Below are 57671 nucleotides of genomic sequence, written 5' to 3'. Positions count from 1 at the left end.
ATAGAGGATGTCATGATATCAGAGTCGATGCCGCAGCCCCAATAAACTGATCCATTGAGTGCTGTGATACCTACATAAGAAACGGCGTTTGACCGAGAGCCAATTTCTAAAGCATGCTGCTTATAGACCAAATCCTTATAATCAAGTGCCAAATTGGTTTGAAGAGCATTGCTGATAGCATCAAGCTTTCCGTTACCTGCACCCGTAAATTCATGTATTTCATCATTGATTCGGATGGAAACAACTGTATCATATTGTTCATTTTGAGTATAATGGTATTTCTCAAACCCAACAGGAGCAGCAATATTTACATACTCCTTATTGAAAATGCCATGGATCTCATTTGGCATAAGTTCTTTATGCAAACGATCTGATACATTTTTAACCTGATAGCCGAAGTGTTCGCGCATTTTAGCAGGAAGGTCAAGCCCAAAATTTTGCTCCAGTATGTAACCGATCCCGCCTTTACCGGATTGACTGTTAATACGGATGATATCTCCTTCATATTCTCTGCCAATATCCATTGGATCAATTAATAGGTAAGGAACAGTCCAATACTGACGCTCTTCTTCTTCTCGCCATTTCATCCCTTTGGCAATCGCATCCTGATGGGAACCTGAGAAAGCTGTAAAAACAAGCTCCCCGCCATATGGATGTCTTTCGTGAACTCGCATTCTCGTTAATTTTTCATATCTAGCTTGAATTTCTCGAATATTTTCAAAGTGAAGCTCTGGGTTGACCCCATGTGAATACATATTTAGGGCAAGGGTGACGATATCCACATTACCTGTTCTTTCTCCATTTCCAAACAGAGTTCCCTCCACTCTTTGTGCTCCCGCAAGCATAGCAAGCTCTGCATCGGCTACTCCTGTCCCTCTGTCATTGTGAGGGTGTACAGAGAGGATTACATTGTCACGGTAATTTAAATGATCGCTCATATACTCAATTTGGCTTGCGTAAACGTGAGGCATGGACATGGACACCGTAGCTGGTAGATTGATAATCACCTTGTTGTCAGCCGTAGGCTGCCAAATATCTAGGACTCGGTTACATATTTCAAGTGCAAACTCCATTTCTGTACCAGTGAAGCTTTCAGGCGAGTATTGAAATTGGAAGTTCCCTTCCGTCTTTGCAGCATATTCTTTAAGCATTTTCGCTCCAGCTGCAGCAATGTCGATGATCTCTTCTTCTGATTTTTTAAATACCTGTTCACGCTGGGCAACTGAAGTCGAATTATAAAGGTGAACGACTGCTTTATTCACGCCTCGAAGCGCTTCGAATGTTTTTTCAATAATATGATCTCTAGACTGTGTTAGAACTTGAACAGTAACATCCTCGGGAATCAAGTTTTGTTCAATTAATGTTCTTAAGAAAGCAAACTCTGTTTCAGACGCAGCAGGAAAGCCTACTTCAATTTCCTTGAAACCTACTTCCAAAAGCAGTTGAAAATATTCCAGTTTCTCTTCAAGACTCATTGGAATAACCAATGCCTGATTACCATCACGAAGGTCTACACTGCACCATGTTGGAGCATCCGTAATATATTCCTTCTCCGTCCATTTCATACTTTTCAACGGGGGCATAAAATAACCTCTGGAATACTTTTCAACATTTTTCATATCATCCAACCACCTTTTTATATTACGTCCTATTTTTTTAAAAAATAAAAAAGCCCATCATCTCATAAGAGACGACAGGCTTTGCCTACGTGGTACCACTCTTTTTGATTCGTTTAAAAATAAAACGAATCCACTTTACGACTCGATTACGGCAGTCGACCGTTAAGACCTACATATCAGCCTTACCACTCCTGGGCGAGTTGGGGAATTTATTGACTGTCTTTCACCAGCCGACAGCTCTCTAAACAACAAATGTTCCTTAATACTCCCAATCATCGTGTTTTATCACGTTAGAATCTTTTGATTTTTCTTATTCTACAACGAATTAAAAAAATAAGCAACCCCTGAACCATTTTTTTAAACGACAAGATTCCTTACAATCTGGGGGAACATGTCAGCCAAAATACTTTATACTATTTCCAAACTTGCAGGTAAAAGCAATTCTACTTCAGTCCCTTCCCCTTCTTTACTTTTTATTTTGATTTCACCCTTGTGTAACTTCATGATTCGTTTTGCAATATGAAGCCCTAAACCAGAACCGCCAGTTTCCCGGCTCCGTGCTTTATCCACACGGTAAAATCGTTCAAAAATATTCTCAATCTCATCACCTGGAATGCCGATACCATAATCTTTCACGCGAAAAATGGCATTCATATCATTCTTTTCTAAGAAAACATCAATTTTTTCATTACTATATTTCATAGCATTATCAAGTAAAATAATGATGACCTGCTTGATTTTTAATTCATCCGCCATTATAAGGAGGGGTGATTGCTCGTAATGAAGAGTGATTTCTCTTTTATATACTTCTTTTAGCTGTTTTAAAATGGCTTGGCATAACGTTACAAGATTGACTACATCCATGTCCAATTCTACTTCTTTTTCTAATGAGGCTACATCTAAAAAAGTTTCTGTCATTTTTTGAATTCTGGTAGCTTCAGAGTGAATCGCTTGGAGCGCTTCATCAGCCATTTCTTTATCTTCAAGCCCATGCCGTCTTAACAAATTCGCATAGCTCTTAATAACGGTCAACGGCGTCTTCAACTCATGGGAGGCATCAGAAACAAATTGGGACTGTTTTTCAAAGTTATCCTCCAGCCTGTCAATCATCCGGTTAAACGTATTCGCCAATGTTTGAAGTTCATCCTTCGAATCATTATGAAGCGAAATCTTCTTTGGTACACCGCTTCGTTCAATATCTTCCATCGTATTAATCATATTGGAAATCGGCCGCATAATGATATTCGACAACCATCTGCCGCTGAGCAATGATAAAATAGCAGCTAACACCGTGCTGACCCCAAGAATCCATAAAAGGATGTCTTTCCTTGATTCTAAGCCGGTTAATTCCTCTCCAATTTCCAAGCTCCCATTTAGCAGGGGGCCATTTGGGATTGGGACACGAACGATTAACACCTGCTTTTCCTCACCTTCTATCACTAATAATTTTCTTTCAGATTCCTGGGTTTTTACAAATTTCCCTTTTACTTTTTTGACTAATTCCTTTTCATTCGTTACTTCATAAAGGATTCGTCCATCAGGCTGCAGGATTCGAATATAGGAATCCTCGGTTAAATTATCCTTTAATTCACTTTTGATTTGGTCAGGCGTATCATTGGTACGGATGTTTTTAATGATATCCCCTGCCTTTTGAAACGCCATATCCTTTTCCATATTTACGGTTGTTCTCATAAATAAAATGAAGACAACAATATTAATCAAAATTAAGATGAACAACATCCATGCGGTTGTTAATAGATTAATTTTTAATGTGATCCTCATCTTCGGTCTCCTTTATGGTATAGCCGATGCCTCTAACAGTGGTAATGAGCGAAGTTGAAAAACCTTCTTCTATTTTTTTTCGCAAATGCCGGATAAACACATCGATCACATTCGTTTCTCCCTCATAATCGTAGCCCCATACATTCAGAAGAATACTTTCCCTTGTGACCACTTTATTTTTATTGACAATTAAATACATCAGCAGGTCATATTCCTTTGGAGTTAAGGTGATAGAAGTACCTGCCCTTGTCACTTCTCTCGTCTCAGTATCAACCTCTAAATCCCCTACTGAAAAAATAGCGGAATCTTCCTTCTGCCCATTTTTTGAATAATGGCGGAGGCAAGAACGGATTCTTGCTAATAATTCTTCAATCTCAAATGGCTTTGTCACATAGTCATTAGCACCTTGGTCAAGGCCAGCTACCTTATCAAACGTAGTATTACGGGCGGTTAAGAGAATCACAGGAATGTCCTCCTTCTCCTTTCGTAATCTTCTTAACACCTCAATCCCGCTTAATTTCGGCAGCATCACATCCAATAGGATTAAATCAATTTCACTATGCAAGGCCTTTTCCAGTCCATCCTTCCCGTTATGTTCAACCGTCACATCGTATCCTTCATATTCCAGCTCCATCTTTAATACACGGGCAATTTGAATTTCATCCTCTATCACTAATATATGAATTTTCATTGTTATTCCCCCTGTAGCAATCATAATCAAATAGCATCTACAGCTATCTATTTTAATGTAACATTACATATCAAACATTTCATTTTTTAATGAAATATTAATGCTTATTTCATTGCCTGTTTAGTTTTCTTTATTATAGTTAAGGTACCCACTTGGGGTAAAAATCCATCATTGAATCATGAAAGCTGGTGGGAGATTCGCCTTATTTCCTATGTTTTTTCATTAATCATCACTATATGTCAATTAAAGGGAGCCTACTCTATGAATTATAGTCTATTTAAATCCATTAATGATTTAGCAGGTCACCATCCATTTTTAGATGGATTAATGGCCGGTGTAACGAACAATGCCTTGATAATCTATGCGATTGTTTTACTGCTCATTTGGTTTATCGGAAAAGATCAGTATAAGAAAACAGTCGTTTATGCTGCGATTACCGGTGCTCTTGGATTGCTCATGAACTACATTATTGGTCATATTTACGTAGAACCTCGGCCGTTTGTATCACATAAGGTTAATCTATTAGTGGAACATGCGGCAGATGCTTCATTTCCAAGTGACCATACAACAGGCGCCTTCGCCTTAGCACTGGCTGTCCTATTCGTTCATCGAAAAATTGGAATCGGCATGCTATTGTTCGCCTTCTTAACAGGGTTCTCCAGAATCTATGTAGGACATCATTATCCATTTGATATCTTAGGAAGTATTATCGTTTCGTTAGTCATTAGTACCGTTGTTTTCAAGCTGAGTCCATTTCTTGAACCAATTGCGAATACAATTATAAACATGTATAATCGAATTCCGCTTGTTCCAAAAACAACTGAAAAAGTAAACAGCAAAAGTCTTTGAACTATACAAAACCACCGGCGTTGAAAAAGCCGGTGGTTTTGTAATCTCCTGTTTAAATAACCTTGTATAAATAAATCTTCCAATACGCTTCTTTTGATTGAAAAACCTTTAGTAAATCAAGATGATTTTCCTTTGCATTCTTAATTGGAACAGCGGATAAGATATACTTTCCCCCCATCTGTTTGAAAGCTTGAATATTCATATCCAAGTGATGGATGACTTTCAAAGAATGTTTAGAAAACATATAGTTTTTTCCCAATTCATCGACAAAGAGATAGCAACGGCCTCCCCATTGATCAAAATAACTTTCCAATGTTTTATTTTTCGCTAATTCAGGTGCAATGATTTTCCGAAATTGTTGTTTATAGGACAATGGATAAAAGTTATTGTACGTATCAAGTGTATACAACCCGTTATACTGTGCGATTGCAGGATGCAGGCCGATGCTTGCAACTCGATAATCTTCTACAGACTTTCCGATAAACTTCTTAATATCAGCGAATTCTTTCACTGCATAAAATTGTCCAAATGACGGTGAATGATGATACCAAATTTGTTCGTTTGATGGAATCAATACACCAATCTGCAGCACCGCAAAAACCATTGCTGCAATACGCCATTTTTTATGGTACCGCCAAATGATTTGCAGTGATAGCGCAAATAATACATAAATAATCATGGGCCGCAAATAATGATAGCGCGAAAAATTAAACGTGTTTAAAATACTAATTTCTTGCTTCAACGGTACCCATCCTTCATACCACCAAAAGGCATACCATACGGATAACAAAAAGTTAGCAAGATGTAACCCGATAAATAGTTTTTCCCTCTTCCAGCTTTTTTGTAATAGCACGATCACTAAGGCAATCAAAGATACTGGCAGAATGATGATTCCAAAGAGGGTTTGGTCCTGATTATGGCCGACAATATAATTCTTAAAGATTAGCATAATCGTTTGCATCAGATTATTTTTCGATTCAAAAAACTCTGAGCGGTTTGTCTCTACATGTGAAAAAACAAGGGAAGCAAGCTCCCTGTATTCAATCGCTAAATAAATCAGCGTCATATAGGCAATCGAGAAAAACAGACGCCACTGCGGCTTTTTGCTCCTAATGACATCCACCAGCCAACATACCCCCATCGCACTTAGGAAAAAGAAAAAGCCTAACATAAAGGTTGAATAAAACGGCAATAGTGTGATGGTAAAGATGCTAATCACCTTTTGCTCATTATTGCGGATATTCAAGAACGCCCATAATGCTAACGGCATTCCTACTATACTTAACATTCCATTTGGCCAGAATGGTGTTAAAGCAAAAGCTAAGGCCGAAATGATGATGATAAATCCTTGTTTTTTCCCTTTTATCACATATTTCTTTAATAGCAGGTACATGCCTAAAAAGGCGAATGTGCGTGAAATGGCTTGATTGAGCCCATAGGCAATAACAGGAGGAAACAAACGAAACAGCTCGACAATCCCATAGTATTCCGAGTAAAAGGCATTTCTTGATAGTTCCCCATTCATAATTTGGGGGATGTTTGCCTGTATGGAACCAAATAACTGGCCGCTGTCGACTAATACCTTGTACCAGGTAATATTTGAATCCAGATTATCATGAATCCGCATATGAGCATGTTCACCGAGAATAAAGTATGGTGCAACCCAAACGGTAATAATGGTAATGGCGAATAGTAAATAAATCCTCTCTCGTGTAAAAACAGTTCTTTTCATTTTCTCAATTCCTCATTACATTCAAAAACATCGGTCCTTTTAAGCCGATGTTTTTAAATTTTTTTGCGGAAAAACAATCCACTTTTGTAAACAATAATTTAATAATGTATAGAGACAGGTACTGACCAAAATCGCAAGATCCGTTGAAATAGTCGCAGAAAAGATATGGGTGTTATTCAACACAAAATGGACTGCGTGTTTTCCAATGTAAAAGGATACGAAATAGCAGAACAAAATAACGCCTGCAAATCGAACCAAACTACTTGAAACTGAAGCATTGCTTTTAAACGTAAAGCTTCGGTTTAAACAATAGCTAATACACGCCCCTATTGAATTACCTAAAAAGGTGGCCTTCCAATAGGAAAGTCCGAATATATGATAGAAGAGAAACATGACGGACAAGCCGATTATGGTGTTGACAACACCTACTAAAATAAAGCGAATAAAGGTAAATTTCATTTTCCCACCGTATTCGTAAGTACTTCCAGTCTCTGTTTTCCTAGGGCCATATTAGAATAAGCATTTACTTCAATCGCATACCTTGGACGCCGCTTCACTTCACGATAAATTTTTCCGATATATTCCCCAATAATCCCCGCAGCTAAAAGCTGTAAACCGCCGACAAACCAGATGGATATCATAATGGATGTCCAGCCTGATTCCGTATGTCCGGCCAGTTCTTGAAAAATCGCATATCCGCCGGCCATCGCGCTAATGATTACTGCTAGAAATCCTAAAAAAGTCACAAAGCGAATCGGGGTAATACTAAAGGATGTGATTCCGTCAAACGCAAAGGCGAGCATTTTTTTCAATGGATACTTGCTCTCCCCTGCAAACCTTTCTTTTCTGTCATAGAAAACTTTCGTAGTCGGAAAGCCGACAAGAGGAATGAGTCCCCGCAAAAAGAGGTTCGTTTCTTTATATTTAAATAATTCATTCAATGCCCGCTTGCTCATTAATCGAAAATCGGCATGATTGGGGATTAAATTGATACCAATTTTATTCATCAAACGGTAAAATCCTAATGCCGTTGCTCGTTTGAAAAATGTATCAGTTTCCCGTTTATCCCTTACCCCATACACCACATCAAAGCCATCCCGATATTTTTCCACAAATGTACGGATAACTTTGACATCATCCTGAAGGTCGGCATCAATGGAAACCACACAATCTGATTGTGTAGCAGCTGTCTCGAGCCCTGCTAAAAGAGCATTCTGATGTCCTGCATTTCTTGCTAATTTTAACCCTTTCACGAATGGATTTATTGCCATCTCTTTTTCAATTAAGGCCCATGTCCGGTCCTTACTGCCATCATCTACAAAAAGGATTTTACTTTCCCGTGATATCAGGTAATCGTCGATTAACTTGGTTAATACTGCTGATAATTGTTTCGAAGTTTCCGGCAAAACTTCTTCTTCGTTGTAACACGGAACAACAATTGTTAAAACAGGTCCTTTCATGAGAATAACTCTCCCTCATCATCTAATTTCAATAATTTTCCTCATTAATACTTACGACTACTGTATTAGTTCATCCACACGTACACATGTGAATCCCTTTGTCTTCACCGTTTTTAATACATCCTTTAACGCATTAATTGTATTTCTGGGGGCATCTAACTCGGCACCCGGGGTATCCCCGCAGTCATGCAACAGGATGATGTCCCCGCCTTTAATGTTTAAAAGATGTTTTTTAATTTTTTCACTGCCGCCAGAGGTCCGCCAATCTTCCGCCATGATCGACCAGAGTATGATTTTGTATCTGCTTTTTTTAACAAAATCAAAAAGATTAAGCATTCCCCAAGGTGGACGATAATATACAGGTCTTACCCCAGTAATAGTTTCGATAATTTTGGCAGTATTCTCGAGCCCTTGGCGAACCTTCAAAGGGGACATGAACCAGTTCGAACGGTGGACATAATTGTGTATCCCGATTAAGTGGCCTTCTTGATGCATTCGCAGGATCAGCTGAGGATGCTTTTCCGCTTTGGAACCGACAACAAAAAAGGTTGCTTTCACCTTATTTTTCTTCAATAAATCCAGCAGGATTGGGGTATAAATCGGGTCTGGGCCGTCATCAAACGTGAAGGCAATTTTTGAAGGATTTTTTACCCTTTTCAATACCTTGAACCCTAAACCGCGTGATAGAAAATATGGTATTGCCGTATATAATAATATGAAAAAAATTAGTATTAAAATAATAAAGTTCATACTAACAATTCACCTCGAACAACTATGATTCTATGCTCTTGCCAACCGATAAACTTTTGACTGTTCACTAAGGCTTGCAGGCTTAAGAGATTTATGTTCCAAAATTCCGTTCATGATTTCCGCAATTTTCATAGATCCCTCGATTTCGATTCCCTTTTGATACGCATCGATAGATTGTTCCCATTCATTCATTTTAGTAGGGTCTCTTAAAAAACTAAGCAAATCTTGTTCAAAGGAATTTTTACGCTTTAGTTTAAAAACAAGACCTTTATCTGTTAAATACTGTAGATTAATTTCTTCTTGTCCCGGAAGTACGGATTGAACAAAAACTGGCAGCCGTTTTTGCAGCACTTCACTAATGGTGACCCCGCCTGGTTTTGTGACAATCGCGTCCATCTCTTCATACAGTTGATTCATTTCTGCCCTTGAGGAAATGTATGACAGCGGCTTGATATGATCCACATTCCATGAAAGAATATCATCGTACAATTTCTGGTTGTTTCCACATAGGACATAGAAATCGGATTGTGAGGATAGCTTCGATTTTTCCAAAAGCTTTACAATTCCTCCCAAACCATTATTTCCGCCAGAGATTAATATTTTATGCCTGCTCCCTCGTTTTTTCTGCTTTATGTTTTTGGTGATTTCCTGATGGACTGGAATACCGGTAACAATCATCCTTTGTTCCGGTATATGATACTTTTTACTAAATTCTTCTTTTACGTCCTGGCTTGGAAGTAAATGATAGTCAATTTCTTTTCTTCCCCAAAAATTATTGATAAAGAAATCCGTATATACATTCATAACTGGTACATCACACTTTCTCTTTCTTTTTAACTGACTGAGAAGATAGGACGGGAAACCATGTGTACAAACAATTAAATCCGGCTTCTCCTCCTTTAACAGCTGCTCCATTTTTTTTAAAAAGAAATAATGATACCATTTAAATGAATGTTCATGTGGTGATGAAGCATAAAAAAACTTCTTATAAGCAAGATCATACGTTTCTGGCGCAAAACGAATCCATTTTAAATAACCGCTCGTAATCATTTTCTCAAGCTGTGGATTCGCATAGCTTAATAGGTCTATTTTCTTCACATTAATTTCATTTGCTTTCTTCACAATATCCATTAATGCCTCAGCAACTTGATGATGCCCTGATCGCATTTGTAAAAAGGGTAAAAACAAAATCTTTTTCATATTTGGCTCATCTCCTGTCCAAAAGGAATCGATTATATGATTTCTACCCCTTTAATCTACCACCCAAATTTTTTAACACTTCTATTTTCATTGATTTTTAATGTAATGCTCAGGAGATTTTTAAGTTGGACATAAAAAAAAAGGCAGCACCCCAAAAAGGATTGTCCTTTCGAGGTGCTGCTCTTTCAATCAATATTTTCTCTTCTTTTTTTTAAAAAATTTACGAAAACAAACAGTAAAAAGATTAATAAAAATAATACTCCTAAATAAGGAACATACTCTGGATTAATATTGAAAGCACTACCAGCATAATAGCCTGCTAAAATAAATGGGACTATCCATAAGACTGTTCCTAAACTGGAATAAAGCAAGAATTCTAAAAATGAAATTTTGGCAATCCCTGAAAAATACGGGCTGATTTGCCGTATCCCAGGCATATAAAATCCGAACAGGATTGTTATACGGACATTTCTCATGTATTTAATTTTCACTTTAGCCCAGCGTTCTTCGGTTATTCCGATATATTTTCCATATTTATGAATAAAAGGACTGCCTATGTATTTTCCAACAACAAAGGCAGAAAGCATTCCAATAAAAGCTCCGAAAAAAGCCGACAATACCGCCGGTAAGAATGCCAGACTATGTTGTTCAATTAACACCCCGATTAAAAATAAGAGTGATTCTTCGGGTGCAGGAATACCAACAATACCAAAGAATAAAAAGACGAAAATAATCAGATAGCCATATGCATCCAAATAATGTAAGAGTGTGTCAATATTCATAATTCCTCTATATTAATCAGCCAACACGCATACTACTTTTCAGGGATTTCGCATCCATTTTCATCGCAGTTAAGTCCTTCTTCACTATTTAATACAACGATTTCATCTTCTGCAATGACTTTTTGCAATGCCTGAACAAACACGTCGGTTGGCTGGGCACCAGAAAGTGCGTATTTTTTGTTAATCAGGAAGAATGGAACCCCTGTAATCCGGTATTGCTGGGCCATCTGCTCGTCAGCACGTACGGCATCCGCCATCTCATCGCTGGTCAGCATTTTTTCGACTGCTTCCCGCTCTAAGCCTACTTCAACTGCCAATTCGATTAATGTTTGATGATCGCCTATATGTTTGGATTCAGTAAAATGGGCACGCAAAATACGTTCTGTCATTTCTTTCATTAAACCTTTAGTTTTGGCGTACATCGTCAATCGATGGGCATCAAACGTGTTAGTTAAAATGAGCGTATCCATATGATAATCCAGCCCAGCGTTCTTCGCCATTTGCACCATGTTTTGAGTATTGGCTTTTGCTTGAGCAATACTCATACCATATTTCTTTGCCAATACCTCATAAATGTTTTCCTTTATATCTTTACCCGTGTTGGGGTCCAGCTCAAAGCATCGATAAGTCACTTCAATCGGGTGGTCAATCTGTTTAATGGCATCCTCCAGATGCCTTTTGCCAATATAGCAGAACGGTCAAGCAAAGTCAGTCCACATTTCAATTTGCACTTTTATCCCTCCAATTTATAGATTCATCTTTAGTATAAGTGCTGGGCATTTATTTTACACAAAATTTGTTTATATCCTAACCAAAAAGAAGTAATATTAATAACTCCTATCGAAAAAGGACAGATTTGCCGAGCTAATCTGTCCTTCCACTGAAAATCAGTAACATATCCTTTTCATGGCTTAGTCTTAGTAACCGTAACCGCTGGAAACACTAGCTCCTACAATGATCAGCAATACAAATAGTACAACAATCAGTGCTGCCATATTTCTAAGTCCATCCATTTCCATCACCTCATTTTCTTAAAATTAACATTAGTAGTTCAGAATAGTATTTTTAAACTTTTAATAAGTTGAAACAGATGTTAGTACGATAATTAATAAAATGAACAATACTACGATTAAAGTGAAGTTAAAGGAAGAGCCATATCCACCTGAGTATCCATACATAAACTATCACCACCTATTATTTTTTAGGATAATATTTACATCCCACTATTAAGATATTTTTTTATTAAAAAAATGTTTGGACAAGTTCATAATTATTAAGAGAAATCCACAATTTTATTATAAAATTCCACTAATACCCATCTAGTGTTGGAAACTTCAAGGCTTTATATTAATGCTTCTACCCTTACAAGTGTCTGATAAAATAAAAAGAAGCGTATCAAACGAACGATACGCTTCTCCGGAGGTCTCTCGATGTGTAGGAGGTGCAATACGGCGGTGCTGGGTATGGTGTGAGAGATTTCTGTCTCTCTATGATAAAATATGCATAGAAAATAAAGATGCTTGGACAAGCGTGGATTATAGAAAAAATTATCTTAAAAAAATTTCCTTTCAAGTCAAGTCACTTTAAATGGCTTTTATCGCTTCGATCCTATCGAAACACACAGAAGAAACGTCTGCTAAATGCAAACGTTCCTAATAGCATGTGCACTCAGAATTAAACTGCGTTAGAAATTAAGTTGACGATCTCAAAAAAATCCACGTCTTCTTCTTTCAATTTCAAAGCGTCTTCTTCTTTCAATTTCAAATCTACGTCTTCTTTCTATTTCGATTTCAATTTCAATTCTTCTTCTTCTTTCTAATTCAATTTCAATTTCGATTTCGAAGGGTCTTCTTGGAATGAAAAACATGAATATTACCTCCTTTCATTTCAGAAGTTTATCGAAAAGGACAGATTCGCCGAACAAATCTGTCCTCTACTGAAAATCAGCAACATGTTCCTTCCGCTGATTTAGTAACCGTAACCACCAGAAACACTAGGTCCTACAATAATCAGCAATACAAATAGTACAACGATCAGTGTAGCCATGTTTCTAAGTCCGTCCAAGTCGGCCACCCCATTTTCTGAAATTTTCACTATTCGATGCACAGTCTCATATTTTTAAACTTTTAGTAACCGTGTGAAACAGATGTTAGTACGATAATTAATAAAATGAACAATACTACGATTAAAGTAAAGTTAAAAGCTGAGCCATATCCGCTTGAGTATCCATACATAATCTATCACCACCTGTTATTTTTTCAGGATAATAATTGAATCCCACTATTATAATATTTTTTTGTTAAAGAAATGATTGGACAAGTTCATAATTATCAACATAAATCCACGATTCTACCATACAATTCAACCCAATCTCACATAAAGTTGGAAATTTTTTTAGCTTCATATCCATGCTTCTCCCCTTACAAAGTGCTGATTAAATGAAAAGAAGCGTATCAAACGAACGATACGCTTCTCCGGTGGTATCCCGATATGCAGGAGGTGCATACGGCGGCGCGGGATATGGTGTGAGAGATCTCTGTCTCTCTATGATAAAATATGCATAGAGAATAAAGATGATTGGACAAGCGTGGATTATTTGAAAAAATAATTTTTATAAAACATTATAATTGTTCTTTATCTATCCAAGAATAATATTGTACCTTAATACACTCTTTATTCCCTGCAATGAACATAGATTTGACTATGAAAAAAGAAATAAAAAAACTGACAATCAAAATTGATCATCAGCTCAATCCGCGATAGTTCTATTAACAACACAGTTTAACGAATTCTAGCCTTGCGGAAGCCTTCAAATGCACTAATTGCTCCAAATATCATAATGATGAAAATCGCACCGCCAACCATCCATGATTTAAATTGAAGAGTAGTAATCGTAAATAATTCCGACATATACGTAATATAATCGTTGTTTAATAGATTGGAATCTAACAGTATGACCATAAATACAATGGTTCCAATTAACTGAAGGACAGAATTACCTAATGCCATTCTTTTGGTCCACTGTCTCTTTATCAATTTATAAAGAGATAATGCAATTTCGAAAACAATGACCATCACAACGATGGGCCAATACTGAAGCAAAACCTCTTGATTGAAAGCCGGTGTCACAAATTCAAGTCTGCCTCCATTTCCTTCATATACCCCTACTAGATGATTCGCATAAAAATAGAGTGTTGCCCAGATCGCTGTCCACATCAAACTCCCGAATACTTCACATTTTGAAATCATCTTTTTCTTTGGCATAGAAGGAATATTTTTCAAATCATCAGGAGTCCACTTTTTAAGGCTTACGGTTAGAGGATCTCCCCCTTTTTCTGTTCTTTCTATAACTGCAAATACTACTGTTAACCAAAAGAATACTTGAATTCCAACTTCAATAATAGTCACTAGTCCTTTGCCTAGAAGACCCAAAACAACATTTATAACCGACTCTTCCCCACCATAGCCAATAAAATATTCGGCTATCATCGAGATTAACGAAACGACAGCTGCAATCGGCAAAATCATTTTTAGCAGCGTCACATATACATCAAAATAACGCGGACCAATTAAGTGCATGGGCCGTTCTAGATAACCACTAGCTAATGCGACTGGACTTCCTAATTTTTCAAGAACTGCCTTTACATCTTGCTCGTTGTATTTATCCGGGAGCATATCCTCTATCGTCGATCGTAACTCCAGTGCAATATCCTCACGGCTTTTCTCAGGCAGTCTTCGAGTAACTTCCTGAATATATATATCAATTAGATTCATCATCTTCCTCTCCCTTTAATAAGTTAAAAAGTTCTTTTGAATTCTGAATCCATTCCTTCTTTAACTGCAAAAATACCTCCAACCCATATTCACTTAACACATAATACTTTCGGGGTCTGCTTTCGGATGTATCCCAGCTGCTCGACACCAGCTCCTGTTTCTCTAATCGTCGAAGCAATGGATACAACGTGCTTTGATCGATATCAATGCCCGAGACCTCCAATAACTGAACAAGGGAATACCCATACTGGGGAGTTCGTAACTGGCTTAATACCGCTAATGTTAACGTTCCACGCCTAAGCTCTGTTGTTAATGAATTCAATAATTGACTCACTTCACCCACCTCATTTTTTAATACTATATGTCATACAGTATTTGTTTTATACTATGTATCGTACAGTATTGTGGTTACGAAAATAAAATAGGTTTATGAATATTTTCAAAACTTTTTACTGGATTGTGTTTAAGATTGAAAAAAAAAGAAACCACAAATTTGAAATGTCAAAAATGCAGTTTCCTTTTATCTATTTTTACATTAACCTGTGCCTAACATTTGTCTACTTTACTGGTTTTTTCAAGATCCCTAATAAAATGGCTGAGACAATTGCTCCTATCATCACTGCCAACAGATAGAGCAGCCAGCTGCCATCGACAAGCGGGAAAACAAAGATTCCGCCATGTGGTGCACGAAGGCTGATTCCAAATAACATTGACAGTCCTCCTGCAACCGCAGATCCAGCCATCACTGATGGAATGACTCGAACTGGATCCGCTGCTGCAAATGGAATCGCACCTTCTGTAATAAACGATAATCCCATAATATAATTTACCTTTCCAGCATCCTGGTCTTGTTTGCTGAATTTCTTTTTAAACAAAGTAGTAGCTAACGCGATGCCCAGCGGCGGTACCATGCCTGCTGCCATGATCGCAGCCATCGGCTCATAAACACCGTTTGCCAATAAACCAGTTCCAAATACATATGCCGCTTTATTGATCGGACCGCCCATATCAAATGACATCATAAGTCCTAAAATAATTCCTAGCAGAACAGCATTTCCTGTACCAAGGCTGGATAACCATTGTGATATAGCTGTATTTAAGGCTCCCACTGGATTATTGACGACATAAAGCATGATTAGGCCAGTTAGGGAAATACCTAATAATGGATAGAGTAAAATCGTTTTAATTCCCTCTAATGAAGCCGGAAGTCCTTTAAATACTTTCTTTAAACCAACTACCAGGTAACCAGCTAAGAAACCGGCAACAAGCCCGCCTAAAAAGCCTGCTCCACCGGTTGCAGCTAAAAGTCCTCCAACCATCCCTGGCGCAAAACCAGGACGGTCAGCAATACTCATAGCAATAAACCCTGCTAATACTGGTATCATAAGTCCAAAAGCATTTCCACCGCCAATTGTATTTAAAGCCGCGGCAAAAGCATTATAGGATGGATCATCAGGGTTAGCGGAGTGAATTCCAAACATAAAGCTTATCGCGATTAGGATGCCGCCACCGACAACAAATGGCAGCATGTTGGAAACTCCATTCATTAAATGCTTGTAAATAGTTGATCCTATTCCTCTTTTTTCTTCTGTTTTATTTTTTGCAGTATCATTTCCTCGATAAAGAGGGGCATCTTGTTTCAAGGCTCTCTCAATTAATTCTTGAGGCTTTCGTATACCATCTGCTACAGCCGTCTCAATTACATACTTTCCGTTAAAACGGTTCATTTCAACCTTTGTATCTGCAGCAACAATAACGGCAACTGCATCTTCAATTTCCTGAGACGTCAAGACATTTTTTACTCCGCTGGATCCATTGGTCTCAACCTTAATATCAACACCCATTTCGGCAGCCTTTGCTTTCAATGAATCTGCCGCCATATAGGTATGAGCGATGCCAGTCGGACAAGCTGTGACGGCAATGATAAAGTTCTTTTTACCTTCCATTGACTCGTCCTCTGCTTCATCTTCCTCATCATAATGATCAATGATAGTTAAAACATCTTGTTCTGTTTTTGCTTCTATTAATTGGTTCCTTGCCCCTTCGTTCATTAAAATGGACGATAGTCTGGATAATGCCTCTAAATGTATGTTGTTTGCCCCTTCTGGTGCGGCAATCATAAAGAATAGATGTGCTGGTTGTCCATCTAACGATTCATAGTCCACGCCGTCAGTAGAACGCCCAAACGCAATTGCAGCTTTTTTAACAGCTGTAGTTTTCGCATGGGGAATGGCAATTCCTTCACCGATACCAGTGGTGCTTTGTTCTTCTCGTTTCAAAATTGCTTCTTTAAACATTTGGCGGTCAAATAAAATATTCGCAGAATCCAACACATTAACGAGATCTTCAATCGCATCCAGTTTTTTAGTTCCATTTGTAGATAAACGAATAGTGTCTTTTGTTAATAGTTTTGTAATTTTCATAAGGATTCCCCTCGCTTATCGCCTTTCTATCTTTACTTGAGGCAGCAATTCTTCCACTTTTTCAAGTGTACATAGTCCAAGTGAAAAAGCAGTAGCACTACCAGCTGCAACACTATATTTGAAGGCTTCCTCAATATTTCCCGTTTTTCCAAAAGTCGCCACAAACGCAGCAACCATGGAATCTCCCGCCCCAACTGAACTTTTCATTTCCCCTTTTCGGACATTCGCTACCAAAGTGCATTCTTCATTAAAAAATACCGCACCTTTATCAGCTAGTGAGACGATGACATTCCGTACACCCATTTTGATAAGTTCTCTACCACATGGTAGTGCTTCTTCAATACTCTCAATTTTTGTTTGAAATAACTCACCAAGCTCATGGTGATTTGGTTTTATTAGAAACGGTTTCAATGGAACAATCCGTTTTAACAGGTCACCTTCAGCATCAACGACAAATTTAGCCCCGTTCTGGTTGCATATTTCGACCAATTCTTCATACATATTTTTCGGCATAGAAGATGGGATACTGCCTGCAAGGATTAAGCAATCCTCGCTGGTTAATGCACTGATTTTGCTTTTTAAAGAGTTTAATTCATCAGTTGTGACAGTCGGCCCTTTTGCATTGATTTCTGTCTCTTGTTCTGTTCTAAGCTTTATGTTAATTCGTGTATCATCTTGTATTTCCACAAAATCAGTTTCAATGTCAATTGATTTTAGATAATTTTCAATAAAAGCACCTGTAAATCCGCCAAGGAAACCAATTGCAATACCTTTTACATCAAATGTTTTTAAAACCTGTGAAACATTAATGCCTTTGCCTCCAGGAAATTTGGCTTCTGTTTTTGTTCGGTTTAATTGTCCTAACGTCATTCCATCAACTTCAACGATGTAATCGAGTGATGGATTCAACGTAACTGTATAGATCATGCTGTCACAACCTTAATATTTGTTTTACTAATAAAAAGTGCTTTTGCTTCAGTGCTTAATTTGTTGGTAATAATAGTGGCCTCACTTAACTCAGCAATCTTGGCAAACGCCACTTCGGAAAACTTCGATTCATCCGCAAGTACATAGGTTTTCCGTGAGTGTGATAAAGCTATCTGTTTAATTAATGCTTCCTCTTGGTCAGGTGTCGTATAACCAAACAGTGGATGAATCCCGTTTACACCTAGAAAGCATTTATCGAATCGGTATTTTTCAAGGCTTTCAACTGCTCCCCGACCAACCAAAGCCTTTGTAGTCGGCTTAATAAATCCGCCAATCAAATAGGTTTTAATATTTTTTTCGAGTAGTTCGTTTGCATGTGTTAATCCATTTGTCACAACAACGATATTGCTTGGAAGAAACTGAATCATTTCCAGAACTGTCGACCCTGCATCTAAATAAATGCTGTCCCCCTCTTCCACTAAACTGGCAGCAAATTGAGCAATCTGATTTTTTTCTTGAAGGTTTTTGGAAGATTTCTCTGTCATGGTTGGTTCAGAAAGATTACCTTGCAGTCTTGCCGCCCCTCCATGAACTCTCTTTAGCAGATTTCTTTCTTCTAGTTGAGTTAGATCCCGACGGATAGTTGATTCAGAGGAGTTTGTCAATTCAACCAGTTCTTGAAGCTTGATCGTATGCTTTTTCTTTAATGCTTCTAAAATTTTTTGATGGCGTTCTGGTTCTAGCAAAAGATGACCCCCCTTAAAACGCTTTCACGATATCAATACATTTGTATTTTACTTTCGAAATCATCGTAAGTCAATCAAAATATATCAAAAAACACCATAAACGATATAAAACAATCACAAACTATCAAATTCATTTTAACTTTATAAATAAAATACTTAATTCTTAACGGAATGCTGTTAAACTCCTGGTATCTCTATAATAAGAAAAAGATCGCCGCAGCGATCCCATTAGTTAAGTGAATTTCTTCACAAACAAAATTACAACCTTAAATAGTAGCACTTCAATTGATAAAAAGGTTAGACGAAAAAGATAGCAGATGGACATTCTCTTGCCTTGCTTATCATAGCAAAACTCACTGTTACTAAAACAAAAATCTCTCAATTGTTAGTCCTGTTATGTTATGATGAATATTATATGTTTACCAAAAATAGAATAAAGTTAACTCTTTTAAATTAAACCTGCAAAATTGGGGGGAGAAATATGTTCAAGCTGCGTGGCCATCATCTTTTTTGCCTTCTTGGATACCGGGGAATGGGCTATTCTGCAGAATATGTGGAAAATATGACACGACTGCATCAAACCTTGAGAGAGGAGCCCGAGACGTTCATTCAGCTGATAAAAGGACCCGATCAACTATGCGAAAAATATCCCAATTCAGGAACATACCATTGTCAAGATGAGAGTATTTATGATCAAGATGCCGCTATTTTAGAAAAAATGGGACTGAAAGTCGGGCAAATTCTGAGGTGGAAAGACATTGAGGCTCACATCCGAAAGTTTGTCGTCCCATCCGATGTTCAAAAGTTTTGTGAAACTTGCTCCTGGCGATCATATGGAGTTTGTGAGGAAGGAATTCAAGAAATTCGTGAAGGGAAAGGCTTAAGGAAATTGAATTAAGCCTTCCCTTTTTTATTTTTATGTGTAGACTTTCAGTATACGTAAAAAGCCTACTCAAGTGTAAGCTTAACCAGAATAAACACTATCACATACTCCAGCTTTTGGTTCATAATAACAATGCTGTTTATATTGACCTGAATGAGGCTGACCGTACCATGTTGCAGGACATGGTGCATATGGATTAAAATACCAAAGGGAATATTTCGATGGGTGCTGTCTCCAGTATTCTAAATTTTGTTTTGCTAATCTTTTTTCAGAAGTTCTTGCTTTTTGATAAAATACATTTCCTTTTTGAACAGCTTCAAAGGAATAATTTCCTCCTTGCACTTGAAATATTACTTGGGGAATGGTTCTTAAACCTTTGAAATCTGAACAATCTGCTTTAAGACGATTAACTATGACATTTCCAACCATTAACATTCCCAGTTTTCCTTCACCCTCGGCTTCTGCTCTCATCATCCTTGCCATTAAGGCAACGTCCGAACTTCGGTAATTTACTCTTGGCATTTTTTTCACCCCAAAATTATAGTATGAATATAAGCCTGGATTGTTGTCTTTGTTTATATATTATGATGGTGGATCACAGAAAAATACTCACCGCAGAGTAAATCAACATTAAACACATCATGAACCGAACTGATTTATCATGCTTTGCAAAACATTTTTAAAAACCGAGCCACACCCCGACCACAAAAGAAGCGCTAGCCATCCTAGAAAAATAGTCAAAGCTAAATAAATCACGACGAACTTTAAAGAATCATGAAACGGCAAAATAAAAACGCTCATCACTGTTAAAAAGAACAGGATGCTTTTAACATTTATGATTTGAAGGATAAAACCGGTTAAAAAAGAAGATTGCCTATTTCAAGTGCTCTCCCCCGAACTCTTATTTAACCCCACCTGCCAAGTTAGATAGAGTAGATAGATTACACCCGCAATTTTAAAATATGGCTCAATAAAAGGGATGAAATTGTATAAACCCGCAGTAAATAAACCACTCATAATTCCAAGGACCGCAAATCCTGCCAAGATGCCGCTAATAAACCGCCAGACCCTGCAAAACCAAACCTTCTCGCTTCATTCATCATTAAGATGTTACTTGGTCCTGGCGTAATAGACTTAATAATGACATACGATAGAAACGCTACTATACTCATAGATTCACCTTCAATCATTTACTATTCAATAACCAATATTGTAAGATGATATTAACTATAAATAAAATTGAAATTTATAAAATCATTATCATTTTTTTCGATACATCATACAATTTTGGAGAATTTTATGGAAATTAGACACCTTATAACGTTAGTTCGATTAATGAATAGGAATAAAACTAAAAAAAATGAGGAGTGATATTGTGATCAATCGTGTTAACGAGAAATTGGAAGCAGCCCTTAATGATTGGGAAATGATGAAGACGGCTTCAGAAGATGAAAGAGAAGAATGTGCCGAACGGTTCGAGATGCATTTTTATCAGTTTATAGAAGAATTAAAGCTTTGGTATCAGAAGTTAGAACAGCCACCAGAAACGATGGAAGAAGCGGAAAATCTTATGGAAATAAAAGAAATGCTGGACCGCTTGCCTGCACCGCTTGAACTCAACTTTTATACTGAACTTGAGTTAATCATTGAAGGACAGGAGCAGGTTCGCTATGATTAAATGAAATTCATCAAATCCTCGGATATACCTATTCTTTTTGTAAATAATAGGATTGTTAACATAAATTGAGGAGGATTTTATATGCCACGAAATCAACAAACCAATGAGAATTTGGATTCTATAATGAAACCAGAATTCTCCGGAACCAATCCCCAAAAAGTAAAACAAGAAATTCAAAAAGACGTAAGCGCTGGACAAGGTGCAATGACTTCCCGGGAGGCAGGCGCTATGCGTGATTAAAAAAACCACTTTGTGGTTTTTTTCTGCTTCAAAATTAAATACTTTTCATCTCTCATTTCGATTAAATGAACTATAAAAAGGAGTTAAATATGCGAACCAAAATTGTTATATTGTCCTTAATTTCTTTTCTAGTTTTGTCAGCGTTTGGACAAAAGACGCTTACCAAACCCATTACTTTATTAAATCACGAACAACAAGAAGTAACATTTCCTTTAGAAAAACCAACAGTATTCTTTTTTATAACAACCTATAAATGAACACTCTGCCAGAAGCAGCTGGTTCAGTTGCATAAAAATATGAATAAATTAAATGGAATGGATATTGAAACGTTTGTAATTAGCAGCGATTCACCAGAAGAGCTACGTTCATTACATAATAAATTGAAGAAAACCTTTGGAAGCAGCCTCTCCTTTATTTCTGATCCTCAATTAAAATTAATTAAAAAAATGGGAATGAAGAAAAATGATGTAGCTTATAGAGGTTTTGCGATGCTAGATAAAGAGGGGAATACTATTTTCAATACAAAAAATGACCATTGGGGAGAGGAAATAGAGAAAACAGTTGAAAAGATTAAAGAAGAATATAAAAAATTAAAATAGAAAAGTTAGTTATTAATTCTCTAACCCGAAGATAATCCGAACAATATAGTGCATTACCCCTTTATTTATTCCATAAACAAGGAAAAATTGAAAAAGCTATTTATGAACCTTACTCCTTAATAACGGGAGCTGTGCATTTTTCTTGTTACACTACTGGAATGGTTGGTTAGAGAGATACATTTAAAGGCTGTTCATTCAAAACGCTCAGAGAATTTACTCTGAGCGTTTAATTTTATCGTTTCGCTTATTCATTCATTAGTTTCACAACTCTAAAAGTTTTGTAACATATTTCAATGCTGCACTTTTTAATTTACCGATATGAATCATGAGTTGGATGAAATAAGTCTTCCTCTGCAAATCTGACAACTGAAAAGTGCTCTACATTATAATGACCATGAAGTGTTTTATTATGATGCTTGATAATTTGTTCTGCACTTAATACTTCGCTGTCCGTTGTAGAATGGCCATCACCAACCAAAGTAACATCCAAACCGCTAATAGTGGCTGTTCTGACTGCAGTATCGATACAATATTGCGTTGCACAGCCCATAATTACAACATGTTCAATTTTTTGAGATTGTATATGATCTATAAGTCCTGTTCCGTGGAAGGAATTTGTTGCGGTTTTATCAAAAATCTTAGCATTCAAAGGGACATTAATTTCATCATGAACTTGAAATCCCTTCCCTTTACCGCCAGCCACATCCAGATCTCTTACGAAGACAACTGGAACATTAGCTTTTCTAGCCTTTTCGATTACTAAATTGATATTACTAATAAGCTGTTCTTTATTAAAAACCGCACTATCTTCAAGGTTCCCATCAATTAATTCTTGTTGGGCATCAATAATTAATAATGTTTGATTCAAAATCATTTTCCCCTTTCTATTAAGGGGACCGTTTAGACGTATCCCCTTTTGAATTTTTCAAGTTAACTCATGCATTCATTATTGAATTAGAACATTTGCTATATATTGAGCACTGCCTGCTAAATTGATAAATTCAACTTCTAAAACATAACGTCCTTTTATATTTGGGAATTGAAATTCTCCCGAATCATCCAATGGAAGTACGATTCGCTTGTCATCTTTTAATAAGGCGACCTTGATTTTTGGGTCAGTCCAAATATCTCCCCCATTTTTTTCGTTCTCTATAAATTCCAATGACACCCTCTCATTTGGAAAAACCTTTACCTCCTTCAGTGATGATGCGGATTCTTCCAGATCTGCTATTGTTTTCTGTACATCTTCACTAGCTGTTTTCCAACTAATATTTGCTTCTGTTAATCAAATAGATGAAATATCGAAATTTAAATGCGCAGTTGGAACACCAACGTCATAATCTTCGGCAAAGCACCCCGTTAGTGTAAAAGCAAAAAGCAATACTATTAATAATTTGAAAAAAAACTCTCATATCTTACCTCATTGTTTAATGCATTTTTTGGAGTTGATTGCACCAGTAGTTCCATGCTTTATAGTATTCTTCAAAATCGTGTGGATGGTGTTTTATGCAAGCTCCTAGTCTCAGGTATAAACCTATAAGAACGTTTTTATATAAAAATGAATGGCTTATTTCGTGTTTATTTGTCAAATGGCTTGCCGCTGAATCTATAGTTTCTTTTGTTAAATCATCTGGGGATGAACAGAAAGCATAGATTAAATCAAATAGAGGGTCTCCGATGACAGGCGTTGGATCAATCACACCATTTAACTGTCCATTATTAAAGATGAAATTATGTACACCGCAATCCCCATGCAATAAGTAAGGCTTGCTCTCATTGTTCATGTTTTGGGCAATGGTTAATAGGAAGTCATGATGGTGATAATCAAATCTTGAATGAATAATGTCCTTTGCTGCCATGATTTCGTCTAGTAAAAAACTCTGCCAAGAATCTTGTGGCTGGTCCGCCCATCCCCAGCCAACATCCTTAGGAACCGACTTATAATGGTTTTGCAGACCCTGCACAAGTTGCTTGAGCATTTCCTTTTTATTTTCTCTATCATAATTTGTAGAACCAACTATGAAGGAATAAACTATGTACTTGTATGAATTTTCCACGAATAGAAGTTTGGGTAATAAAGGTGAGTTCCTGTAATGATAAAGAAAACTTGCCTCCGATTTAATAATCTGAGGAGCATTAGACTTGACCACATACTTACAATCTCCCATGTTTAGGAGATACAACTCACTGACTGTACCACCGTTTAATTGTTTATATTCCATAGGTTCTGAATTAATGATATGATTGTGAATTAGTTGTTTAATAATCTTTTGAATTTCCATGAGAATCCCTTCTCACTCTCCTTTACAAACAAGCCTCCACCCACTTACATTATATTTAATAAAACCAATAATTACTAAATAAAATCTCTGTTTGCCAATCATTTACGTCCCAGAAACACAATAACGCTTGGAATCCCAAGCGTTTTTAACCCAATTTTCCCTATTTATCTTCCAGATTGCATTTTATGGTTCCTCAGAATCATTCCATTTACCTTTATCATTCCGAACTTTTCATAGTACGGAACTAAATCATCATCACAACATAAATCTATCATATATATGTTATTAAGCTGTTTTAGCATCTTATTAACTAATTCTTTGCCAATACCTGCATTTTTATATTCTGGTAAAACTTCAAGAAGTGGAATGTAGACTGAAAGAACTCCATCACTAATTGCGGAAATAAATCCAACCACTTGATTTCTACTTTCATCAAATGCAATAACTACTTTATAGCTGTTTTTTAACAGTTTTAAATGAGTTTCTGGATTAGGTGGATTTATCCAATCCACAAAAAATCCATTCAACATAGCGGGCGAAATACCTTCAATTGAATTCTTATATATAATCATACAATCAACTCCTAATTTCTTTTAAATTTATTAGGGAGATGATTATCTATCAAAAATGAAGTAACAATAACGTGACCTCCAAACATTTTTAGACTACCATAATACATTCGTCAAATAATTTAAAAATCCTGTTTATGTTAGACTTTTTAAAAATGGTTTGTCCCCTTACAACAACTCCATATATATATATAAATAAAAACCAACAGGAGTAGAAATCATTGGACAAACAAAATAGCGGATTTAGATGGGTTGTGTTTGCTTCCGTATTGTTTACTTATTTGTTCATGGCAAGCCAGCGAACCGCCCCGGGGTTGATTACAGACCAATTAATGAGTGACTTTCATGTAACGGCAACAACAATCGGATTGCTGACGAGTATTCAATATTTTGTCTACACTGGTCTTCAAATTCCGATGGGACTCCTGGCCGATCGTTATGGGCCTAATTTTTTTCTCATTATAGGGGCAATCCTTACAGGTCTTGGAACCATCCTCTATAGCCTTGGTACGCATGCATTTGTCCTGTTTTTTGCCAGAATACTAACAGGGACGGGGGATGCAACCATCTGGGTCAATGTGGTGTTAATTTTGAGCCAATGGTTTAATGCCAAGGAATTTACCCGATTAATTGGTGTGGCAGCCATGACAGGCAGCCTTGGATTCCTTTTGGCGACAATTCCTTTTTCCTTATTGATTGAACTGCTTGGCTGGAGAGTTGCCTTTTTTTCAACAGGGCTGCTTTTATGTCTATGCAGCATTCTCCTCTATTTTGTCCTTGTCAAAAAGCCGAAACAATCAGTATTTGTAAAAAGGAATACACAACGGGAAAAAACATTTGTTCTACTTAAAAGAATATTTTCGAATCGGCAGGCATGGGCTTTGTTTTTGTGTCACTTTGGGATTGTCGGAACCTATGTAGGGTTTATTAGTTCTTGGGCCGTGCCCTACGGGATGAATGTGTATGGAATGACACGTTCGGATGCGAGCCAGCTAATTTTGATTGGTCTTGTCGGCGCGCTTATTGGGTCTCCTTTTGTTAGTTGGATTTCAAGTCGTTTAGGAACCATTAAACAGCCTTATATTGTTTTTCATATCATTCTTTTATTATGTTGGTCTACCTTTCTTATATTTCATGGGAATCCGCCATTTTCCCTGCTAATATTGCTTTTCTTTATTATTGGCCTTGCCTATGGGGCAAATTCCTTAACCTTTGCTTCTGTTCGACAAACATTTCCTTTAAAAGAATCTGGCATTGTCTCTGGATTTGCGAATACCGGTGGATTTCTGAGTGCCGTCTTGCTGCCGAGCATTTTTGGAATTGTATTGGATCATTTTCAATCCGTGTCAAACAGTATTGCTGAAGGGTACTATTACGGGTTCATCACACCCGTCATCTTTTCCATAGCTGGCTTGATTGGAGTGATACTTTTAAAAGAAAGCGTCAAGGTTAAGGAGGAATCAGTTTCTAATCCAAAAAATCAATCCAGTAAAATATAGTAAAACGGGTTCGATTTGAAAGCCAAAGGGGGATTTAACCACTTAAAGGAGGTGCAGTTCGGCACCCCTTTTTCATTTAGTCATAAAACTCTCTCTCATTGACCGTTACATTTTTTTGCTTGGGGCAATTAATGCCCCCCTTTTTATACTGAAAGGAAAATATCGAAAAAGATTACACATAAAAACCACTTGGTTGAACGATGTTCCAAGTGGTTCTATATATCAACTATTTAGGTCTTTCAATTTCAAAGATTTCCCCGATTTTCGCATAATCGTTCCCCGCCAAACGGCTGACGGCAGCAAGTCCCCTAGGGTCGATTCTTTCGTTTTCATAAATGTCATTTTCAACATGAAACTGAACAACTTTTCCTATAATTAGATCGCAGGCAGGCGAATCGCCCCCTCCTAATTCTAAGGACTGTTCCAGAATACACTCCATTCTGATTTTCGCTTCCTTCACTCCTGGAACGGAAACCTTCACACTATCCGCTGTAGTGAATTTCGCCAGCTCGATTTCACTTTGATCTGGTGGAAGGCTCGCGGCTGTTTGATTGACTTTTTCAACATTTTGCTCATCCACGATATGAACGACAAACTCCTTGGACTCGATGATATTTCTTGCTGTATCCTTTTGTTTTCCCATTGATCGTTGAATGGATAGGGAAATCATTGGGGGATTAGCAGACACAATATTAAAATAACTAAACGGTGCACCATTCAACACTCCATCCTTCGACATCGTTGTAACAAAAGCAATTGGTCTTGGAATAATGCTGCCTATTAGAAATTTATAATTATCCTTTACAGACATTGAGAATGGATCGATGGATCGCATTGAAATCATTCCTTTCTTTTAATTAAGGCAAAATCTTTATTGTAATAATCCTATTTCTTTATTTATTCTATTCCTTATGTAGACATTCCTTCTTCAACTATTCCGACAGCCCTCACCCGTAGAATACGTTTATGATGATAGTTTTCACATTTTTTTATAACAAAGCTAAAATAAAAAAAAAGAGCCTATAAATACAATTTATAGACTCAAATAAACGTGCTTAATTTATCTTCTCCAATCCGCTTTTCTCTTGCTTCCGCTCCTGCAAAATCTCGTCAAAATAATGGGTAAATTCCGATTCTGCCGAGTATGACAAGCAAAGAAACTGCTTCGCTCTAGTCATGCCGATATACAGAAGAGAAACCTCCCTCTCCTTATCTTCCTCTAATGGAAACGGCATCGAGTCGACATTGACAATAAAGACAGCTTGGAAATCTAAACCTTTGCTGCTATCGATGGTGCTGATTTTAATCTTGCCATCTTCCTTTTTAAACGATCGCTTAGAAATATCATTTTCTGTGATCCAGTAATACGGCAGCCCTGCCTCCTGTAATGATCGTTGGACAATGTCCACAATCGGATATTTATGCGTTCTTTTTACACGGTACAAAATCAACATTTCATCTAGTGGTACTTTTCTTTCATCATGCAGCTTCTTCATTTGTCTTGCCACCAGCCGCATTTCTTCAAAGAAATTAGCTGCCTTCATGATTCCTGGTTCGGGACCTTTACGCTTTGTACTTTGCGGGGCAATGATTTCCCCTTCCAGGTCGCGACTCACCACTTTATTTTTAAACATCGAATGCTTGCGGAAAAAATCCCAGGCAAACTTGACAATTTGCTTTGTGTTCCGGTAATTAATTGTCAAAACCTTTGACCGTCCTTGAAAACTTAAACCGGTATCCTGCAAATAAGAACGTTTCCGTTTATAGATGTCTTGAGCGCGGTCCTCTACTAATAAAAGTGATTGAGTATTAGCGTTAATTAGTAGACTAACTAATCGCAGCCAATCCGCCCCAAAGTCCTGTCCTTCATCAATCAAAACCGCATCATAGGTTGGCAGAATCGCTTCGCCCTTTTCAATTTTTTCAATAATTTCCGGCAGCTGGTACTCTCTTATTTTTAAATCATGCTTCAGCCAAGCATGGAAATTTCGAATAATGATGTTTTGATTCTCCACTTCTTTCGCCGATGCAGAAAAATCGAACAGGTCCTCCGGTTCATTTAACATATGGACAATCATTTGCTGTATCGCATTGGCCAAAGAAATGTTATAGCACAAGATTAGTATTTTCCAATCAGGGTTTTGCTTCGATAACATCTTAGCCCGGCTTGCTAGTATAATCGTCTTCCCGCTCCCTGCTACTCCACGGATTAACCGGTTCTTATCACCAATTTGCTTCGCCAAGTTCTCCTGATGCAAATCCATCGTTTTAATATCGTGCAACGATAACAGCAACTGATCCTGATAAGGTACTGGCGGTTTAAATTCAGCGCTAATTCGAACTTCAGGAAACAAGTGATACCGGATAGCATTAATGTCCTCAGTTGAAAGCGGCTCCCGTAATCGAAAAGGAACTACAAACATATTTAGTATCTTTTCCATTAGGACTTCTTCGGAAAACCCTTCTTTATCCGGATCGATTTCATCCCTTGTTAAACAAAGATGCGGTTCAATAACAGTATATAAACCTTCCTGAATAAAGTCCTTAGCATACATCCTGGTAAAAACAACCCCGTGCCCATATGGGAATTTCAGCTGGAATTTATATTTCCCTTCTAACTGAACAAGGTTTTTATCTTTTTTCAATACATCCACGACATGAAACATATTATCCCTTGCCTGCTTCATCGGGCTTTTGATCACCGCTTGATCGCCAGATGTGGTGACGATATGCCATTCATCATGATTTATTTGAAAAAGGGTATTTTTGGTATAATCCTTCACTTCCAAAACTACAATTCCAAGATCTGGACCGATAATCACAAAATCCGGCCGCTTTCCTTGAATCTCCGGTTCAAAATAAACAATATAATCATCTGGCAGAAATGTTTTTAGGTCCGGAAAAATAACCGCTCTCCTGCTGTTGCAGATGAACGAATATTTTCTGGTACTGTTATAGCCATAATAAACGCTCCAAAAATTGCATTTTTCTCCATTATACTACAAATATGACTTTAGACCCTATAATTTCTCAGATTTAACAGTACCTTTTGACTTATTTTTTTACATTTTTCTACTAAACAAAACAAAATCCTCCAAAAGTATTGTTTTTTTAGACTATTATTTTAATAATAGGATTGAGGAAATAATCAACTTTATATAAATATGATTGCGAATTTCATGAAAGAGATGTGAATATTATGATTAAAGGTATCATTGATAAATTATTTAAACCCGTACCTCAGCCTGCCCACCCAAAGCCCCAGCAAATCAGCCCTGCTGAAATTGAGGCACTAATTGATGCAAAACTGAAAGAACATGCTGCTGCAATACATCCTACTCCTGAGATGGAGCAGAATGAAAAGCAACCAGCGAATCAAGACGACTATAAACTAACAGCTAAGCAAATTGAATATGCCCTTTCTTTAATTGATAAGGTAAGCCATGAATTTGAACTAGCTATAGGTCCAGCTGAATTAACGGTAAAAGATTTAAACCGCTTAATCGCCTATCAAAAATTTAAAAACAAAGGGACGCTAGTCAATCTTGTTAAAAAAGGTGTTTTAAAGAGAAAAGCAATAGGGGTGAATTGAATGCTAACCAAGAAAGAGTTATTCGAAATTAAAGTGCTTCAACAAGTTTGTGAGAAAGAAGGCGGCTTCCAGTTAAAGCTTAATTTTGATATGTTAGAAAACCGAACAGCATGTTACCAGGAAGACTTCTTACATTATGAAGATGGCGAACTCGTTGGTTTCCTTGGCAGCTACGGGTTTGGCAATAAGGTAGAGCTTTGCGGAATGGTGCACCCGGAATACCGCTGTAAAGGAATCTTTTCGAAGCTAGTGAAAATGGGCTTGGAAGAAGCAAAAAAACGAGAGGTCATAACGATTTTGTTGAATGCTCCAGCAGAATCACAATCGGCAAGGGAGTTTTTAAAAACCGTTCCATGCACCTTTAAGTTTGCAGAATATCAAATGAAATGGCATGATACTGAATTGAGCGAAGACGAGGTCATTACCATTAGACCTCCCATGTCAAAAGAAGATGATGAAGCGGAGATCCAACTAGACATCGCATGCTTTGGATTTACTGAAAAAGAAGCCCTTGATTTTGCAAAAATGATTAGGGAGAACAGCTATGATCAAAGACTGATCATTGAAGCAAATGGGCAAACTGCTGGTAAAATGCGTGTTTCTGAAATGAACGGAGAAGCATGGATTTTCGGTTTTGCCGTTTTTCCAGAACTCCAAGGACAAGGAATCGGCAGAAAAGCACTATCAAAAGTGGTTAAAATGGAATATCAAAAAGGGCTGCCTATATTCTTGGAAGCAGAAGCAAAAAATGCTCATGCTTTGAGATTATATGAATCTTGCGGATTTAGAAGCTATCAGGCGCAGGATTATTATCTATATCTGGGTTAACGCTAAATCACAGGTTAAAATCGATGCAAACTATTTTAAAAAAATACCTGCTTCCGATTTCTGAAGCAGGTATTTTTTTCCTAGAAATAAGATGCCTGTTCTTTAAATTTGCTCACATATTTCTAGAATTTCTTCCGTTTGTTCTATGATTGTAAAGATTTCATTCCAAGAATTCTGGGTATTAAGGTCTTGGGAGTGGGCAAGATTATTTCTTAATCCTTCTAATTTCTTGAAAAAATCTTTTCCCTTACTTTTACTTTCGATATGTAAGTGATTTCTTAAAGTTTCATCATGTATGACAATATCCCTTTTATCACAAATCTGTAAACAATCACTTAATTCAATTGCTTCATTACGAGCTTTCCGTCCCATAAATAATTTCTCTGCCGCTTCAATTCGATTAGTTTGTAAATATTTTTTCCAAGTATCATTTGGGAGGTAATAATTAATCAGCCTGACGAGATGCATTTCTAATAATGAGATTAGCCCAAATAACAACATTCTAATCGGAGGTTTCTGCAGATCTGCCAGTGTAACGACCTTTGTCACGCGATTTCCTTCCAATACAAAAATTCTGTCAATTTCCTTAAAAATTAGAAGTGTGGTAATAAGGGCGGTTGAATCAGCGACAAGTTCTGTTGGGCTAAAATAGCGATAATAGTCCTTACATATTCCTTCTTTTATCTCATCTCTCATTAGATAACCAATGACTACACCGCTTTCTTCCATTCCAATAACATCATAATCATAGTCGATCATTTTATTCTTAACTTGTAAAGCATCATCCAAAACATTACAAGTAGCTAAGGGTTCAGCGATGCTGCCAACATGAATATTTTGTTCGAAAAGTGATCGAAGCTTATGATAAGAGCTTAATTTGTCTTTTTGAGACAATGAAATTTTCTCCATTCTATCTCCTCCCAAAAACAATTCACTTTACACTGGAATTGTACATTGAAGTCTTTGAATTAAACTCAATGTGGTTACTAAATATAATCTTTCCCTACTTTAATAAATAAGTCAACTTATGGCTGCTCCCTTCTTTTTTATAAAAAAAAATGTCCGTTCATGAATCATTAAAAAAACTCCCATGTAGAAGACCTGTTTTTAATGGCCCAACAATCTACAATAGGAGTTTTTATATGGATAACTTTTTTCACGACTTACAAAGAATCTTTTGGAATAACCCTATTCTAGAAAGGTATTATTCTAGCTCGGGTGCTTTTCGGTGCTTAGTTCCTTCTTGATAAGCATAGGCAAGCTTAATTAAAGTAGGCTCGTCGAATTCTTTTCCTAATAGTTCGAGGCCGACGGGAAGACCATTGTCACTGAAGCCAGCAGGAACCGATATCGCAGGGAAGCCCGAGTAAGCACTTAAGCGATTGGCATTACCGGCACCTTGGCTCTTGCCCACCTCTGCTGGCAATGCGCTTGAAGTTGGGTAGAGCAGCGCATCAAGAGCATGTTCATTAAACACTGACATTAGGCTCTCCTTTGCCAATTTAGGACGAGTTGTGATAATGTCTTGGTATCTCTCATTATTTTCTAATGATTCGATTTCATTACGAGATTTTAATCCACTCTCCAAGCTAGGATGGAATTTCCCGCTTTCAATAATATCGGATAGCGTCCTTACAGGCGCATTCGGCCCAAGCTTGGCCAAATAATCATTTAACTGAAACTTAAATTCGTATCCGCTTAAGCTTGGATAAGAAAGAATTTGATTAAGATTTGGAACCTTTATTTCGAACACTTCTGCACCAAGCGCTTCCATGTCCGAAATGGCTCGATCCATAACTTTAATGACCTGAGAATCATTCCCATACAGCGCACGAATCACGCCAATCCGTGTTTTCTTCAATCCATTTTTCTTAAGATAATGCGTATAGGTTTTTGGAACATTTCCAATACTTGCTTCAGTAACTGGGTCTTGCGGGTCAAAGCCGGCAATTGCATCGAGCACGACCGCCACATCTTCAACCGAACGGCCCATCGGTCCCCCTACATCCTGAGATAAGGCAAGCGGAATGATACCATCACGACTGGCAAGTCCCATTGTCGGACGAAGTCCTACTAAATTATTAAAGGATGAAGGGATTCGAATCGACCCGCCCGTATCTGTTCCTAAACCAACAGTGGCAAAGTTTGCGGCAACGGCTGCTGCTGTACCACCGCTTGAACCACCTGGGTATCTAGTTACATCATATGGATTATAGGTTTGACCGCCAAGGGAACTAATAGTTTGGAATCCGAAAGCAAATTCATGCAGGTTTGCCTTCCCTATGATGAGGGCACCCTCATCTATTAATCTCTTCGTTTGATACGCATCCTTTAAAGGAATGGAACCTTCAAGCGACAATGATCCGGCAGTAGTTGGCATATCGTATGTATCATAGTTATCTTTTAAAATAACTGGTATTCCATGCAAGGAACCGCGAACCATTCCCGCTTTTCGCTCTTTATCCAGCTGCCTTGCTTCTTCCAATGCATCCTCGTTAACTTGAATGATAGAGTTAATGCTGTCATCGTACTCCTCGATTCGATCTAGGTAGAATTGAACCAGTTCCTCAGATGTTAAGACTCCCCTTTGCATCGCATGCTGCAATTCAACTATCGTTGCTTCCTCAATCTCTACTGCTAATACTCTTTCAGCAACAGGGCTCGCTGAATTATCAGCAGCACTAGCTGGAGCTGCGTACAGTCCCGAAACTAATACTAAAGCCGTTAAGAAAACGATCAATTTGTTATATAATCTTCCCATTTGAACCCTCTCCATTTTTTCAGAATAATTAGAATATACTAATCTATATCCAAATTGTAAATAAGAGGAAGGTCCCGTGAGACTAAATTTTATAGGAAGTAATTACCAAGAAAAAGGAATCATTTCATATTATTACTTGATCGGCGTGGAACCTTTTATACAAAATAGCTATTTATAAGGTTTTATTTAGAATGACATAGGGAATGTATTAGACAAGCACATTTAATCAATTAAAAAGGAGTGTTTTTCATGGATAATCAGTTAGATCAGCAGAAGATAGAAAACCAGATTAACAAAAACGGAGATGCCTTAACTAGTTTTGATGATTTCCGGGAATATCTTAGTGGTAAAGTTAGTTTAGGGAAAAAATTAGGTATGGATGAAGAGCAGTTAGCCAACTCTGCTCAGAAAGTAGCTGCTTACCTTGCGGAAAAGGAACCTCCTAAAAATTCCGAGGAACGTTTATTACAGGAGCTTTGGAACGTAGGTACTGAGGAAGAGCAGCATAAACTGGCTCATATGCTTGTCCGCTTAGTGCAACAAACCTAAACATACCATAAATTAACGGACAGAAAAGCCTCTCTTTAGAGGCTTTATTTTTTTCTATTAAACTTTGTCCTAAGAATGAACCCTCCTTAGCTTTAGTTCACTTTTTAAAATTAAAAAAGCCGTTAAAATCATAATCTTAACGGCTTCTAGAATACTATATTGGGACACGTCCTTCTCTTCATTGAGATAGAAGATGTCTGTCGGGGAGCGTTAAATCCTTCACTGTTACTCTTTTACAAGTAGGCCCTCGTTACTCATTTCTGAAAGAATACTTTCAACTTCATCGACTGAATGCGCAGCTACTAACCCGATTGCTTTTTGTTTGCCTTCCGAGAATTGATTGGCATGTAATAAACTCAGAGGGATTATTTGTTGATTAGACACATATTTCTTCATCACTAGAATTAGGCTCTTAAAGTCGTTCAACCATTCAAAGTTACAGAGGCGAACGACTTTTTTTCCTAATTTATTCCGTATATCTTTCATTAATAATAATCCACAGGTTGATGCGTTAAAACGAACATTTAAATCAATAAAATAAAATTGATCCCCCTTTATGAGGACATCAAAACCAGCAAAACCAACATACCCCTTTTCGACTATGTTTTCCATTACTTTATTGCCCACAGCCACAATTTCAGCAAATTTGTCATCAATGTCTGTTGAAATCCAGCTTCCGCGAAAATTCCCTGCTTTACTGACAAGTTGTTCAGACATACCTAAAAAATTAACTTTACCATATTGATCTGCAACATAATGAACAGAAATATTTTGATCATAATCAATGGATTCTTCGACAATGAGTTGGGATAAGTCACCAAAAGTATCATCGATTTCATAAAGCTGTTTTTCATTATTTACAAGTAAAACACCGAATCCACCTGATGTTGCTCGTCCGTCCCCTGTTTTTAAAACAAATGGAAGCGCCGGTTTTTCTTTAAGAATTTGTTCAAAGCTCATCAGCCTCCTTTTAGGAAAATGGCCTTCCGGAACGAGTTCAGGAATATTTCTTTTATCACACAAATAGGCGTGGAGTGCAGGTTCAATCCAATAAATATCTTTTGAGATATCCTCTGAAGGATGTGGATACTGAAAGATTAGTTTCTTGTTTTGCATTTTAAGGTTATCGAGCAACCGTTTATACTCATCATCATTTTTGTAAATGTATCGAATCGATGGAACATTCACTCCCGCTTCTTCCAACAGGGATAATGTCTCTGGTGCAGCTGTTGCAGCATGGCATATTATCGGTGTTTCTTCCATAACGCAAAATTCTCTTCCAGTTAGTACCTCTAATGATAGAAGATCTTGGGAAAAATGCGAATAATCTGTATCATATAGTTTCGGGTTATAAATAATCCCCTTACCATATATGTCTTCAAGAGAATGTGAAGGGCGAAGTTGAATCATGGATTTTTCCCATACTGCAAAGTTTCGAACTAAGGCTTCTTCCATATAAATACCTCCTGCGATTAGATAATTTATTGCTAAAAAATAATATGTTCAGGACAATTAAACTCTTCATTTCAAAGGATAGAGACTTGATATTCCTTATATAGACATTTTTGGCTCATTTGAAACCTAGATTAGTAGTTTAATGTTTTCAGCGTCCGGCAATTTTGCTCTATGAATCAACTGGTATAAAGGACTTAATATTTACAGGGTCATTGTATGTAAGGTTTTTTGCTTTCCTATCCACAATGGCATCTAGGTACTAATAGAGCAGTTCTAATCATATTCTTATAAAAAAAACGATTGGAAGGAGTGTGCACTTAGGTGAAAAAGATTAAGGTCAGTTTACGCCCCATCGTTAGCAAGATAAATTTACCTACTGTTATGAAAACAGCTATACCTCCGGGTGACTCAATGGAAAGATTATTTATTGCAACCCAAGTAGGAGAGATCTTTTACATAGGAAATTCAAGTGTAAGGACTTTTTTAGATATTCGACCGCTGATTTTAAGACTAGGTACGTCTGAACAAGGCGTTTCTGGTCGTGGTTATGATGAGCGGGGCTTACTGGGGCTTGCGTTTCATCCCCAATTTTTTTATAACGGTCTGTTTTATCTTCATTATTCAGTAGCCGGAACACAAGGTCCAGGTGCCCTATCTGAACATTTTAGACCTAACCCGTGTGATCCCGGAACCTTAAATCTAAGGTGGCTCAATAGAGAAAATCAATATGATCATATTGATACAGTTGAAGAATGGATTTTACAAACAAATGGGCAGCCACAAAAACGACGGACATTACTTAACTTAAGAAGACCATTTTTTAATCATAATGGTGTCAATAGCTTAAACTTTTCACCTGAAACTGGAAAACTTGTATTAACAACCGGAGATGGCGGAGCAGGCTATGATCCATTTAATTTAAGCCAGGATAATATGGAAATAGCCGGTAAAATCATTGAAATTGACGTTGGTAAGGATAGATTTATCGATAATCCACCCGTAGTCACACGTTTTAATGAACTTCCCGTCCCTATTCAGGAAACGCTTACGGTCATTGCCAAAGGGGTTCGCAATATACCAGGCATTCAATTTCAAAGGGTTTATAATCAATATATTAAATATGTAGGAAATGTCGGACAGGATTTGGCAGAGACGATTTTTTCATTCGTCCAGTATAAACCAATACCGGTTACTCAGCTTGTTCAAACTTCTTTATTGGCGTCTGAAACTGACCTAGAAGGATTTATTAACTTTGGCTGGCGGGGTTGGGAAGGTGCATTTCCTACTACGCTTATTAGAGGCTGCGCAGAAAATCCTGTTTTGGCTGAGAAAACAATAGCGTATTACGATGAAGCAATTAAAACATCAGTGAGTCGTCTTCAGCCTTTAACGAGTTATTATCATAAAGATCCCCGTCCCGATAAGTTTGGCGGTACTGCCCTAACAGGAGTGCAAGCCTATATGGGTAATAGTATCCCCGATTTAACGGGAAGCGTGGTATTTACCGATCTTGCCCGGGATGATAAATCTCCGGCCAGAGGGGTTTTAGCTTATACCAGGGTAAGAACAGATGGTAAACTAAATGATTTCAGTATTATTGAAACTGATTATAATTTTGGGTCGCAATCAGCATATTATGTTAGTTTGGGAACGAATCTCAATCAAAATAGAGTATTTTTAGGGGTTTACGGCTCGATGAAAGTGACTGATTTTAACCAAGGTACTGTTTTTGAACTTGTTCAATAAATTTAAACAATAAATTCTCTTCCCTGGATCTAAACTGTTATAATGAAGCCGTGGTTTTTATAATAAACCAATTAGCGTACCGTACCTATAAAAAAAGCAAGACCCGATTTGGGCCTTGCTTGTTATTTGACTATTACTTTCCCAACCATTCCTTTGTTTAAATGGTAGCGACATATCAATTCATATGTACCGGGGGTAGTCGGTTTTACGGTAATGGTAGTTTCTTTTCCCGGCTGGACTTCGGCGTCAATTCCGAGCTTTTCCACTGTGAAGGTGTGCTCTTTCTTACCTTTGTTTTTCAATATCAAAGTTGTCGTTCTGTCATTAGGAATAGTGATGGCGTTAGGATTAAAATAATCATCGTTTAACTCGACCTCAATCGCTTTCACCGTCTCCATAGGCTGCGTTACGATGCCAGATTTAGCAAATACGGTGATTGAGCCAGGAGTTGTCACTACTACAATCATCGCAAGCAATACAAACAATCCTGTAAACCACTTTTTAACAGACAATTGCATTCCCTCCTTTCCTAAGTTCTATTTTCTTCATTTCTTAAAAAATTATCACTAAAAAGTCTAATAGTAACATAAAAAAACAAACGAGGGATCTATGCTGTTCCTTCGTTTGTTTATTGCGGTTATTTAAGAGCCGTTTTAATAGTATCCCTTCCTTATACTACGCATTCTTTTTATTCACGTAGGACAACATGGTCCACTTTCCAATTGGCATCCATCCAATAACTGGAACTGTCTTATTTATTTGAGAGCAGTTTACAACAGTCAGGATGGCTACTCATGATGGTTTTGCACTCTTCTCTTGTCTAAAAAGTCTATAAACAAGACGCCTGAACTGCATTTTTTATAAATATTATTCCATTATAGTATAATCACCCCTTTCAATTTGTGACATTTTCCATACTCTATAGTAAGTCCTAATATAGAAAGGAGGGGACTCCACTTTGGAATTAAATTATGAACGGGCTCTTCACTTGGAAGGGGAATTAGTTCGTTTTAAAAAAGATAACAAAGAATGGGTAGTTGGAAGAGTAGTCAAAGTAAGAGAAGATGGAATGGAGGTTATCGAATTAAATTCTACCGGTAAATCCGATAAAAATGACGGTTATGGATTTGGTGGTTTTTGGAGGTGTTGTTTCGTTCCATTTTGCTGGCCAATCTTCCCATTCCTTTGGTGGTAATTCCTTGAAAATGCCTCTAACATATGAGGCTTCTTTGAATAAGGTTTGGCGTCCAAACTACACATCTAGCAAATTAATGTAGTAACTTTTTTGAAAAGAAAGGGAATGAAGTAGAATAAAGCAAAGGGGAAGTTGTCTAAGTAGCCAACTTCCCTTAAATATATATAGGCACCGTTATTTTTATGGACGAGATTTTTGTTCATTTCAGTCAGGCAGATCGATGGGTTGTGTTTATTCTAGTTATTTTTAGCAAGGTAAATTTCAAAGTTTGATGTAAATGCTTCTACCAATAATACGTGTGTCCGGTGAAACGATAAGAAGCGTATCAAACGAACGATACGCTTCTCAGGAGGTATCCCAATCTGAAGGAGGTACTATACTGCGGTGTAGGCAATGGCGTGAGAGATCTTTGTCTCTCAATGATAAAATATGCTTTGAAAATTAAAATGATTGGACAAGCGTTGATTTTTTAAAAAAATTATTTTGATAAAACATAATAACTGTTCTTTATCTTACGAACTCTTTGCATTCACCCAAGACCACCTATCATATCTTACAATTTAAGGATGAGATGAACCTGACACTTAACTAACCTCAAATCTATCTGTTATGTATATAGAAAAAGGGAAGTTGATTATATATAACCAACTTCCCAAAACCTGCTAACAGCATTCACTTTGGTTGCCTACCAATACGATTGCCTTAGCCTCTTGATTGTAATCAAGAGTAAGGTCTTCCGTATAAGGCTCGATCTCTGGTTCAATTGAGACTGATATTTCATTGATAGTTAATACTTTATCCTTTTCATCCGGTTCTTCCAGAGCCAGTCCTACACTTGGCCCTCCTCAGCCATAGCCTGCAAAATAAACACGGATGTTATTGGCATCGCTGTCTTGAAACACTTGCTTCAAGACATCACGAGCCTGGTCTGTGATATACATTTGTCCACACCTTTCAATTAATTTACTTCATTATATCATTTGATCCTGCCATTGAAGAATTTTCTTACTCAAACGTATCAGTAATACGCTTAATCTAATCTTTGGTATCGATTTTGTATTCCGATGCATCCTTTAAGAAAAAAGCAAGCCTAACCGATAGATAACAAAGCAAATCCGCAATGGAGAAGCCGAGACTTGGTTTAAAGGAGCATTGGTTGTGGATGTGATACTTGCTCAAGTTGGTCTTGTTATGACAAAATTTAGCCAAATAAGTTAAATGATGCTTTTCTACCTCAAAACGGATATTTCTGGCATTTAAATGATCTGTTTACTTACTTCACCTAGGTGTTAAGACATTATGGTCTTTAAGGAAAAAAGAAGTAGCAGCAAGCGTCGAGATGATTACAAAAAGCAAGATAGCGGTGCTACAACTGTTTAAATTTGGAAGTATTAAGGAATTACAATAATTCGATATATCCTTCTGTTCCATGTACGCGAATTCGTTGCCCATCTTTTATGAGTTTGGTAGCATTTTCCACCCCCACAACTGCTGGTACGCCATATTCTCGTGCGATAACCGCTCCATGGGTCATCAGTCCACCAACTTCGGTGACTAGGCCTTTTATGGATACAAACAAAGGTGTCCAGCTAGGGTCAGTAAAGGTAGTGACTAATATATCTCCATTTTCTAAATCAGCATCCTCCATTTTTAAGGTCACACGTGCCCGTCCCTCTATAATTCCTGATGAAACTGGTAAGCCTAAAATAGCTTCGGCTGGGACATTTTCTCGTTTGTACTCACCTGAAATGATTTCACCATCAGATGTGATAACACGTGGGGGAGTTAGTTTTTCATATAATTTGTACTCGTCTTTTCGTTTGCTGATGATCTTGTAATCCAATTTATTGGTGCGTATGACTTCACGGAGTTCTTCAAAAGTGAGATAGTATATATCTTCTTTTTCATGAATGACACCCGCTTGTATGAGTTGTTCAGCTTCTTTGAGTAAAGCCTGCTTATAAACGAAGTAGCGATTGATCATGCCGTATTTTGGATATTCACGATACCCGATGAAATTCCGGATTAGGTCGATCATTCGTTTTGTTTCTTTGGATTTATGTTCACCATCCGGTAATTGCTTCAATCGATCTAATAACTCTTGTTCTTTTTTCAAAGCCTCCTGCAGCCCGTGCTCAAAAATCCGTTTGCTTGCATTAGGCTCAAAATTTTTGATGTTACTCAGAATCATGGGGACAAGTGTAATTGGTTTTTCACTCCATCGAGTTCTAGTAATATCGATTTCTCCGGCACATCGCATTCCGTATTTGCTGAGATAAGCTATTATTGAGTTTTGGGTTTCCTGTCCACCATCAAACTTAACTAGTTCATCCAAAAAATTATCATTCTTTACATGTTGTAAATAATTTATTACTTCTGGATAAGGACGAATCACATCTGCGACATCCAATAGTGCCAGACCCATTTCCGAAGTAATATTGTTGGGTACAGATTGAGAAAGCGTGTCTGCCGCGTTTTTTTCACCCAACCATTTGTTCATTTTTTCATTGATCCATGATGAAGCATTTATAGCAGCCATAAATACAGCTGAACTTTGTGGGTCAAATAAAATCTTCTTTAATTGCTGAATATCTTCTAGAATAAAATCAATTAAATCTGCCCCTGATTTTGTTTGGATATTTTGTTTTAGATCCTCTATGGATGTTTGACTGCGCTTAATCAAATCAAAAACGATTGCAGGGTCGTTTTCGATTTGTGCTTGAGAATTCGCAGACGACACACTTTTATTGCTTTTACCGGAACTCTGTTCTTGCTTATCATTTGTTAACGATTTTATGAAATCTCTTCGCTCTATTATGGTTATAAGTGCTTCTTTCATGAGCGGATCGTGTTGTCCCATGGCATCTAATAACATTTTTCTGCTGTCAGGTGAAGCCAGTTGATGTGTGACATCCACAAACAACCTTCCGCCGGCTTTAAACCTGTGTCCAAAAGATGTTAACTGGAATAGAGACATTCCCAATGGTTTCAAAGGGTCGGTCATCATTTGTTGATGTCCGACAGATACATAAATGTGATTTTCTTCATCGTTCGCTTCAGGGATGGGGAAAAGAATAGTGATTGGCCGGCTCTGGACAATATAAAAAGTATCATTAACCAAACACCATTCGATATCTTGTGGGCAGCCAAAATGAGCTTCAATTTGTCTTCCGATACGTGCTAATTGTAAAATTTGTTGGTCAGTAAGTGTTTGAGTCTTTTGCTGACCAGGATCAATCGACAAGGTCTCTGTCCCGCCTTCTTTTCGACCATGGATAGCCAATTTTTTGGTTGCTATCATCTTATCAACGATTTTATCTTCCTGTACTTTATAACAATCGGCAGAGACCAAGCCAGAGACCAGTGCATCTCCAAGTCCAAAACTGGCATCGATTGATAGCAGCTTTCGGTTAGAGGTAATCGGATCAGCGGTAAATAAAATCCCTGAAGCCTGTGGGAAGACCATCCTTTGAACGATAACGGATAAATAAACCTTTCTCTGGTCAAATCCGTTTTGCATACGGTAAATTATCGCTCGATCTGTAAATAGGGATGCCCAACATTTTTTGATATGCTGCAAGATGGCTTCTTTGCCAATGATATTTAAATAGGTGTCTTGTTGACCGGCAAAAGAGGCAATTGGTAAATCCTCAGCAGTCGCACTAGAACGCACTGCATAAGCATGTTCCTCGCCAAACCGAGAGAGAAAGTCAGAAACTTCGCACACAATATCGAAAGGAATTTCTACTTCCATAAGAATTTGCCGAATCTTCCTGCTTACATTTCGAATTTGATCACGATCCTTTACTTTTAGCATTGACAGTTGATCCAACAATGCTCGAAACGTTTCGTTTTGTTCGATGGCTTTTTGATATCCCACTGTTGTAACACAAAATCCTTCAGGTACTTGTATTCCGTGAATTTTTGATAATTCCCCTAAATTCAACCCTTTTCCGCCAACAAGCAACAGCTGTGTTTTTTCTATTTCCTGAAAACCGAGAGCCAAAGAACTCATTCTACATCTCTCCTAACCATGAATGTTCTATTGATTTTACCAGCAGGAAATGGGAATAAACAGTCTATATTAACCATTATTTGTATGGTATAATTAAAATAGGAAGAGTATAAAAAATAAACCTATATCATTTAAATGCGAGAACATTTCTTATTGAAAAAAATCCCCTGATAATTAAACATGTTGTAATTATTTTTTTACGATATAATGTAATTCAACAAATTGATTAAAGGTTCTAGTACCTTTAAGAGAAAGTTCTAACTGATAATCTCCTTCTTTAAATAAAGGAATACCATCTCCTATGATTGTTGGTGCTATCGTCAAATACAGTTCGTCAACGAGTTTTTCTTTTAAAAATGTATATAATAAATCTCCTCCTCCCACTATCCATATATTTTTCCCTTGTTCTTTCTTTAATTTGGAAGTGAAAGTCACAATATCCTCGTTGATAAATGTTACATGTTCATTATTTTCTACCGGATTTCTGGTAAAAACATAGCAATGTTGATCTATATAAGGAAAGTCACCTTTTACCTCTTCCATTAACCAATCATAGGTTCTTTTCCCCATAAAGACGGTATCAATCGTTGCTAAAAACTCTGAATATCCATTATCTCCTTCGCCTTCAACTTTAAATAACCAATCTAAAGAGTCATCTTTTGTGGCGATATAGCCATCCAAGCTTTGAGCAATAAATAATACTAACTTTCGTTGACTCATTGAATTCCGCTCCTAATTACATTTTTTAAAATATTTTCCTATAATGAAACTCTAATTTTGATTCTTTAGCATCCCAAAAACAATTCACTGTAATTTGGCTGCAATTGGGTTGCATTGTTTAATTTTTTGTATCGAAAGATTTAAACTATAATTCCCATAGTCAAGAAGGTTATTAAGAAAAGAATTCAATTGTTCTTGGGATTCCACTTTAATTTTTAAATGGTAGCAGCCTTTCCCTGCTATTCGATGTGCTTCTACTACCTCATTTTGAGCATGAATAAAACGAAGAAACTGTTCATGATTGGCTGTTTTCAAATAAACAACGACAAAACCGGTATAGTCCAGTCCTAATTTCATTTCATCGATTATTAGGGTATAGGCTTTAATGACACCGCTATCCTCCAGTTTTTTTATACGATTCCCGACCGCTTGCCCGGTCATATGGATTTGTTCCCCTAAGTCTTTCCATTGAATACGCGAATTTTCCGTTAAAATGCGAAGAATTTGAAAATCAATTTTATCAAGCTCCATATATAAATTCCTTTCACCATGAAATGGTTTGATCTAAAAACGTTTCATTAAAGTATCGATGATCAACCAAAGATTATTTATAATTTTATTATATTTTATTATTGATGAGGTGAAAAAAATGAGCACAGCTTTAATCTTAATTGATATTCAAAATGACTATTTTCCTAACGGTAAGATGGAATTAAGCAATCCAGTAACAGCAGCAGAAAATGCGGCTAAACTACTTGCATGGTTTAGACAGAAACATAATCCTATTTTTCATGTTCAGCACATCTCGCTTCAAGAAGGAGCAGGCTTCTTTCTCCCAAACACAGTAGGAGTTAAAATAAATGAAGCTGTATTACCATTGGAACATGAAAGTATTATTATTAAACATGCACCTAACAGCTTTTTAAAGACGGAATTAGAAAGCAAATTAAGAGAAAACGGTGTAACCAAGCTCGTGATTTGCGGTATGATGACACATATGTGCATTGATGCCACGGTAAGAGCTGCAAAAGATCTTGGTTTTGAGTGTACCCTAATTGAAGATGCATGTGCGACAAGAGATTTGTCATACCAAGAAAAGAAAGTCCCGGCCGACCATGTTCAATATGCCTTTATTAGTGCGCTTAACGGAATCTATGCCAATGTCGTTTCGACCGAGGATTTCCTGCAGGAGGTAGCTGACTTATAAAGCAAATAATTCTAAAAATGGGTCAGTCCTCCGCTGTTTTAAAGTAAAAATATTAAGGGGGGCTGCCCCACTGTTCCTGCTATAATTCAAGGAATAACCTAACTTTAATTTTGAAAAAAGGAATTGTTTGGTGATTTAAGTAAGCAGGCGGGTTCTAACTACTCGAATTGTTCAAAACCTTCGTATTCGGGTACATCTATCCGATAAGAAAACAAAATAAAAGAATATTTACGTATACATCCCCTGTTAATACCACTGTCTTTTCAATAAAACGCAATTAGCGCTTAAACATGCTATTTTTAGCTCTTTATTCCTTATCGTGTTAAAGCTCCCCGTTAAGTAAGTATATCTCTTCACAATCTGTATGCTATAATTTTTAATGGTAAAATAAAGATTGAGGTGACCATTCTTGGCAATACATGTTGTACTATATCAACCAGAAATTCCGGCTAACACTGGAAATATTGCACGCACTTGTGCCGCAACGGATACAGCCTTGCATTTAATCCGACCACTTGGCTTTTCCACAGATGAAAAAATGTTAAAACAAGCAGGTTTAGATTTCTGGCAGTCTGTAAACATAACGTATTATGACTCATTGGATGACTTTTTTTCAAAAAATCATGGTGAGTTTTTCTATATTGAGACGTTTGGTGAAAAAACACATTCCTCCTTTGATTTCAGTGATGTTTCAAAGGAACATTATTTTATGTTTGGAAAAGAATCAACGGGATTACCAAAAAATTTACTAGAAAAACATAAAAATCATTTTTTAAGAATACCAATGAATGAGCATGTTCGTTCCCTGAACCTTTCGAATACAGCTGCTATATTAGTGTACGAGGCATTACGCCAGCAAGGATATCCCAATTTAAAATAAAAAATCTTCCGTCTTTTAGGAAGATTTTTTGTTTGATACTTTCCAAATTAAAAAAGATTTTAACTTCTAATCCCTATTTTTTTATAATGAAATAATGAAAAGATAGTTAATGTAACAAGGAAGAATAACCTCCTCTTATGTAGTCCCGGTCATCAAATAAAGGGGTAGTGACATGATACATATAAAAAAACTGTAAGAAACTCCTTTTAAAATTCTCTAACCATCGTGATAAATTCAGTTCCCCGACTATTAAACGCAACCACTTTATCAAACCCAAATTTCTCATAAAGTCGAATTGCTCGTTTATTAAATGTTGCGACGGTTAAACGCATCGGTGCATGAAATTTTTCTTGAATATGGTTAATAACAAACGCTAAAAAGGCTGCACCCTTGCCTTTGCCTGTTAATTCAGGCTTCAAGCCGATTCCGATATCAACGAATTCATCTTGATAGGCACCGTATTGGACACCGATCGGTACTTGTGCAGGCTCGCCAATACAAAAAAAGCCAACTAATTCGCTGGAATAATTAATCACTGCATAATAGGGATTCTCAAGCAGTTCTTTTAAAGCTGCGCTAGAATATTCAACATCATAAAAATCATATGGTGCTTCATATTTCCAGTTTAGAATTTCTGTTGCATAGGCCTCGGTCATCTCTTTGATTAATAGTTGATTCATTTTTGCCTCCAAACTATTAGTCTCCTTTAGACAAATAAGATTAATTTTAGTATATCATCTTCATGTCATAGAAGTTATCGCTGCTTTCGTGAATTCAGCTATCTCCTCCTTTTCAAAAAATGATTGCCGATTCTATCTAAAAGATTACCAGATAGAACTTAAGTTCAATAGCACATATTTCACTGTTTTTCGGTAATACTAGCAATGTTGGTTAACGTTAGAAAAAGGAGACATTTGCTATGAATATGCGATTGTTTAGATCCATTAATCAGTATGCAGGTTCATCAAAATTCTTAGATACTCTTATGGTACTGATTTCAAAAAAGGCTCGGTTTGTATATCTTTTGGCTGTAATCTTACTCTGCTTTCAACGGAATGATTATAAGAAAATGGCTGCATATACTGGCCTTTCCGCTGGAGTAACCTATATCATTTGCTTTCTAATTAAGCTTTTTTCTTTTAAACCTCGCCCTTATGTTAACCATGGAGTTCAATTATTACCGCCGTTTCCATCAAAAAAGGACTCATCATTTCCAAGCAAACATACTACTCTTGCTTTTGCCGTGGCTGCTTCTGTATTTGTTTACCATCGGGCAGCAGGTACATTATTATGGCTTTTGTCTGTGCTAGTTGGGGTTTCACGAATTTGGACTGGACAGCACTACCCTTCAGATATCCTAGGAAGTGCGATTATAGGAAATATGACAACGTACTTAATTAGACGAATCGAACCGATTTGGACCCCGCTAGTTAGCAGAATTTTTCGGCCGCTTTAAAAGCTTTTTATTTTAATACCAATCCCACTTTCCCAAATACCCTAAAATAGATTATACTTGTTGGACTAAGATGTATTTTATGGAGGGAAATTCCTATGAATGAGAATAATCAAAACGGAGAACAAAAAAAGAAAGTCAGCTTGCAAGAGGCCATGAAGCGGCAGCTAGAAAACAAAAAGAAACAGAATTCTACCGTTAACGGACAGAAGAATTCCGATTTTTCCACAAAAAAAATGAAAAGCCAGCAAACAAAAAAAACAAGTAATACTCGGAGAAAAATGGGTGTGTAATGAACGGACAATTTCGTAAAGATGTAGTACCCGGTATACTGGTTGATATTGTACTAAAAGCAGACCAAAAAACAGGCAAGCTTACCCATGGGGTTGTAAAAGATATTCTCACCAAATCAAGTAACCATCCACATGGCATCAAGGTCAGATTAACGGATGGAAAGATTGGTCGCGTTCAAAAAATATACACGGAATAAACAGAGGGCAAGGTTTTAAGGATTATTCCGAAACATTGGAATAATCCTTTTTTATTTCTGTAATTTCCCAACAAATTCATAAATCATTTGATTTAACTCTTTCGCTGCTTTTGTTGGAATTTGATGTTTTTCTTGGATTATCCTTAATTCATTGTTTGGCAGCTGTTCATGTAAAATTTCCGCATATTGATGAAAGACTTTATCTTTACTCCCAAAGATTAATAAAATCGGTGACACAATGCTAGGTAATTGGTGTGTACAATTATAATGTAAACTACATTTAAAATACTGAGTGATATTTCGGATATCCCCTTTTAGCGATTCACGGTACATATTTTTAAAAACTTCAAATGTATTTGCATTTCCCAATGTAATAACCAAACCAAGCAGCTTTTTCGCTCTTATTTTTGCAAGCAGCTTTGCAATAATGATTCTTTTTTCATTATAAAAATCCCTGACCTCGGACATTCCACTGATGATAATGCCTCCTAAAGCTCGTTCTTTATGATTAAGTATAAATTCTAATACGATGCTTCCTCCCGTTGAATAGCCACAAATAACTGCCTTTTCTATTCCCAAGTGATCTAATAGCTGTGTAATATCATTGGTAATCATTCCATATGTAATTGGTTCCTTGGAAAATGTGCTTCTCCCGTGCCCTCTAATATCAAAAGTAATAACCTGAAATTTTTGCGATAACTCCTCCACTTGGTATTTAAAATTGGCACTTGTCAGTAATGGAGGATGGATAAATACAAGAGGCGTCCCTTCACCGTAAACTGAATAGTAAAGACCTTCCCCAACTTCTCGTAATATCGGCAAGCTGATCACCTTATTCATTTTAATTAAAGATTCCTACGTATCCTTGCTTATTTTTTCTCAAGTGACCTTTCTTATACTTCATCACGAGCACCAATATGGAAAGTTTCTAGACCTATGACACAGCTATGGGATAATTTCATTAATTTCACTACTGGTTCTGTCCCATAGAGCTTTCCTATGGGACAGTTTTACCCATTTCATTGCTGGTTTTGTCCAGTATCGCTTTATATAGGACAATACATCAGATCCACAACTCATTTTGTCCCATAGCAGCAGGCTTCCAGGAAAAAACTGCTGCAAAATGCTTGCTTATATCATCCGGTACATCGAAAATTGGCGGTTCTTGTGTTGTTCGTATAGATTGTCGATTCTCTCTTGCTCGACAGCTTCATCAAGACTGATTTCACGTTTTTTGAATGTTATGGTTAGAGAAAAAAGATTGATTGACATTTCATATATTCCTCCTTTTTCCAAGGAATCTTATTAACTGACTTAAGTATATAAGAATTAAAAACATCCTAAATCATGAGTATGGAGGAACTTTCTTCGATATTTGGTCTATGTCAAACAACACAAATTCTCAGACTTTGGATGTATTTTGAAATATAAAAAAGACTTCAACCACAATAGTTGAAATCTTTATAGTTTAGTTACTTTCGCCTTCAACATCATAAACATCCGGTTTACAATAGTTTATAGATTTGGCCGTTTTCTCCTTTATCATCTCTTTAAATCGTAATGGATCATCCACTCGAATTGCAACTTGATCGAATTCTTTTTTCATACCCATGATGAGAGCTGCTGGAATAGGCCAGTTTAATTTCAAGATGACATCAGGATGGGTTTCTTCAAAGTCACGAGCTATAAAATCAATTGTATTTTTAGAGAGCTTTTGTTTTAATTGTTCAGGTTCTTCGATGACTTCCGCAATATCAGTCCACTGAATCTCCATTCGTTTCATTAACCCTAGTGAAAGATAAAGCTTGTTGTTCGTTACCAGTACTGGATTATGGCGGACTGCTTGAATATCACCAATTAAGAAAAACACGATGTAAACATTAATGATCAGCAATATGATAGATAAAATAATTGATTTTTCATGAAAGAACCAATGCAGACCTACCGTTTCGAGGATTACGGCATGAATCAGCATGATTTGCATCGCAAATAAACTTGATTTATGATGCAGGGTAAACACATTCGTACCGGTCGGGAGTTTCTTTCTCCACATAGCAATAGCATAATAAAACATGAGCATTTCTGAACAAATAATTCGAATAATCGGCAGCGGCTTCACTAGCTTATCCACAGTTTTCCAAAAAGCAAATATCACCGGCAGCGAACTATTTTTGACAGAACGATTAATACTCGGTAAATATTTTACTAGTGTCACAATGATTAAAATTTCTAATAACAACATTCCGCCTTCAACAGCAAAACCAATCCAGGTTACAGCTTCAAATGGAGCTAAATACTCTATTGGAATAAGAAAGCGGACCAAAATAAGTCCTCCTGCAATTCCAACGATTAAACTCTTCCACTCTAATTTTCGTTTCCACGCCATCAGGAAAATAGGCGCAACTAGCGCTAAATCAATCATTGAAGCAATGACTATAGCATTGGGTTTCTTCAGGTATGATTTGAGTCCCAAATGATGTATGGTACAAAGAATAATTTGCTCCCAATACCATTAGAAATAAAAACAGCCAAATATGACGGTTCTGAATCCTATTTAACACCATACAAACTTCCTTTTCTTTTTCTTTGATTATACCATATTTTTCCTCATATTTTATTATTTTACGCAGATGCTAGCATAATCCCCACTGAATGTGCAAAAAATAACGATAAATACGTGCCAAGGGGAACCAGTTAATGAAATTTATGGGGAATGGGAAAAAGAAATTTGATTTTCCAAGAAAACAACTGAATGAATCGTTGGATACATTACCGGAAGTTCCTCTTAATCCGGATTTAAATAAAAATATCGACATCCTAAAATCAGCCTATAAAGATTGCTCTGATGTGGTAATTCGTGAATTTCTTATTGCTGGCAGTGTTAATGCCGTTCTTCTATACATTGATGGTCTATCGAATACTGAAGAGGTCGATCAGCATGTGTTAATGCCGCTTTTTAGAATGAAAGACCTTGATTACAATTCAATATTGGAGAGCACGAAAAAGGTAATATCCGTTTCTGATCTCAAGGAAATTTCCTTTATTCCTGATGTTTTTAAACAAATTTCAATTGGGAACCCGATTATTCTGATTGAAAGAGAAACAAAGGGAATTTCAATTGGGCTGCCGAAGTGGGAAAAGCGCAGTATCATGGAGCCGGACGCGGAATCAGTTATTCGTGGTCCGAGGGAAGGTTTTATTGAAACATTACGAGTCAATACCTCCCTTTTAAGAAGAAAAATTCGCCATCCGTTATTAAAAATGAAACAAATGGATATTGGACGTTACACTGAAACACCAATCATCGTTTCCTATATTGAAGGAATTGCCGATAACACTTTGGTTGAAGAAGTCACCAGCAGGCTAAAACGAATCAATATTGATGGTATTTTAGAAAGCGGTTATATTGAGGAAATGATTATTGATCACCCGTTATCCCCTTTCGCACAAGTTTTAACAACGGAACGACCGGATGTCGCTGCTGCCTGTCTTTTAGAAGGGCGTGTTGTAATCATGATTGACGGCACCCCAATCACGTTAATCGCCCCTTGTACGTTCGCAACTCTCTTACAGGCACCAGAAGATTATTATAATCAGTTTTACATTAGTACCTTTATTCGTTGGCTGCGCTATGTATTCTTTTTTATCGCTTTACTTGCACCTTCAGCGTATGTGGCGATCTTAACGTTTCATCAAGAAATGCTTCCTACCACACTGCTCTTAACAATCGCTGAAAGCCGTGAACAAATTCCTTTTCCGGCTTTGGTTGAGGCGTTTATCATGGAAATCACGTTTGAGGCGTTGCGTGAAGCAGGTGTGAGATTGCCGAAACAAGTGGGAGCTGCAGTTAGTATCGTCGGTGCCCTGGTCATTGGACAAGCTGCCACAGCGGCTGGATTGGTCTCATCACCAATGGTTATGGTGGTGGCCATTACAGGTGTCGCCTCGTTTTTAATGCCACGGTATGTAACCGGCATTTCGATTCGCATCCTGCGCTTCCCAATCATGATTTTATCCGGAATGTTAGGCTTATTAGGTGTTATGCTTGGAATTACCGCTATTGTCGCACATATGTGTACGCTAAAATCCTTTGGTGTGCCATACTTCAATTCAATTGCGCCACTTAAGGTTCACAATTTAAAGGATGTCTTGATACGGACACCGTGGTGGGCAATGGATACCCGGCCAGACTTATTTTCCCAAGGTACTAGTTTCTTAAGGCGTGAATCCAGTAACCAAAAGCCGGGTCAAAGCAAAGGTGGCGACGGAAGTTGAGTTCAATGATCCGATCTGCAAAGAAGACTTTTACTTTAATCCTTTATCTAGGCTTTACCTCTGTTTTCCTAACAGGATGCTGGGACCGTGCCGAGGTGAATGATTTAGCACTCATTTTGGCAACAGGTATTGATAAAGGCAAAAAAAATAATATCGAACTCTCAGCTCAAATATATATTCCGCAGCCCGCACAAGGCGGGCAACAATCTGGAATGTCTAGTGGAAGCGGCGCAGGCCAATCATTTGTAAGATCTGCTGAGGGAGAAACTATTGCTGATGCAATGGCACGACTTCAGGAGGAACTCACGAGGGAAATCTTTTGGGGGCAAAATGAAGTGCTCATTATTGGCGAAAAATTAGCAAAAGAAGGAATACGGGACCAAATTGATTTCTGGATGCGCCACTCAGAGCCACGGATACGAGCTGATTTGTTTGTGTCCAAAGGAAGATCCAAGACGGTTTTGAAGGCAATGCCTGAATTGGAAAAAGACGCCTCCAAACAACTTCGGAAAATCGTCAAAACACATATTGGCGTGAAAGTAACGGTGAAAGATTTGGCGCAAATGCTGTCAGGTGAATCCGATGCAGCCGTACTCCCTTGGGTTGAAAATTTAGACCCATCAATGATGGATAAAAAAAATGCGATTCCAATTATTAATGGAACAGCTATTTTTAAAGATGGAAAAATGGTGGGAAGATTAGATGATAAAGAAACTAGGGGGATTCTTTGGCCAAGAAATGAAATCAAATCTGGTGTGATTACAATTTCATTTAATAACGAAAAAGGCTACATCTCCTTAAATCTATTACGAAGCCATAATGAATTAATCCCTTCCATCAAGAATGGCAATTGGAGAATGCACATTAAAACAAATGCGGATCTAGAGGTCATCCAAAATTCAACAAAGCTAAATCTTTTCGACCCAAAAGTTGTAAAAAGAGCTGAGCAAAAGATTGTTCAGGAAATTGAGGATCGTGAACGGTTAGCTTTTTCAATCATCCAGAAAGAGCTGAACGCGGATATTGTCGGTTTTGCTGATGTATTCGAAAGAAAATATCCACAAATTTGGAAACAAAAGAAAGATAAGTGGAATGAAATCTTCCCACAAGTGGCCATTTCATTTGATACCAATGTAAAGATCAAAAGAACCGGTTTGGCAACTGGAAAACGTAAAAGAGGTGTTGAACAATGAAGATTGGCGAAATAACAGGGGTAACGATAATATTAGTGCTGATCTTCTTGTACGAATGGCCTAAATTGAAGAAAAATAAGAAAAAAGTAAAAATAGCTTTTTTTTCGTTGATGGTGGTAAATTGGGTTCTAGCTGTTTTACTTATTATTTTTCCGGAAATGCCAGGACCTGGACAATTAATTGAATTCATCTATAAGCCATTTAAACCGCTCTGGTAAAAGACTCCTTTCAGAAAAGGAATGAACAATCATGATTGAAAAAGGCAGAATATCACACTTGCAGCTCGCTCTCATTATGTATGCGACCGTTGTCGCCACAGCCATTCTTTACATTCCATATGTTACAGCACAGGATGCAAAGCGTGATTTATGGCTTTCTCCGATATGGGGTTCTTTGAGCGGTTTTTTAATTATCATAATAATTGTAAAACTCTCAAGGCTTTTTCCTGGGAAAACACTAATCGAATATTGTGAACTTATTCTCGGACGGACCTTCGGGAAAATGATCGCGTTCATTTACTTATTCTTTCTATTACATGATACCGCCATCGCATTTAGAGAGTATGGAGAATTTATTGAAAGTGCTTTTTTACATAAAACACCCATCATCATAGTTACGGGTAGTATTGCCCTGTCTTGTGCGATAGCCGTTCATGGGGGCATTGAAACAATCGGACGATGCGCTATGATTTTTATGCCGATTGTTATTGCTCTTTATGTCTTGATTTATGTCCTTCTTATTCCTGATTTGAATGTCAAAAATATTTTGCCGATCATGCAAAACGGGGTGATGCCTTCCATTAAAGGATCCCTCGCACCACATGCATGGTTAAGTCAATTTTCATTGCTGTCGTTATTGCTTCCGTTTTTAACTAATCAACAAAAAGTCATGAAATGGGGAATGGTTTCGCTCATTACTAGTGTCTTCACCATGGTATTTATCAATCTTGGGAATCTTTTTTTATTTGGATCAATCATTACTAATCTCCATTTTCCCGTGTTTGAGGCTGCAAGATTTATCAGTATCGGTTCTTTTTTTGAACATATTGAGTCCATTGTCATCGCCGTATGGGTTCTCGGCGGTTTCGTCCAGCTTTCCTCTTTTTTTTACATGCTTGCTCTTGGTACTTCGCAATGGCTTACATTGCCTAGTTATAAACCATTTGTTTTACCCATTGGGTTTTTAATTATTCTGTTTTCCGTCTGGTCCATCCCCTCATTTGAGGAAATGATCCAAGGCATGGGTACTACGGTACCTATCTATTTCTTAACAATTCAGCTGCTAATTCCGATACTACTCTTATCCGTTGCTTTGGTAAAGAAGAAATTCACGAATAAAATCGGTGCCTGACACCTCTGTTGAGCATCTAGGTGTCAGACACCAATTTCTATATGCGATAAAATCTCTTCGTGTTTGCTAAAACTCTTTCAGCAACTTTTATTTCCGAAAGGGTTTTTATTTTTGCAAGCATAGAGATTGATTCCATCATCATCTTTGGGTGTGTCATTTTGCCCGTAAAAGGTCCTTCAAATGGCCATGGACCGTCTGTTTCAATCATTATTTGCTCTAATGGATATCTTTGAACCAGCTTTTGAATTTTCTCCTTGTAAACAATCTCAGGTGTTACGGAAATATAATATCCGTTTTCTATCATTCTTGAAATTGTATTTTCATCACCTTTAAACCAGTGGAAATGGGCCTTTGACACAGAATACTTTTCTAAAAGATCGCAAACAATAGGAGCATCGTCATAGACTGCATGTAAAATGATTGGTTTATCCCATTTCTTTGCCTTTGTTATGAACGTTTCAAGGTATTCTACAAATTGATCGTTCTGGGAAGGGGATACCTTTTTGGACATTCTTAAGTAGTACGGCAAGCCAACCTCACCAACAGCTGCCATTTCCGATTGATGCTGTCCCATCCATTGCATAAGCTTGCAAAACTCTTCTTCCGCAGGCGGACATTGCTCCGGATGAAACCCAAATGCTGCCTTTATCAGTTGATATTTTTTAGATAATTGAAGATTTCGCTTGCATGATTCAAGGTTAGTTGAAACGGTTAGCAATGCTTCAAGCCAGTTTGAATTTTCCAGGATTAGCTCAACTTCTTTATCTTTATATTGATCTAAATGAATATGGGCATCAATCATTTTCATTTCGTTTATCAACTTCCTTGTATGCCTTTACCTTAAATCCCAATCAATCAGTAACCCAGCATGTGCTAAACCGCCGCCGAAGCCATAAATAAGAATCTTGTTCCCATTTTGGATTTTTCCTTCCAATACGCCTTTATCGAGTGATAACGGGATCGTGGCCGCTGAAGTATTGCCATTATCAACTAAGCTGTATAATGTTTTCTCAATTGGAAAGTCTGCTTTTTGGCAAATGGATTCAATCATTCTTAAATTTGCACTATGCGGTACAAACCAATCCACATCGCTAAATCTTATTGAGGTGTTTTCCATTACTTTTTGTATTCCTTTTGGCACCGTGGTAACCGCCCATTTGTACACCTCACGACCGTTTTGAATCAGCTTCCCGTTGTTCTTTAAATCCTCTTCAAACATGCTGTGGGATAGGTTTGAACAATAGAGGTTCTTTGCCTTTTCCCCTTCTGAACTAACATGCGTCGAAAGAAAGCTTGGGTGTTGGTCATCTAATTCAACAAGCACCGCTCCTCCGCCATCCCCGAATAAAATGCAGGTAGACCGATCTTCATAATCTGTAATTTTGGACATAGTGTCAGCACCAATTACAAGAATTTTCTTGTGTAAACCAGCAGTAATTAGTCCATTTGCGACATGAAGCCCATAGGTAAACCCAGAACAAGCGGTGTTTAAATCAATTGCACCGGCATTTTTAATACCCAGTTTGGCTTGAACTAATGAAGCTACACTTGGCGTTTTGAAATCTGGAGTCATGGTACAGACGATTACCATATCTACATCATCTATTGATTGATTGTATCGTTCCATTAAGTTCCTGACAGCTTGATAGCTGATATCGCTTGTATATTCATTTTGGTGTGCTATTCTACGTTCTTTAATACCAGTTCGTTGAATAATCCATTCATTATTTGTCTGAACTAATTTTTCTAAATCATTATTTGTCAGCGTTCTTTTAGGAACGTAGGAACCGATGGCTGTAATTCGAGCCTTTGAATTATGCATTTAAAAACCACCTTGTTTAAAAAATTTTTATTTTCTTTATTTTAACATCAATTATTAGTAGTAGGTACTAATTTTAGGTTAAATTTTTTTCATAGCTATTCATTTTAAAACCCCGACTTTTCTACGGACTGAACGGGGAATTATGGGTATTATACTGTTTTGTCAAGATCTATTTGGAAGTGGTTTTATTTTTAAAAAAATTTGAATAAAAAATTGGTGCCTGACACCTGGGAAATTAGACAGGCACCAAAACGGCTTACTTACTCCTTAATAACTAATCCCAATAGTGCTGCAAATTGTATGGCCTGATAGGATGAGACCTTGCAGCCTCTTAAATCATTCATTGCTACCGTAAGTGTGTCAAAAGTCGATGTGCTGATATCGATTCCTTTGAGTGATGTTTGATCAAAGTTTATCCCATTTAAGCTGCAAGCTTTGAACTCAAGGTTTTTGAGTTTACAGTCATAGAAATCTGAGTTTTTTAATGCGGTTTCTTGAAATATTACTTTCTCAAGCTTAGATTCTCCGAATGCCGACAGGTTTAATACGCAATGTTTAAATTGGACATTTCCAAAACGCGATTCTGTAAAATCCACACCTACTAATTTGCTGTTTTTGAATTCCACCCTATGAATAGATGACTTACTTAAATTAGCATTGGATAAATCGCAGTTTTCAAAAATAACGTCCGTAATGTCGATGTTTTGAAAATCAGTGTTAGTAAACCGACAATTTTTTATCATCATATTTGCTAAGCGCACTCTTCCCGGTGCTTCATTTTCAAATACACAGTCAATAACTTTACAATCTTCTAATTCTCGATCCTCTTCATAATAAATTTCTTGAAAATTCCTCAAAGAAAATTCATCAGAGATTTTAGGTACATCAATTTTCATGCATTTTCCTCTTTCATTCGTATTCAATACTTATTGTACAGATTTTAGTAAAAAGAATAAATGAGGCTGACTCAAAAGGTCGTTGAATAACGACTCTTTTGAGTTAGTTTCCTTTTTCATCCATTTTATTTTTTAGATTTTAAAGATTTACTCCCCCCAGGGGGAAATCCTCCCTTATTTTTCCCTTATTCTTCTGCTACCTTTAACTGATTTTTAGTTATTGATTCCCACTTCATTAAATTATGGGCAACACAAATAAGCCCCCATTCCGTGATATTTTTGGAAAGGCCTCTTAACGAAAAGCGATTGAAACCCCGGTTATGTTTTATTTGCCCGAATACAGTCCAACATCCATTCTTCAATAGATAAAATGATTTGTTGGAATTTCTCATCCAACTTNNTATATTTATTGGCATTGGCTTCAATTTTGGTTCCATAGAAAAAGTAATCTTCAAGTTTTACGAGCCCTTCTTGGCAAAGTAAATCGACAATGGAAAAAAAACGTCTCGTAAATAACGTCCTTAATGCGTTTAGAACGGAAACGATTTATTGTACGAAAATCAGGAGTTTGGCTGCCAGATAGGCACATAAAATAAATATTTTCACGCAGTTGTTTTGCCATTTGGCGAGATGAATAGATACGATTGATATAGGAACAGAGGACCACTTTTAACATCATTTTGGGATGGTAGGGAGGACGGCCGCCACCTGGATGAAGAGAACTAAGGATGTTTGGATATCTTTTCAACAGCCAAGTCA

At 37.2% G+C, this 57671-nt stretch carries 60 protein-coding genes, 4 pseudogenes and 1 other annotated feature (1 of these 65 running past the window's edge); of the genes and pseudogenes, 20 read left to right on the top strand and 44 right to left on the bottom strand.

Annotated elements, in window-relative coordinates; all coding sequences use genetic code 11:
- The 3 genes from IE222_RS19485 to IE222_RS19475 all read right to left on the bottom strand — a co-directional run.
- Positions 1-1619 carry the 5' portion of a 2-isopropylmalate synthase gene (locus IE222_RS19485; protein ID WP_191275723.1) on the bottom strand. 88 nt of this gene lie to the left of the window's left edge, so only the first 1619 of its 1707 coding nucleotides appear in the window; the start codon lies at positions 1617-1619; its stop codon lies beyond the left edge, outside the window.
- A 64-nt stretch (positions 1620-1683) separates the two neighbouring features.
- Positions 1684-1904 (bottom strand) — a binding site (T-box leader).
- 123 nt (positions 1905-2027) lie between these two features.
- On the bottom strand, positions 2028-3401 hold the full coding sequence (locus tag IE222_RS19480) for a sensor histidine kinase (RefSeq protein ID WP_191275722.1): 1374 nt from the start codon (positions 3399-3401) through the stop codon (positions 2028-2030).
- Entirely contained in the window at positions 3379-4092 is a 714-nt protein-coding gene (locus IE222_RS19475; protein WP_191275721.1) for a response regulator transcription factor, read from the bottom strand. The genes IE222_RS19480 and IE222_RS19475 overlap by 23 nt, the downstream gene beginning before the upstream one ends.
- Before the next feature lie 261 nt (positions 4093-4353).
- Between IE222_RS19475 and IE222_RS19470 the strand changes: the two genes are divergently transcribed.
- Complete coding sequence (locus IE222_RS19470; protein WP_191275719.1) at positions 4354-4941, top strand: undecaprenyl-diphosphatase; 588 nt, start codon at positions 4354-4356, stop codon at positions 4939-4941.
- Between the two features lie 52 nt (positions 4942-4993).
- Here IE222_RS19470 and IE222_RS19465 read toward each other — a convergent pair whose 3' ends face one another.
- The 17 genes from IE222_RS19465 to IE222_RS19385 all read right to left on the bottom strand — a co-directional run bounded on the left by IE222_RS19465 (position 4994) and on the right by IE222_RS19385 (position 18735).
- The gene (locus IE222_RS19465) at positions 4994-6673 is read right to left on the bottom strand and encodes a DUF6044 family protein (RefSeq protein WP_191275717.1); all 1680 of its coding nucleotides are present in this window, start codon (positions 6671-6673) and stop codon (positions 4994-4996) included.
- A 39-nt stretch (positions 6674-6712) separates the two neighbouring features.
- Positions 6713-7132 (bottom strand): GtrA family protein, encoded by a 420-nt coding sequence (locus IE222_RS19460; RefSeq protein ID WP_191275716.1) that lies wholly within the window; start codon positions 7130-7132, stop codon positions 6713-6715.
- Complete coding sequence (locus IE222_RS19455; protein ID WP_191275714.1) at positions 7129-8133, bottom strand: glycosyltransferase family 2 protein; 1005 nt, start codon at positions 8131-8133, stop codon at positions 7129-7131. Before IE222_RS19455 ends, IE222_RS19460 begins: the two co-directional genes overlap by 4 nt.
- Positions 8134-8190: 57 nt before the next feature.
- Positions 8191-8883, bottom strand: coding sequence for a polysaccharide deacetylase family protein (locus tag IE222_RS19450; protein WP_191275712.1), 693 nt, complete (start codon positions 8881-8883; stop codon positions 8191-8193).
- A 30-nt stretch (positions 8884-8913) separates the two neighbouring features.
- The gene (locus IE222_RS19445) at positions 8914-10083 is read right to left on the bottom strand and encodes an MGDG synthase family glycosyltransferase (RefSeq protein WP_191275710.1); all 1170 of its coding nucleotides are present in this window, start codon (positions 10081-10083) and stop codon (positions 8914-8916) included.
- Positions 10084-10268: 185 nt separating this feature from the next.
- Entirely contained in the window at positions 10269-10865 is a 597-nt protein-coding gene (locus tag IE222_RS19440) for a DedA family protein (protein ID WP_191275709.1), read from the bottom strand.
- 32 nt (positions 10866-10897) lie between these two features.
- Positions 10898-11551: a DsbA family oxidoreductase gene (locus IE222_RS19435; RefSeq protein ID WP_223282822.1), complete on the bottom strand. Its 654-nt coding sequence runs from the start codon at positions 11549-11551 to the stop codon at positions 10898-10900.
- 231 nt (positions 11552-11782) lie between these two features.
- A complete protein-coding gene (locus tag IE222_RS19430; RefSeq protein WP_191275707.1) occupies positions 11783-11878 on the bottom strand; it encodes a YjcZ family sporulation protein in 96 nt (31 codons plus the stop codon).
- Positions 11879-11938: 60 nt separating this feature from the next.
- On the bottom strand, positions 11939-12043 hold the full coding sequence (locus IE222_RS19425; protein ID WP_191275706.1) for a YjcZ family sporulation protein: 105 nt from the start codon (positions 12041-12043) through the stop codon (positions 11939-11941).
- Positions 12044-12570: 527 nt separating this feature from the next.
- A complete protein-coding gene (locus IE222_RS19420; RefSeq protein ID WP_191275705.1) occupies positions 12571-12732 on the bottom strand; it encodes a hypothetical protein in 162 nt (53 codons plus the stop codon).
- A gap of 101 nt (positions 12733-12833) precedes the next feature.
- Positions 12834-12929 carry a YjcZ family sporulation protein gene (locus IE222_RS19415; protein WP_370465071.1) on the bottom strand — a complete coding sequence of 32 codons (96 nt, stop codon included), beginning with the start codon at positions 12927-12929 and terminating at the stop codon, positions 12834-12836.
- Positions 12930-12991: 62 nt separating this feature from the next.
- Positions 12992-13099, bottom strand: coding sequence for a YjcZ family sporulation protein (locus IE222_RS19410; RefSeq protein WP_191275704.1), 108 nt, complete (start codon positions 13097-13099; stop codon positions 12992-12994).
- Between the two features lie 547 nt (positions 13100-13646).
- On the bottom strand, positions 13647-14639 hold the full coding sequence (locus IE222_RS19405) for an HAAS signaling domain-containing protein (RefSeq protein ID WP_191275703.1): 993 nt from the start codon (positions 14637-14639) through the stop codon (positions 13647-13649).
- Positions 14626-14973 (bottom strand): PadR family transcriptional regulator, encoded by a 348-nt coding sequence (locus tag IE222_RS19400; protein WP_191275701.1) that lies wholly within the window; start codon positions 14971-14973, stop codon positions 14626-14628. The genes IE222_RS19405 and IE222_RS19400 overlap by 14 nt, the downstream gene beginning before the upstream one ends.
- 223 nt (positions 14974-15196) lie before the next feature.
- The gene (locus IE222_RS19395; protein WP_191275699.1) at positions 15197-17062 is read right to left on the bottom strand and encodes a PTS fructose transporter subunit IIABC; all 1866 of its coding nucleotides are present in this window, start codon (positions 17060-17062) and stop codon (positions 15197-15199) included.
- Between the two features lie 15 nt (positions 17063-17077).
- Positions 17078-17989: a 1-phosphofructokinase gene (gene pfkB / locus IE222_RS19390; protein WP_191275697.1), complete on the bottom strand. Its 912-nt coding sequence runs from the start codon at positions 17987-17989 to the stop codon at positions 17078-17080.
- On the bottom strand, positions 17986-18735 hold the full coding sequence (locus tag IE222_RS19385; protein WP_191275695.1) for a DeoR/GlpR family DNA-binding transcription regulator: 750 nt from the start codon (positions 18733-18735) through the stop codon (positions 17986-17988). The genes pfkB and IE222_RS19385 overlap by 4 nt, the downstream gene beginning before the upstream one ends.
- A gap of 481 nt (positions 18736-19216) precedes the next feature.
- Between IE222_RS19385 and IE222_RS19380 the strand changes: the two genes are divergently transcribed.
- Positions 19217-19633, top strand: a complete 417-nt coding sequence (locus IE222_RS19380) for a DUF1284 domain-containing protein (protein ID WP_191275693.1) — start codon at positions 19217-19219, stop codon at positions 19631-19633.
- A gap of 66 nt (positions 19634-19699) precedes the next feature.
- Here the strand turns inward: IE222_RS19380 and IE222_RS19375 are convergent, their stop codons facing one another.
- On the bottom strand, positions 19700-20140 hold the full coding sequence (locus IE222_RS19375; RefSeq protein ID WP_191275691.1) for a cell wall hydrolase: 441 nt from the start codon (positions 20138-20140) through the stop codon (positions 19700-19702).
- A gap of 73 nt (positions 20141-20213) precedes the next feature.
- A pseudogene (locus IE222_RS19370) lies at positions 20214-20790 on the bottom strand (LysE family transporter).
- Between the two features lie 203 nt (positions 20791-20993).
- Between IE222_RS19370 and IE222_RS19365 the strand changes: the two are divergent.
- The 3 genes and pseudogenes from IE222_RS19365 to IE222_RS19355 form a co-directional block, all read left to right on the top strand.
- Positions 20994-21296 carry a hypothetical protein gene (locus tag IE222_RS19365; protein WP_191275689.1) on the top strand — a complete coding sequence of 101 codons (303 nt, stop codon included), beginning with the start codon at positions 20994-20996 and terminating at the stop codon, positions 21294-21296.
- Positions 21297-21377: 81 nt separating this feature from the next.
- Positions 21378-21536, top strand: a complete 159-nt coding sequence (locus IE222_RS19360) for a hypothetical protein (protein ID WP_191275687.1) — start codon at positions 21378-21380, stop codon at positions 21534-21536.
- Between the two features lie 272 nt (positions 21537-21808).
- Positions 21809-22135: pseudogene (locus IE222_RS19355) on the top strand (redoxin domain-containing protein); the annotation flags it as partial.
- A 310-nt stretch (positions 22136-22445) separates the two neighbouring features.
- On the opposite strand, the gene IE222_RS19350 reads toward IE222_RS19355, so the two are convergent.
- The 4 genes from IE222_RS19350 to IE222_RS19335 form a co-directional block, all read right to left on the bottom strand.
- Positions 22446-23003, bottom strand: coding sequence for a cysteine hydrolase family protein (locus IE222_RS19350; RefSeq protein WP_191275683.1), 558 nt, complete (start codon positions 23001-23003; stop codon positions 22446-22448).
- Between the two features lie 78 nt (positions 23004-23081).
- A complete protein-coding gene (locus IE222_RS26490; RefSeq protein WP_223282817.1) occupies positions 23082-23297 on the bottom strand; it encodes a hypothetical protein in 216 nt (71 codons plus the stop codon).
- A gap of 265 nt (positions 23298-23562) precedes the next feature.
- On the bottom strand, positions 23563-24417 hold the full coding sequence (locus IE222_RS19340) for a phosphotransferase (protein WP_191275681.1): 855 nt from the start codon (positions 24415-24417) through the stop codon (positions 23563-23565).
- A gap of 164 nt (positions 24418-24581) precedes the next feature.
- Positions 24582-24986, bottom strand: coding sequence for a GNAT family N-acetyltransferase (locus tag IE222_RS19335; RefSeq protein ID WP_191275773.1), 405 nt, complete (start codon positions 24984-24986; stop codon positions 24582-24584).
- Positions 24987-25207: 221 nt separating this feature from the next.
- Here IE222_RS19335 and IE222_RS19330 point away from each other — a divergent pair, with 221 nt between their 5' ends.
- Positions 25208-26485, top strand: a complete 1278-nt coding sequence (locus tag IE222_RS19330) for an MFS transporter (RefSeq protein ID WP_191275679.1) — start codon at positions 25208-25210, stop codon at positions 26483-26485.
- Positions 26486-26711: 226 nt separating this feature from the next.
- Here IE222_RS19330 and IE222_RS19325 read toward each other — a convergent pair whose 3' ends face one another.
- Complete coding sequence (locus tag IE222_RS19325) at positions 26712-27320, bottom strand: flavin reductase family protein (RefSeq protein ID WP_191275771.1); 609 nt, start codon at positions 27318-27320, stop codon at positions 26712-26714.
- A 220-nt stretch (positions 27321-27540) separates the two neighbouring features.
- Positions 27541-29447, bottom strand: a pseudogene (locus IE222_RS19320) (3'-5' exonuclease).
- A 237-nt stretch (positions 29448-29684) separates the two neighbouring features.
- Between IE222_RS19320 and IE222_RS19315 the strand changes: the two are divergent.
- Complete coding sequence (locus IE222_RS19315; protein ID WP_223282816.1) at positions 29685-30077, top strand: ABC transporter ATP-binding protein; 393 nt, start codon at positions 29685-29687, stop codon at positions 30075-30077.
- Entirely contained in the window at positions 30078-30905 is an 828-nt protein-coding gene (locus IE222_RS19310) for a GNAT family N-acetyltransferase (protein ID WP_191275678.1), read from the top strand.
- Positions 30906-31007: 102 nt separating this feature from the next.
- On the opposite strand, the gene IE222_RS19305 is transcribed toward IE222_RS19310, so the two are convergent.
- Positions 31008-31814 (bottom strand): hypothetical protein, encoded by an 807-nt coding sequence (locus tag IE222_RS19305; protein ID WP_191275676.1) that lies wholly within the window; start codon positions 31812-31814, stop codon positions 31008-31010.
- Positions 31815-32109: 295 nt separating this feature from the next.
- The gene (locus tag IE222_RS19300) at positions 32110-33666 is read right to left on the bottom strand and encodes an amidase family protein (protein ID WP_191275674.1); all 1557 of its coding nucleotides are present in this window, start codon (positions 33664-33666) and stop codon (positions 32110-32112) included.
- 249 nt (positions 33667-33915) lie between these two features.
- On the opposite strand from IE222_RS19300, the gene IE222_RS19295 reads away from it, so the two are divergent.
- Positions 33916-34215, top strand: a complete 300-nt coding sequence (locus IE222_RS19295; RefSeq protein WP_191275672.1) for a DUF3243 domain-containing protein — start codon at positions 33916-33918, stop codon at positions 34213-34215.
- 225 nt (positions 34216-34440) lie between these two features.
- Here IE222_RS19295 and IE222_RS19290 read toward each other — a convergent pair whose 3' ends face one another.
- On the bottom strand, positions 34441-35670 hold the full coding sequence (locus tag IE222_RS19290) for an ATP-grasp domain-containing protein (RefSeq protein WP_191275670.1): 1230 nt from the start codon (positions 35668-35670) through the stop codon (positions 34441-34443).
- A 321-nt stretch (positions 35671-35991) separates the two neighbouring features.
- Here IE222_RS19290 and IE222_RS19285 point away from each other — a divergent pair, with 321 nt between their 5' ends.
- A complete protein-coding gene (locus IE222_RS19285; RefSeq protein WP_191275668.1) occupies positions 35992-37416 on the top strand; it encodes a PQQ-dependent sugar dehydrogenase in 1425 nt (474 codons plus the stop codon).
- A gap of 122 nt (positions 37417-37538) precedes the next feature.
- Here the strand turns inward: IE222_RS19285 and IE222_RS19280 are convergent, their stop codons facing one another.
- Positions 37539-37928 carry a cupredoxin domain-containing protein gene (locus tag IE222_RS19280; RefSeq protein WP_191275666.1) on the bottom strand — a complete coding sequence of 130 codons (390 nt, stop codon included), beginning with the start codon at positions 37926-37928 and terminating at the stop codon, positions 37539-37541.
- 446 nt (positions 37929-38374) lie between these two features.
- Between IE222_RS19280 and IE222_RS19275 the strand changes: the two genes are divergently transcribed.
- Positions 38375-38611, top strand: a complete 237-nt coding sequence (locus IE222_RS19275; protein ID WP_191275664.1) for a hypothetical protein — start codon at positions 38375-38377, stop codon at positions 38609-38611.
- 1399 nt (positions 38612-40010) lie between these two features.
- Here IE222_RS19275 and ppsA read toward each other — a convergent pair.
- The 3 genes from ppsA to IE222_RS19260 form a co-directional block, all read right to left on the bottom strand.
- On the bottom strand, positions 40011-42626 hold the full coding sequence (ppsA, locus tag IE222_RS19270) for a phosphoenolpyruvate synthase (RefSeq protein ID WP_191275662.1): 2616 nt from the start codon (positions 42624-42626) through the stop codon (positions 40011-40013).
- A 189-nt stretch (positions 42627-42815) separates the two neighbouring features.
- Complete coding sequence (locus IE222_RS19265) at positions 42816-43346, bottom strand: dihydrofolate reductase family protein (RefSeq protein ID WP_191275660.1); 531 nt, start codon at positions 43344-43346, stop codon at positions 42816-42818.
- An 84-nt stretch (positions 43347-43430) separates the two neighbouring features.
- Positions 43431-43877, bottom strand: coding sequence for an Lrp/AsnC family transcriptional regulator (locus tag IE222_RS19260; protein WP_191275658.1), 447 nt, complete (start codon positions 43875-43877; stop codon positions 43431-43433).
- Between the two features lie 118 nt (positions 43878-43995).
- Here IE222_RS19260 and IE222_RS19255 point away from each other — a divergent pair, with 118 nt between their 5' ends.
- Both IE222_RS19255 and trmL read left to right on the top strand, forming a co-directional pair.
- Entirely contained in the window at positions 43996-44553 is a 558-nt protein-coding gene (locus tag IE222_RS19255) for a cysteine hydrolase family protein (protein ID WP_191275656.1), read from the top strand.
- 409 nt (positions 44554-44962) lie between these two features.
- Positions 44963-45433: a tRNA (uridine(34)/cytosine(34)/5-carboxymethylaminomethyluridine(34)-2'-O)-methyltransferase TrmL gene (trmL, locus tag IE222_RS19250; RefSeq protein WP_191275654.1), complete on the top strand. Its 471-nt coding sequence runs from the start codon at positions 44963-44965 to the stop codon at positions 45431-45433.
- 206 nt (positions 45434-45639) lie between these two features.
- Here the strand turns inward: trmL and IE222_RS19245 are convergent, their stop codons facing one another.
- Positions 45640-46113, bottom strand: coding sequence for a GNAT family N-acetyltransferase (locus IE222_RS19245; RefSeq protein WP_223282815.1), 474 nt, complete (start codon positions 46111-46113; stop codon positions 45640-45642).
- Between the two features lie 239 nt (positions 46114-46352).
- Between IE222_RS19245 and IE222_RS19240 the strand changes: the two genes are divergently transcribed.
- From IE222_RS19240 to IE222_RS19230, 3 genes are all read left to right on the top strand, one after another.
- Positions 46353-46889 (top strand): phosphatase PAP2 family protein, encoded by a 537-nt coding sequence (locus IE222_RS19240; RefSeq protein ID WP_191275653.1) that lies wholly within the window; start codon positions 46353-46355, stop codon positions 46887-46889.
- 95 nt (positions 46890-46984) lie between these two features.
- Positions 46985-47179 carry a hypothetical protein gene (locus tag IE222_RS19235; RefSeq protein ID WP_191275651.1) on the top strand — a complete coding sequence of 65 codons (195 nt, stop codon included), beginning with the start codon at positions 46985-46987 and terminating at the stop codon, positions 47177-47179.
- Positions 47179-47376 (top strand): YwbE family protein, encoded by a 198-nt coding sequence (locus IE222_RS19230; RefSeq protein WP_191275649.1) that lies wholly within the window; start codon positions 47179-47181, stop codon positions 47374-47376. Before IE222_RS19235 ends, IE222_RS19230 begins: the two co-directional genes overlap by 1 nt.
- Positions 47377-47427: 51 nt before the next feature.
- Here the strand turns inward: IE222_RS19230 and IE222_RS19225 are convergent, their stop codons facing one another.
- The 3 genes from IE222_RS19225 to IE222_RS19215 form a co-directional block, all read right to left on the bottom strand.
- Positions 47428-48198 carry an alpha/beta fold hydrolase gene (locus tag IE222_RS19225; protein ID WP_191275765.1) on the bottom strand — a complete coding sequence of 257 codons (771 nt, stop codon included), beginning with the start codon at positions 48196-48198 and terminating at the stop codon, positions 47428-47430.
- A 309-nt stretch (positions 48199-48507) separates the two neighbouring features.
- Positions 48508-48648: a YrzI family small protein gene (locus tag IE222_RS19220; protein WP_191275647.1), complete on the bottom strand. Its 141-nt coding sequence runs from the start codon at positions 48646-48648 to the stop codon at positions 48508-48510.
- 196 nt (positions 48649-48844) lie between these two features.
- Positions 48845-49699, bottom strand: coding sequence for a beta-carotene 15,15'-monooxygenase (locus tag IE222_RS19215; protein WP_308435614.1), 855 nt, complete (start codon positions 49697-49699; stop codon positions 48845-48847).
- A gap of 374 nt (positions 49700-50073) precedes the next feature.
- On the opposite strand from IE222_RS19215, the gene IE222_RS19210 reads away from it, so the two are divergent.
- From IE222_RS19210 to IE222_RS19195, 4 genes are read left to right on the top strand one after another with little or no spacing between them, the layout of a single operon-like run.
- Positions 50074-51651 carry a spore germination protein gene (locus tag IE222_RS19210; RefSeq protein ID WP_191275645.1) on the top strand — a complete coding sequence of 526 codons (1578 nt, stop codon included), beginning with the start codon at positions 50074-50076 and terminating at the stop codon, positions 51649-51651.
- A gap of 5 nt (positions 51652-51656) precedes the next feature.
- The gene (locus IE222_RS19205; protein ID WP_223282820.1) at positions 51657-52844 is read left to right on the top strand and encodes a Ger(x)C family spore germination protein; all 1188 of its coding nucleotides are present in this window, start codon (positions 51657-51659) and stop codon (positions 52842-52844) included.
- Positions 52841-53062 carry a hypothetical protein gene (locus IE222_RS19200; RefSeq protein ID WP_191275641.1) on the top strand — a complete coding sequence of 74 codons (222 nt, stop codon included), beginning with the start codon at positions 52841-52843 and terminating at the stop codon, positions 53060-53062. The genes IE222_RS19205 and IE222_RS19200 overlap by 4 nt, the downstream gene beginning before the upstream one ends.
- 31 nt (positions 53063-53093) lie before the next feature.
- A complete protein-coding gene (locus IE222_RS19195; protein ID WP_191275639.1) occupies positions 53094-54194 on the top strand; it encodes a GerAB/ArcD/ProY family transporter in 1101 nt (366 codons plus the stop codon).
- Positions 54195-54231: 37 nt separating this feature from the next.
- On the opposite strand, the gene IE222_RS19190 is transcribed toward IE222_RS19195, so the two are convergent.
- The 5 genes and pseudogenes from IE222_RS19190 to IE222_RS19170 all read right to left on the bottom strand — a co-directional run.
- The gene (locus IE222_RS19190; RefSeq protein WP_191275637.1) at positions 54232-55002 is read right to left on the bottom strand and encodes a TatD family hydrolase; all 771 of its coding nucleotides are present in this window, start codon (positions 55000-55002) and stop codon (positions 54232-54234) included.
- Between the two features lie 27 nt (positions 55003-55029).
- A complete protein-coding gene (locus tag IE222_RS19185; protein ID WP_191275635.1) occupies positions 55030-56016 on the bottom strand; it encodes a ketoacyl-ACP synthase III in 987 nt (328 codons plus the stop codon).
- Between the two features lie 260 nt (positions 56017-56276).
- Positions 56277-56912, bottom strand: coding sequence for a pentapeptide repeat-containing protein (locus tag IE222_RS19180; RefSeq protein ID WP_191275634.1), 636 nt, complete (start codon positions 56910-56912; stop codon positions 56277-56279).
- 185 nt (positions 56913-57097) lie between these two features.
- Positions 57098-57304, bottom strand: coding sequence for a transposase (locus IE222_RS19175; protein WP_370465069.1), 207 nt, complete (start codon positions 57302-57304; stop codon positions 57098-57100).
- Positions 57267-57671: pseudogene (locus IE222_RS19170) on the bottom strand (transposase); the annotation flags it as partial. The gene IE222_RS19175 and the pseudogene IE222_RS19170, both read right to left, overlap by 38 nt.

This window comes from Neobacillus kokaensis (assembly GCF_014656545.1).
GTDB classification, from domain to species: Bacteria; Bacillota; Bacilli; order Bacillales; family Cytobacillaceae; genus Neobacillus; species Neobacillus kokaensis.
Note: the sequence above shows the minus strand (reverse complement) of the source record. Positions and strands in the feature narration are given on the sequence as shown.

Bases quoted from the DNA above. Each gene is read 5' to 3' on its own strand.
- IE222_RS19480 (WP_191275722.1), bottom strand. From the start codon at position 3,401: ATGAGGATCACATTAAAAATTAATCTATTAACAACCGCATGGATGTTG.
- IE222_RS19475 (WP_191275721.1), bottom strand. From the start codon at position 4,092: ATGAAAATTCATATATTAGTGATAGAGGATGAAATTCAAATTGCCCGT.
- IE222_RS19470 (WP_191275719.1), top strand. From the start codon at position 4,354: ATGAATTATAGTCTATTTAAATCCATTAATGATTTAGCAGGTCACCAT.
- IE222_RS19465 (WP_191275717.1), bottom strand. From the start codon at position 6,673: ATGAAAAGAACTGTTTTTACACGAGAGAGGATTTATTTACTATTCGCC.
- IE222_RS19460 (WP_191275716.1), bottom strand. From the start codon at position 7,132: ATGAAATTTACCTTTATTCGCTTTATTTTAGTAGGTGTTGTCAACACC.
- IE222_RS19455 (WP_191275714.1), bottom strand. From the start codon at position 8,133: ATGAAAGGACCTGTTTTAACAATTGTTGTTCCGTGTTACAACGAAGAA.
- IE222_RS19450 (WP_191275712.1), bottom strand. From the start codon at position 8,883: ATGAACTTTATTATTTTAATACTAATTTTTTTCATATTATTATATACG.
- IE222_RS19445 (WP_191275710.1), bottom strand. From the start codon at position 10,083: ATGAAAAAGATTTTGTTTTTACCCTTTTTACAAATGCGATCAGGGCAT.
- IE222_RS19440 (WP_191275709.1), bottom strand. From the start codon at position 10,865: ATGAATATTGACACACTCTTACATTATTTGGATGCATATGGCTATCTG.
- IE222_RS19430 (WP_191275707.1), bottom strand. From the start codon at position 11,878: ATGGATGGACTTAGAAATATGGCAGCACTGATTGTTGTACTATTTGTA.
- IE222_RS19425 (WP_191275706.1), bottom strand. From the start codon at position 12,043: ATGTATGGATACTCAGGTGGATATGGCTCTTCCTTTAACTTCACTTTA.
- IE222_RS19420 (WP_191275705.1), bottom strand. From the start codon at position 12,732: ATGTTTTTCATTCCAAGAAGACCCTTCGAAATCGAAATTGAAATTGAA.
- IE222_RS19410 (WP_191275704.1), bottom strand. From the start codon at position 13,099: ATGTATGGATACTCAAGCGGATATGGCTCAGCTTTTAACTTTACTTTA.
- IE222_RS19405 (WP_191275703.1), bottom strand. From the start codon at position 14,639: ATGAATCTAATTGATATATATATTCAGGAAGTTACTCGAAGACTGCCT.
- IE222_RS19395 (WP_191275699.1), bottom strand. From the start codon at position 17,062: ATGAAAATTACAAAACTATTAACAAAAGACACTATTCGTTTATCTACA.
- pfkB (WP_191275697.1), bottom strand. From the start codon at position 17,989: ATGATCTATACAGTTACGTTGAATCCATCACTCGATTACATCGTTGAA.
- IE222_RS19380 (WP_191275693.1), top strand. From the start codon at position 19,217: ATGTTCAAGCTGCGTGGCCATCATCTTTTTTGCCTTCTTGGATACCGG.
- IE222_RS19375 (WP_191275691.1), bottom strand. From the start codon at position 20,140: ATGCCAAGAGTAAATTACCGAAGTTCGGACGTTGCCTTAATGGCAAGG.
- IE222_RS19360 (WP_191275687.1), top strand. From the start codon at position 21,378: ATGCCACGAAATCAACAAACCAATGAGAATTTGGATTCTATAATGAAA.
- IE222_RS19340 (WP_191275681.1), bottom strand. From the start codon at position 24,417: ATGGAAATTCAAAAGATTATTAAACAACTAATTCACAATCATATCATT.
- IE222_RS19325 (WP_191275771.1), bottom strand. From the start codon at position 27,320: ATGCGATCCATCGATCCATTCTCAATGTCTGTAAAGGATAATTATAAA.
- IE222_RS19315 (WP_223282816.1), top strand. From the start codon at position 29,685: ATGATTAAAGGTATCATTGATAAATTATTTAAACCCGTACCTCAGCCT.
- IE222_RS19310 (WP_191275678.1), top strand. From the start codon at position 30,078: ATGCTAACCAAGAAAGAGTTATTCGAAATTAAAGTGCTTCAACAAGTT.
- IE222_RS19305 (WP_191275676.1), bottom strand. From the start codon at position 31,814: ATGGAGAAAATTTCATTGTCTCAAAAAGACAAATTAAGCTCTTATCAT.
- IE222_RS19300 (WP_191275674.1), bottom strand. From the start codon at position 33,666: ATGGGAAGATTATATAACAAATTGATCGTTTTCTTAACGGCTTTAGTA.
- IE222_RS19295 (WP_191275672.1), top strand. From the start codon at position 33,916: ATGGATAATCAGTTAGATCAGCAGAAGATAGAAAACCAGATTAACAAA.
- IE222_RS19290 (WP_191275670.1), bottom strand. From the start codon at position 35,670: ATGGAAGAAGCCTTAGTTCGAAACTTTGCAGTATGGGAAAAATCCATG.
- ppsA (WP_191275662.1), bottom strand. From the start codon at position 42,626: ATGAGTTCTTTGGCTCTCGGTTTTCAGGAAATAGAAAAAACACAGCTG.
- IE222_RS19265 (WP_191275660.1), bottom strand. From the start codon at position 43,346: ATGAGTCAACGAAAGTTAGTATTATTTATTGCTCAAAGCTTGGATGGC.
- IE222_RS19260 (WP_191275658.1), bottom strand. From the start codon at position 43,877: ATGGAGCTTGATAAAATTGATTTTCAAATTCTTCGCATTTTAACGGAA.
- IE222_RS19255 (WP_191275656.1), top strand. From the start codon at position 43,996: ATGAGCACAGCTTTAATCTTAATTGATATTCAAAATGACTATTTTCCT.
- IE222_RS19245 (WP_223282815.1), bottom strand. From the start codon at position 46,113: ATGAATCAACTATTAATCAAAGAGATGACCGAGGCCTATGCAACAGAA.
- IE222_RS19240 (WP_191275653.1), top strand. From the start codon at position 46,353: ATGAATATGCGATTGTTTAGATCCATTAATCAGTATGCAGGTTCATCA.
- IE222_RS19235 (WP_191275651.1), top strand. From the start codon at position 46,985: ATGAATGAGAATAATCAAAACGGAGAACAAAAAAAGAAAGTCAGCTTG.
- IE222_RS19230 (WP_191275649.1), top strand. From the start codon at position 47,179: ATGAACGGACAATTTCGTAAAGATGTAGTACCCGGTATACTGGTTGAT.
- IE222_RS19220 (WP_191275647.1), bottom strand. From the start codon at position 48,648: ATGTCAATCAATCTTTTTTCTCTAACCATAACATTCAAAAAACGTGAA.
- IE222_RS19210 (WP_191275645.1), top strand. From the start codon at position 50,074: ATGAAATTTATGGGGAATGGGAAAAAGAAATTTGATTTTCCAAGAAAA.
- IE222_RS19205 (WP_223282820.1), top strand. From the start codon at position 51,657: ATGATCCGATCTGCAAAGAAGACTTTTACTTTAATCCTTTATCTAGGC.
- IE222_RS19200 (WP_191275641.1), top strand. From the start codon at position 52,841: ATGAAGATTGGCGAAATAACAGGGGTAACGATAATATTAGTGCTGATC.
- IE222_RS19195 (WP_191275639.1), top strand. From the start codon at position 53,094: ATGATTGAAAAAGGCAGAATATCACACTTGCAGCTCGCTCTCATTATG.
- IE222_RS19190 (WP_191275637.1), bottom strand. From the start codon at position 55,002: ATGAAAATGATTGATGCCCATATTCATTTAGATCAATATAAAGATAAA.
- IE222_RS19185 (WP_191275635.1), bottom strand. From the start codon at position 56,016: ATGCATAATTCAAAGGCTCGAATTACAGCCATCGGTTCCTACGTTCCT.
- IE222_RS19180 (WP_191275634.1), bottom strand. From the start codon at position 56,912: ATGAAAATTGATGTACCTAAAATCTCTGATGAATTTTCTTTGAGGAAT.
- IE222_RS19175 (WP_370465069.1), bottom strand. From the start codon at position 57,304: ATGAGAAATTCCAACAAATCATTTTATCTATTGAAGAATGGATGTTGG.